Annotated in this window: 52 protein-coding genes and 1 tRNA gene (2 of these 53 cut by a window edge); 32 read left to right on the top strand and 21 right to left on the bottom strand. The window is 66.8% G+C overall.

The window, feature by feature from the left end; translation table 11 throughout:
• Positions 1-160, bottom strand: partial view of a MerR family transcriptional regulator gene (locus tag AN215_RS12840; protein ID WP_070009234.1) — the 5' portion only. Its footprint begins 665 nt before the window's first position; only the first 160 of its 825 coding nucleotides appear in the window; the start codon lies at positions 158-160; the stop codon falls past the left edge of the window.
• 421 nt (positions 161-581) lie between these two features.
• Here AN215_RS12840 and AN215_RS12835 point away from each other — a divergent pair, with 421 nt between their 5' ends.
• The 4 genes from AN215_RS12835 to AN215_RS12820 all read left to right on the top strand — a co-directional run bounded on the left by AN215_RS12835 (position 582) and on the right by AN215_RS12820 (position 3,254).
• Positions 582-1,181: a sulfite oxidase-like oxidoreductase gene (locus tag AN215_RS12835; RefSeq protein WP_070009233.1), complete on the top strand. Its 600-nt coding sequence runs from the start codon at positions 582-584 to the stop codon at positions 1,179-1,181.
• Complete coding sequence (locus AN215_RS12830) at positions 1,151-1,921, top strand: ferredoxin reductase (protein ID WP_070009232.1); 771 nt, start codon at positions 1,151-1,153, stop codon at positions 1,919-1,921. Before AN215_RS12835 ends, AN215_RS12830 begins: the two co-directional genes overlap by 31 nt.
• 1 nt (position 1,922) lies before the next feature.
• Positions 1,923-2,258: a DUF6510 family protein gene (locus AN215_RS12825; RefSeq protein ID WP_338057921.1), complete on the top strand. Its 336-nt coding sequence runs from the start codon at positions 1,923-1,925 to the stop codon at positions 2,256-2,258.
• A gap of 78 nt (positions 2,259-2,336) precedes the next feature.
• The gene (locus AN215_RS12820; protein ID WP_070009231.1) at positions 2,337-3,254 is read left to right on the top strand and encodes an NADP-dependent oxidoreductase; all 918 of its coding nucleotides are present in this window, start codon (positions 2,337-2,339) and stop codon (positions 3,252-3,254) included.
• A gap of 135 nt (positions 3,255-3,389) precedes the next feature.
• On the opposite strand, the gene AN215_RS12815 is transcribed toward AN215_RS12820, so the two are convergent.
• Complete coding sequence (locus AN215_RS12815; protein WP_070009230.1) at positions 3,390-3,977, bottom strand: DM13 domain-containing protein; 588 nt, start codon at positions 3,975-3,977, stop codon at positions 3,390-3,392.
• A 368-nt stretch (positions 3,978-4,345) separates the two neighbouring features.
• Here AN215_RS12815 and AN215_RS12810 point away from each other — a divergent pair, with 368 nt between their 5' ends.
• Positions 4,346-5,797 carry an amidase gene (locus tag AN215_RS12810; protein WP_070009229.1) on the top strand — a complete coding sequence of 484 codons (1,452 nt, stop codon included), beginning with the start codon at positions 4,346-4,348 and terminating at the stop codon, positions 5,795-5,797.
• Positions 5,798-7,300: 1,503 nt separating this feature from the next.
• Here AN215_RS12810 and AN215_RS12800 read toward each other — a convergent pair.
• On the bottom strand, positions 7,301-8,701 hold the full coding sequence (locus AN215_RS12800; protein WP_070031157.1) for a hypothetical protein: 1,401 nt from the start codon (positions 8,699-8,701) through the stop codon (positions 7,301-7,303).
• A 528-nt stretch (positions 8,702-9,229) separates the two neighbouring features.
• On the opposite strand from AN215_RS12800, the gene AN215_RS12795 reads away from it, so the two are divergent.
• Entirely contained in the window at positions 9,230-9,772 is a 543-nt protein-coding gene (locus AN215_RS12795; RefSeq protein ID WP_070009226.1) for an NUDIX hydrolase, read from the top strand.
• Here AN215_RS12795 and AN215_RS28600 read toward each other — a convergent pair.
• Both AN215_RS28600 and AN215_RS12785 read right to left on the bottom strand, forming a co-directional pair.
• Positions 9,769-10,239: an NsdA family TPR-like regulatory protein gene (locus AN215_RS28600; RefSeq protein ID WP_488803506.1), complete on the bottom strand. Its 471-nt coding sequence runs from the start codon at positions 10,237-10,239 to the stop codon at positions 9,769-9,771. The genes AN215_RS12795 and AN215_RS28600 overlap by 4 nt on opposite strands.
• Positions 10,240-10,843: 604 nt before the next feature.
• Positions 10,844-11,440: a TetR/AcrR family transcriptional regulator gene (locus tag AN215_RS12785; protein ID WP_070009224.1), complete on the bottom strand. Its 597-nt coding sequence runs from the start codon at positions 11,438-11,440 to the stop codon at positions 10,844-10,846.
• A gap of 95 nt (positions 11,441-11,535) precedes the next feature.
• Here AN215_RS12785 and AN215_RS12780 point away from each other — a divergent pair, with 95 nt between their 5' ends.
• The 3 genes from AN215_RS12780 (at position 11,536) to AN215_RS12770 (ending at position 13,971) form a co-directional block, all read left to right on the top strand.
• The gene (locus AN215_RS12780; RefSeq protein WP_070009223.1) at positions 11,536-12,579 is read left to right on the top strand and encodes an NAD(P)-dependent alcohol dehydrogenase; all 1,044 of its coding nucleotides are present in this window, start codon (positions 11,536-11,538) and stop codon (positions 12,577-12,579) included.
• Positions 12,580-13,045: 466 nt separating this feature from the next.
• A complete protein-coding gene (locus tag AN215_RS12775) occupies positions 13,046-13,690 on the top strand; it encodes a hypothetical protein (RefSeq protein ID WP_070009222.1) in 645 nt (214 codons plus the stop codon).
• Positions 13,687-13,971 (top strand): hypothetical protein, encoded by a 285-nt coding sequence (locus tag AN215_RS12770; RefSeq protein WP_070009221.1) that lies wholly within the window; start codon positions 13,687-13,689, stop codon positions 13,969-13,971. Before AN215_RS12775 ends, AN215_RS12770 begins: the two co-directional genes overlap by 4 nt.
• Positions 13,972-14,099: 128 nt before the next feature.
• Here the strand turns inward: AN215_RS12770 and AN215_RS12765 are convergent, their stop codons facing one another.
• Complete coding sequence (locus AN215_RS12765; protein ID WP_245694421.1) at positions 14,100-14,324, bottom strand: DUF1266 domain-containing protein; 225 nt, start codon at positions 14,322-14,324, stop codon at positions 14,100-14,102.
• Positions 14,325-15,101: 777 nt separating this feature from the next.
• Here AN215_RS12765 and AN215_RS12760 point away from each other — a divergent pair.
• Both AN215_RS12760 and AN215_RS12755 read left to right on the top strand, forming a co-directional pair.
• Positions 15,102-15,305 carry a hypothetical protein gene (locus AN215_RS12760; protein ID WP_070009219.1) on the top strand — a complete coding sequence of 68 codons (204 nt, stop codon included), beginning with the start codon at positions 15,102-15,104 and terminating at the stop codon, positions 15,303-15,305.
• A 14-nt stretch (positions 15,306-15,319) separates the two neighbouring features.
• The gene (locus AN215_RS12755; protein ID WP_070009218.1) at positions 15,320-15,637 is read left to right on the top strand and encodes a hypothetical protein; all 318 of its coding nucleotides are present in this window, start codon (positions 15,320-15,322) and stop codon (positions 15,635-15,637) included.
• An 803-nt stretch (positions 15,638-16,440) separates the two neighbouring features.
• Here AN215_RS12755 and AN215_RS29560 read toward each other — a convergent pair.
• The 3 genes from AN215_RS29560 to AN215_RS12750 form a co-directional block, all read right to left on the bottom strand.
• Positions 16,441-17,364, bottom strand: a complete 924-nt coding sequence (locus AN215_RS29560) for a hypothetical protein (protein ID WP_139140727.1) — start codon at positions 17,362-17,364, stop codon at positions 16,441-16,443.
• An 8-nt stretch (positions 17,365-17,372) separates the two neighbouring features.
• A complete protein-coding gene (locus AN215_RS28595) occupies positions 17,373-18,806 on the bottom strand; it encodes an AAA family ATPase (RefSeq protein ID WP_171904176.1) in 1,434 nt (477 codons plus the stop codon).
• A gap of 1,090 nt (positions 18,807-19,896) precedes the next feature.
• On the bottom strand, positions 19,897-20,433 hold the full coding sequence (locus tag AN215_RS12750; protein ID WP_070009537.1) for a hypothetical protein: 537 nt from the start codon (positions 20,431-20,433) through the stop codon (positions 19,897-19,899).
• Positions 20,434-20,595: 162 nt separating this feature from the next.
• Here AN215_RS12750 and AN215_RS12745 point away from each other — a divergent pair, with 162 nt between their 5' ends.
• On the top strand, positions 20,596-21,543 hold the full coding sequence (locus AN215_RS12745; protein WP_245694420.1) for an FkbM family methyltransferase: 948 nt from the start codon (positions 20,596-20,598) through the stop codon (positions 21,541-21,543).
• Positions 21,544-21,786: 243 nt separating this feature from the next.
• On the opposite strand, the gene AN215_RS12735 is transcribed toward AN215_RS12745, so the two are convergent.
• From AN215_RS12735 to AN215_RS12725, 3 genes are all read right to left on the bottom strand, one after another.
• On the bottom strand, positions 21,787-22,539 hold the full coding sequence (locus tag AN215_RS12735) for a GntR family transcriptional regulator (protein ID WP_171904175.1): 753 nt from the start codon (positions 22,537-22,539) through the stop codon (positions 21,787-21,789).
• A complete protein-coding gene (locus tag AN215_RS12730) occupies positions 22,536-22,742 on the bottom strand; it encodes a hypothetical protein (protein WP_070009216.1) in 207 nt (68 codons plus the stop codon). The genes AN215_RS12735 and AN215_RS12730 overlap by 4 nt, the downstream gene beginning before the upstream one ends.
• Positions 22,743-23,189: 447 nt before the next feature.
• Entirely contained in the window at positions 23,190-23,468 is a 279-nt protein-coding gene (locus tag AN215_RS12725) for a hypothetical protein (protein ID WP_070009215.1), read from the bottom strand.
• 80 nt (positions 23,469-23,548) lie between these two features.
• On the opposite strand from AN215_RS12725, the gene AN215_RS12720 reads away from it, so the two are divergent.
• Complete coding sequence (locus tag AN215_RS12720) at positions 23,549-24,310, top strand: GntR family transcriptional regulator (RefSeq protein WP_070009214.1); 762 nt, start codon at positions 23,549-23,551, stop codon at positions 24,308-24,310.
• Positions 24,311-24,417: 107 nt separating this feature from the next.
• On the top strand, positions 24,418-24,819 hold the full coding sequence (locus AN215_RS30060) for a hypothetical protein (RefSeq protein WP_216093794.1): 402 nt from the start codon (positions 24,418-24,420) through the stop codon (positions 24,817-24,819).
• A gap of 21 nt (positions 24,820-24,840) precedes the next feature.
• Here AN215_RS30060 and AN215_RS12710 read toward each other — a convergent pair whose 3' ends face one another.
• The 4 genes from AN215_RS12710 to AN215_RS12695 form a co-directional block, all read right to left on the bottom strand.
• Positions 24,841-25,419 carry a DM13 domain-containing protein gene (locus AN215_RS12710; protein ID WP_070009213.1) on the bottom strand — a complete coding sequence of 193 codons (579 nt, stop codon included), beginning with the start codon at positions 25,417-25,419 and terminating at the stop codon, positions 24,841-24,843.
• A gap of 856 nt (positions 25,420-26,275) precedes the next feature.
• Positions 26,276-27,223 (bottom strand): hypothetical protein, encoded by a 948-nt coding sequence (locus AN215_RS29555; protein ID WP_139140726.1) that lies wholly within the window; start codon positions 27,221-27,223, stop codon positions 26,276-26,278.
• 586 nt (positions 27,224-27,809) lie between these two features.
• Complete coding sequence (locus AN215_RS12700; RefSeq protein ID WP_070009211.1) at positions 27,810-28,571, bottom strand: glycosyltransferase family 2 protein; 762 nt, start codon at positions 28,569-28,571, stop codon at positions 27,810-27,812.
• A gap of 5 nt (positions 28,572-28,576) precedes the next feature.
• A complete protein-coding gene (locus AN215_RS12695; protein WP_070009210.1) occupies positions 28,577-29,365 on the bottom strand; it encodes a GntR family transcriptional regulator in 789 nt (262 codons plus the stop codon).
• Positions 29,366-29,825: 460 nt separating this feature from the next.
• On the opposite strand from AN215_RS12695, the gene AN215_RS12690 reads away from it, so the two are divergent.
• The 12 genes from AN215_RS12690 to AN215_RS12635 all read left to right on the top strand — a co-directional run bounded on the left by AN215_RS12690 (position 29,826) and on the right by AN215_RS12635 (position 41,150).
• Entirely contained in the window at positions 29,826-30,134 is a 309-nt protein-coding gene (locus AN215_RS12690) for a hypothetical protein (protein ID WP_070009209.1), read from the top strand.
• Positions 30,131-31,114, top strand: a complete 984-nt coding sequence (locus AN215_RS12685) for a DUF2637 domain-containing protein (RefSeq protein WP_070009208.1) — start codon at positions 30,131-30,133, stop codon at positions 31,112-31,114. Before AN215_RS12690 ends, AN215_RS12685 begins: the two co-directional genes overlap by 4 nt.
• Before the next feature lie 146 nt (positions 31,115-31,260).
• Entirely contained in the window at positions 31,261-33,441 is a 2,181-nt protein-coding gene (locus AN215_RS12680; protein WP_070009207.1) for a cell division protein FtsK, read from the top strand.
• 140 nt (positions 33,442-33,581) lie between these two features.
• Complete coding sequence (locus tag AN215_RS12675) at positions 33,582-33,839, top strand: hypothetical protein (RefSeq protein WP_070009206.1); 258 nt, start codon at positions 33,582-33,584, stop codon at positions 33,837-33,839.
• 33 nt (positions 33,840-33,872) lie between these two features.
• Positions 33,873-34,055 (top strand): hypothetical protein, encoded by a 183-nt coding sequence (locus AN215_RS12670; protein WP_070009205.1) that lies wholly within the window; start codon positions 33,873-33,875, stop codon positions 34,053-34,055.
• Between the two features lie 18 nt (positions 34,056-34,073).
• Complete coding sequence (locus AN215_RS12665; protein WP_070009204.1) at positions 34,074-34,334, top strand: hypothetical protein; 261 nt, start codon at positions 34,074-34,076, stop codon at positions 34,332-34,334.
• A gap of 71 nt (positions 34,335-34,405) precedes the next feature.
• Positions 34,406-35,065 (top strand): hypothetical protein, encoded by a 660-nt coding sequence (locus tag AN215_RS12660; RefSeq protein ID WP_070009203.1) that lies wholly within the window; start codon positions 34,406-34,408, stop codon positions 35,063-35,065.
• Positions 35,065-35,409: a hypothetical protein gene (locus tag AN215_RS12655; protein ID WP_070009202.1), complete on the top strand. Its 345-nt coding sequence runs from the start codon at positions 35,065-35,067 to the stop codon at positions 35,407-35,409. Before AN215_RS12660 ends, AN215_RS12655 begins: the two co-directional genes overlap by 1 nt.
• 155 nt (positions 35,410-35,564) lie before the next feature.
• Positions 35,565-37,547: a DUF3987 domain-containing protein gene (locus AN215_RS12650; RefSeq protein WP_079122931.1), complete on the top strand. Its 1,983-nt coding sequence runs from the start codon at positions 35,565-35,567 to the stop codon at positions 37,545-37,547.
• Positions 37,548-37,893: 346 nt separating this feature from the next.
• On the top strand, positions 37,894-38,082 hold the full coding sequence (locus tag AN215_RS12645) for a helix-turn-helix transcriptional regulator (protein ID WP_070009201.1): 189 nt from the start codon (positions 37,894-37,896) through the stop codon (positions 38,080-38,082).
• A 61-nt stretch (positions 38,083-38,143) separates the two neighbouring features.
• Positions 38,144-39,532, top strand: coding sequence for a tyrosine-type recombinase/integrase (locus AN215_RS12640; RefSeq protein WP_070009200.1), 1,389 nt, complete (start codon positions 38,144-38,146; stop codon positions 39,530-39,532).
• Between the two features lie 448 nt (positions 39,533-39,980).
• The gene (locus AN215_RS12635) at positions 39,981-41,150 is read left to right on the top strand and encodes a hypothetical protein (protein WP_216093793.1); all 1,170 of its coding nucleotides are present in this window, start codon (positions 39,981-39,983) and stop codon (positions 41,148-41,150) included.
• A gap of 473 nt (positions 41,151-41,623) precedes the next feature.
• Here the strand turns inward: AN215_RS12635 and AN215_RS29550 are convergent, their stop codons facing one another.
• The gene (locus AN215_RS29550; protein ID WP_171904174.1) at positions 41,624-43,690 is read right to left on the bottom strand and encodes a tetratricopeptide repeat protein; all 2,067 of its coding nucleotides are present in this window, start codon (positions 43,688-43,690) and stop codon (positions 41,624-41,626) included.
• A gap of 326 nt (positions 43,691-44,016) precedes the next feature.
• Here AN215_RS29550 and AN215_RS12615 point away from each other — a divergent pair, with 326 nt between their 5' ends.
• Positions 44,017-47,349 carry a tetratricopeptide repeat protein gene (locus AN215_RS12615; protein ID WP_079122930.1) on the top strand — a complete coding sequence of 1,111 codons (3,333 nt, stop codon included), beginning with the start codon at positions 44,017-44,019 and terminating at the stop codon, positions 47,347-47,349.
• Positions 47,350-48,070: 721 nt separating this feature from the next.
• Here the strand turns inward: AN215_RS12615 and AN215_RS12610 are convergent.
• Both AN215_RS12610 and AN215_RS12605 read right to left on the bottom strand, forming a co-directional pair.
• Positions 48,071-48,158: transfer RNA gene (locus tag AN215_RS12610), tRNA-Ser, on the bottom strand.
• Between the two features lie 55 nt (positions 48,159-48,213).
• On the bottom strand, positions 48,214-49,803 hold the full coding sequence (locus AN215_RS12605) for a S1C family serine protease (RefSeq protein ID WP_070009195.1): 1,590 nt from the start codon (positions 49,801-49,803) through the stop codon (positions 48,214-48,216).
• 211 nt (positions 49,804-50,014) lie between these two features.
• Between AN215_RS12605 and AN215_RS12600 the strand changes: the two genes are divergently transcribed.
• From AN215_RS12600 to AN215_RS12590, 3 genes are all read left to right on the top strand, one after another.
• The gene (locus tag AN215_RS12600; RefSeq protein ID WP_070009194.1) at positions 50,015-50,833 is read left to right on the top strand and encodes a glycerophosphodiester phosphodiesterase; all 819 of its coding nucleotides are present in this window, start codon (positions 50,015-50,017) and stop codon (positions 50,831-50,833) included.
• 241 nt (positions 50,834-51,074) lie between these two features.
• Positions 51,075-51,593, top strand: a complete 519-nt coding sequence (locus tag AN215_RS12595) for an ATP-binding protein (RefSeq protein ID WP_171904172.1) — start codon at positions 51,075-51,077, stop codon at positions 51,591-51,593.
• Positions 51,594-52,014: 421 nt separating this feature from the next.
• Entirely contained in the window at positions 52,015-52,986 is a 972-nt protein-coding gene (locus AN215_RS12590) for a DUF5926 family protein (RefSeq protein ID WP_070009192.1), read from the top strand.
• Positions 52,987-53,240: 254 nt separating this feature from the next.
• On the opposite strand, the gene AN215_RS29835 is transcribed toward AN215_RS12590, so the two are convergent.
• Positions 53,241-53,870, bottom strand: coding sequence for a hypothetical protein (locus AN215_RS29835; protein WP_070009533.1), 630 nt, complete (start codon positions 53,868-53,870; stop codon positions 53,241-53,243).
• Between the two features lie 237 nt (positions 53,871-54,107).
• Entirely contained in the window at positions 54,108-54,902 is a 795-nt protein-coding gene (locus tag AN215_RS12580; RefSeq protein ID WP_070009191.1) for a bifunctional DNA primase/polymerase, read from the bottom strand.
• A 560-nt stretch (positions 54,903-55,462) separates the two neighbouring features.
• Between AN215_RS12580 and AN215_RS12575 the strand changes: the two genes are divergently transcribed.
• Both AN215_RS12575 and AN215_RS12570 read left to right on the top strand, forming a co-directional pair.
• Positions 55,463-57,034 (top strand): PP2C family protein-serine/threonine phosphatase, encoded by a 1,572-nt coding sequence (locus AN215_RS12575; protein WP_079122929.1) that lies wholly within the window; start codon positions 55,463-55,465, stop codon positions 57,032-57,034.
• Between the two features lie 227 nt (positions 57,035-57,261).
• Positions 57,262-57,671, top strand: the start of a protein-coding gene (locus AN215_RS12570) for an aminopeptidase P family protein (protein WP_070009189.1). Its footprint extends 1,033 nt past the window's final position; the window shows 410 of its 1,443 coding nt (coding positions 1-410); the start codon lies at positions 57,262-57,264; its stop codon lies beyond the right edge, outside the window.

Raw genomic sequence — 57,671 nt, 5'->3', positions numbered from 1 at the left:
CGGTGATCAACATGGCCTGTTCGACCTGCGCGAACGTATACGAGCGGTAGCCGGTCTGCTCGTTGACATCGGCCGGGACCAGCAAGCCCTCGGAGTGGTAGAAGCGCAGCGTCTGCGGCGACAGGCAGCACATCTCGCTGAAATCGCTGATGGAAAGCATGACACCAGGTTCGTCCTTGCAGTAACCACAAGGTCAAGCGCCGGGCGGCAACGGAGACTCTCGGGCCGGCCAGGCCACTTGCGGTACATCAGGCGAACCACAGATCCGACAGGGAACGCCGCAATCTCGCATTCACCGGCGCCGATGGCTGAGGGGCTCATCGCGTGATCGCGCGGAACGGGGTGAGACAGAGCGCCCGCGGAGGGCGCGTCTCCCGACCGGAGACGCGCCCTCTGACCTGCTGCTTCTCCGACCTCGGCGGAGGCGGTGGGATTCGGCCCCACGGTGATTGCGCCGAACGGCTCCTCCGGTCGCGTTCTTGATCGCCGGGTCGTACGTTCCTGGGAGGTCGACGGTTCGTTCGGTGCCGAGGGCGCGCTGCGTCCCGTTCCCTTCGGGGACAGAGGAGAAGGAGTCGCGGATGGGTGTGGTCTCCCCCGGTTTCCATGGCCGTCCGCGGGAGTCCTCCCGGCGGCTGCCGCCGGGGCAGTACGAGACACATGACTTCCCCGTGCTCTCGGCCGGGCCGACGCCTCGGATCGACCGCGAGGACTGGGAGTTCACGGTGACGACCGAGACGGGGGACCGGCACTCCTGGAACTGGGCCGAGCTGACGTCTTTGCCGAGTGAGAGCCCAACCCTTGACCTGCACTGCGTGACGAAGTGGTCGAAGTTCGACACCTCCTGGCAGGGCGTCTCCCTCGACGTGCTCCTGACCGGCGTGGAGACCGCCGCGGACTTCGTCATGGTCAGCTCCTACGGCGGCTACACCACGAACCTGCCGCTGGAGGACCTGCTGGACGGCCAGGCCTGGATCGCCTACGGCTACGAAGGCGACGACATCCCGCCGGAACACGGTGGACCCGCCCGGCTCCTCGTCCCCCACCTCTACTTCTGGAAGTCGGCGAAATGGGTGCACGGCATGCGCCTGCTGACCGGGGACGAGCCCGGCTTCTGGGAGAGCCTCGGCTACCACGACTACGGAGACCCATGGCGCGAACAGCGGTACCAGGGCGACTAGGGCAAGAGGGCGCAGGCACAGGCCTGCGCTGGCGGGTCGCCACGCTCGTGGAACGCCGGGCGGAGAACGCGACGGCCAGCACTCTCGTACTCGACGTGGCCGGCTGGCCCGGTCACCTCGCCGGACAGCACGTCGACGTCCGGCTGACCGCCGAGGACGGCTACAGCGCCCAGCGCAGCTACTCACTCGCCTCCGCACCGGGCGGGCAGTACGTCGAGATCACCGTGCAGCGGGTCGCCGACGGCGAGGTCTCCCCCTACCTGGTCGATCAACTCGCAGTCGGGGACCCGGTGGAGCTGCGCGGCCCGGTCGGCGGCTGGTTCGTGTGGCAACCCGGCGGAACTCGGCCCGTGCTGCTGATCGGCGGCGGCTCCGGCGTCGTCCCCCTCATGGCGATGATCCGCGCCCGGCGGGAGACCGCCGACTCCACACCCTTCCGGCTGCTGCACTCCGTACGCAGCCCGGCCGAGGGCTACTACGCCGCCGAGCTGACGAGCGGCGACCCCGGCCTGGCCACGGACTTCCTCTACACGCGGACCTCACCCGACGGCTGGCCGCGCCGGCCCGGACGGATCCGCCAGGAGGACATCACCGCCTTCGCGTGGCCCCCGCAGACCGAGCCGATGTGCTACGTCTGCGGCCCCACCGGATTCGTCGAGACGACGGCGAACCTCCTCGTCGACCTGGGCCACGACCCCGACCGCATCCGCACCGAACGATTCGGCCCCAGTGGAGGCTGACATGGCTGACATGAACCACCACCCCGACGGCCACCCCGCCAGCCACGGCCACGGCCACGGCCACGAGGACAGCGACGAGTACGAAGACGGCAACGCAATGGCAGGCCCGCTCTCCGAGATCTTCGCCGTCGACCTCACCAGCGCCCACGGCCGCTGCGCCAACTGCGGAATCACCGAACCCGTGGCCCGGCTCCGCGTCTACACCCGAGCCCCCGGCCTCGTCGGCCGCTGCCCCCACTGCGCCCACGTCACGCTCCGCATGACGCGCTCACCGGACAACGCATGGCTCGACATGAGCGGCACCACCACCCTGCGCATCCCCCTGACAACCACCTGACCCACCGCCGAACAGAACCGCCTCGCGCAGGGCGCGCACAGAGTGTGGCGGCGAGAACTGGATGCAGGAAGGTGCCTGATGAGAGCGATTGTGGTGACGGACCAGGCTGCGGGAACGGCCGGGATGACGCTGACGGAGCGGCCCGAGCCTGAACCGGCGACGAACGACGTCGTCGTCGAGGTTCATGCGTCGGGATTCGTCCCGACGGAGCTGACGTGGCCCTCGACCTGGACCGACCGTGCCGGACGTGACCGGACACCGTCGATCCCCGGGCACGAGCTGGCCGGAGTGGTCACCGCCCTCGGCTACGGCGCGACGGGGCTGTCAGTGGGACAGCGGGTGTTCGGCCTCACGGACTGGCATCGCGACGGCACCCTGGCGGAGTACGTGGCCGTCGAGGCACGCAACCTCGCCCCGCTCCCGGGCGACGTCGACTTCACGGTGGGCGCGAGCCTGCCGGTTTCAGGGCTGACCGCGTGGCAGGGACTGTTCGAGCACGGCCGCCTTCAGGCGGGGCAGAGCGTGCTCGTGCACGGCGCGGCCGGCTCAGTCGGGTCGATGGTGACGCAGCTCGCAGCTGAGTTCGGCGCGTACGTCATCGGCACGGGACGTGCCGGTGACCGCCAGAAGACGCTCGACTTCGGCGCGCAGGAGTTCGCCGACCTCGAGAACGACGCGCTGGAAGACGTCGGCGCCGTCGACCTGGTCCTCGACGTCATCGGCGGCGACATCCAGAAACGGTCCGCAGGCCTGGTCCGAGCCGGAGGAACGCTGGTGTCCATCGTCGGGCCGCCCGAGGCGCGGCCCGCGGACGGCCTGGCGGTGGACTTCGTCGTCGAGGCCGACTGTGCCCAACTGACTGAAATCGTCCGCCGGGTGCGTGACGGACGGCTGCGGACCAACATCGGCAACGTCTCGCCCCTCGACGATGCCGTCGCCGCCTTCAACCCGACCGAGCGGATCAAGGGAAAGACGATCGTCAGCGTCCATCCGTGAGGACTTGGGGACAACGACCGGCCCTGTACCAGCGTCAACCGTGTGGGCATTGGCGGTGAGGGCAGACATCTGTGCCCACACGGGCGGAGCGGGACCGCAGCGAAGAAGAACCGACCTGGCGCCGTACCGGTGCGATCAGGCGCGGGACAGTTCGGCTGCTCCGAAGGAGACGTCGAAGCGGTCGCACCAGATCGTCACGCTGCTGTATTCGTCCAGGTCCGCCCCGGCGGGCAGCGTGTAGTTCTGGCTGCCCTTGTTGCCCTTGAGTTCGCCCAGGCTGAGGTGGGCGCCGTCGTCGAAGACGTGCCAGCCGGCCGTGCCCGGCTTCACCTTCGCGTCGGTGATCCAGACCTTGAGGTCGGGACCGTTGCTGGTGTTCAGGTCCTGCAGCCGCAGGACCCGGGACCCGTCCTGAAGCTCGACGACCTTCGCACTCCCGGTGGTCTCGTGCTCATGGGTGATGAACTCGCCCGAGGCCAGCGTCGTCGGCCCGGCCGGCTTCCCGCCTTTGCCCGGTGCGGCGGACTCACCGGGCTTCTCCGGCTCCGCCGGTCCGTCCGGCTTCCCGGACACGGCAGCGCCGGGAAGCGCCTCGTCGACCTTCTCGTCGGTCCACAGCTTCCACGGCTGGAACAGATACAGCCCCACGGCGAGGGCCACGAGGCCGACCACCAACACCCCTGCGTACAGCGGCTTCCGTACCCATCTCGACGCTCTGCGCACCGTTGCCTCCCCGCATGCTCTCCCTTGTAGCCGGGATTCCACACCACGCAAGTGCCTCCTGTCCCGGTCGAAAGGGACGCGGGGTCCTTACGATCCGCGAACCTCCAGCTGTTCGCTGCTCACCAAGCCGCGCTCGCCAAGGCCGCGCGATGACTGCCGCCGTACGCGCCTGCCGCTCGGCGCACCCCGGCGCTTGTACCTGTCGCCGATCAGGCATGTGCAGGGACTTCCAGGCTCTACCCCAAGTCCCGGAAGAGCGACGGCGCGAGCTGTTCTACAGCGACCCCGCCAGGCGGGTGTTCGCGGACTTTCCCGTTGCGGGAAGCGGAATTTTATGGCCTTTGTGACGGCCCGTTAGCGTCGAATTCATGGATTGGAATTTTCAGTCGGCCGGAGAGTCGGCGGCCGCGTTGCGCGCTGGTGAGGCGTCCTCGGTGGAATTGACTGAGGCGGCGATCGCTGGGATTGAGCGGGATGATGGAGTGATCAACGCGATCTGTGTGTCTGACTTCGATCGTGCCCGGGCGGCTGCGCGTCACGCCGACCAGGAACTCGGCCGGGGCGAGAATCGGCCGCTTCTGGGTATTCCGGTGACAGTCAAGGAGTCTTACAACGTGGCCGGGATGCCCACGACCTGGGGCATGCCGCAGTACCGGGACTTTGTACCGGCCGAGGACGCGGTACAGGTGTCGCGGCTCAAAGCCGCCGGCGCGGTGATGCTCGGTAAGACCAATGTGCCGTTGGGACTACAAGACATCCAGAGCTTCAACGACATCTACGGCACCACCAACAACCCGTGGGATCACGTTCGCACCTCGGGCGGATCCTCCGGTGGATCGGCGGCGGCCCTGGCGTCCGGGTTCGGCGCGCTGTCCATCGGCTCCGACCTCGCCGGTTCGCTGCGCACCCCCGCGCATTTCTGCGGTGTCTACGCGCACAAGCCGACACTCGGGCTGGCCGCGAACCGCGGTATGGTCCCGCCGTCCGAGCCGGCATTGCCGGTCGACCTGGACCTCGCCGTCGTCGGTCCGATGGCGCGCTCCGCCCGCGACCTCACGCTCCTGCTCGACGTCATGGCCGGACCGGACCCACTGACACTCGGCGTGGCGTACCACGTGACGTTGCCGCCCCCGCGCCACGAGCGGCTCCGCGACTTCCGGGTCTTGGTCCTCGACGAGCATCCGCTCATTCCCACCGGGTCCGCTGTGCGCGCGGGCGTGAACCGGGTGGCCGACGCGCTGGTCGACGGCGGCGCCCGCGTCGAACGGCACAGTCCGCTGCTGCCCGATCTGACCGAAGCCGCGACCCTATACATGCAGTTGCTGTTTTCGAGCTCCGTTGCGCGTTTTCCCGTCGAGGCGTACGAGCAGCTGCGGACCCGCGCCGCCGGACTGAGCACACACGACCGGAGTCTCGACGCGGCGCGACTGCGCGGCATGGTGTGCAGCCACCGCGACTGGATCGAGGTGAACAACCGTCGCGAGCTCCACCGCCATGGCTGGCGGCAGCTATTCGGCGAATTCGATGCCGTGGTGTGTCCGATCACGCCGACTCCCGCGTTCCCGCACGACCACAACCCGGATCTGTTGGAACGTCGGCTCAACATCGACGGCGTCGAGCACCCGTACTTCGACCAGCTCGTCTGGGCCGGCCTGGCCACCATGTCCGGTCTGCCCGCCACCGCAATACCCGCAGGTAGGTTCTCCGAGGGTCTGCCGGTGGGAGTGCAGCTCATAGGTCCGATGTTCGAGGACCGCACCACACTGCAGCTCGCCGACCTGCTCGAACAGCAGATCGGCGGCTTCCAGGCGCCGACGTAACGCGTCGTACCGCGTACCCGTCGAGGACGAGTAGGGCGGCCGTCGCGGCCAGTATCTCCGGCGCAGCGGATTCGAATGCGGCGGGAACACAAACGGTCCGCAGCACATATCACGTTCGAACTCGACGAAGCCGCGACCAACTGCTCCGGCAGCTCCCTGCAGTCCACGCCTGCGCGGAGACACACAGACTCATGAGAAGGGGTGCCCGAATCTCCGGGCGCCCCTTCTGACGTGTGCGTTTGCCACCCGGCGGAGGCGGTGGGATTCGAACCCACGGTGAGGGACCACCTCACGACGGTTCTCAAGGCGCCTTCAGGCTTGAAGAACCAGCCCATCCCGATCTGCAACCACGGCGCTTCGCATCGTCGCCGGCCAGATCTGGGCCCGCACATGGCCCAACGGAGCCTCTGCTGGGTCGGCTTGTGAAGCGGTGCTACTTCCAGGGCATGGTGAGCCAGGGGCTCTCCGGGTCCGAGCGTCGACACCCGCCATGCGCGTTTCGCGCTCGTCCTTGTGCCCGCGTGCTGCCTGGTTCGTCGCCTGGCCGGGCCACTTGCGGTACATCAGTCCCACCTCGCGCGTGAAGTAGCCACGGCTCACCGCGTTCAAGGCGAGCGGCAACCCGACCAAGACGGCGAGGAGTGGGCGCAGGTCGAAGCCAAAGTGTGCGCGAAGTCCGGAGACGTGCAGGTTTCTCAGTTCCCGTGGTCGCTGGCGTTCGCGGATGGGACACGGGTCGAGGTGACGGGTCAGACGGGCGGGGACTTCCCGCGCCCTGAATATCCGATGGACGCGGCCGTGAAGCCGGGCGACTGCGTGAAAGGGAAGATCATGTTTCCCGTCCCGGAAGGGAAGCATCCGGACCGAGTGATCTACGCCCCAGACGACGGCGACCTGAGCGCCGAGTGGAGTGTGCCCAAGGGGTGAGGAGCTCCTGCTCGGCAAGAGCACTCTGTACGTCCACCGTCGCACATCAGAAGCAGAGGCTGTCCGTGGATGGAAGAGCTAAGTCCCTCTGACCTGGCGCTCGTTCGTTGACCTCTGTCCGTGGCCTGTCCGTGGAGACTGATCCACAGTGGGAAACAGTGAGACGGAGTGAGACACAAAGGGGCGCCCGTTCCTCCGGGCGCCCCTTCTGACGTGCGCGTTTGCCACCTGGCGGAGGCGGTGGGATTCGAACCCACGGTGAGGGATCACCTCACGACGGTTTTCAAGAAGGTGTTCAGCCGTCAGCCCTCCACCCTCTGACCTGCAATCCGCATTCTTGCAGTCGAGACTGAGGCTGGGCTGGTCCACACAGGGTCCACTCGGCAGAACACCGCAAGTCGTCGTCCAAGTCGACGAGACGCTGTCATGAGGCGACCCCCTCGACACTGCCACGTGGAGTTGTTGCCGTCACCCTCCGCACTGGCAAGGACTGAGCCGGGGCGTGATCCGCGCTCTTTCGTGGATCACGCCCCGGGACCGATAGTCGTCGCTTGGGACTGGCGAACGGCTGTCTGCTCAGCCGAGCAGGCCGCTGAGGAGTCCCTTCTGGTTGTCCTGATTGGTCGAGGCCTCGGTGCTGCTGGAGCCGGCGCCGTGCTTCCCCGCCGAGTTCTGGCTGTGCTTGTACGAGGAACCGCCCTCGTCACCACCCTCGGTCGAGGCCTCGGTGCTGCTGGAGCCGGCGCCGTGCTTCCCCGCCGAGTTCTGGCTGTGCTTGTACGAGGAACCGCCCTCGTCACCACCCTCGGTCGAGGCCTCGGTGCTGTTGGAGCCGGCGCCGTGCTTCCCCGCCGAGTTCTGGCTGTGCTTGTACGAGGAACCGCCCTCGTCACCACCCTCGGTCGAGGCCTCGGTGCTGCTGGAGCCGGCGCCGTGCTTCCCCGCCGAGTTCTGGCTGTGCTTGTACGAGGAACCGCCCTCGTCACCACCCTCGGTCGAGGCCTCGGTGCTGCTGGAGCCGGCGCCGTGCTTCCCCGCCGAGTTCTGGCTGTGCTTGTACGAGGAACCGCCCTCGTCACCACCCTCGGTCGAGGCCTCGGTGCTGCTGGAGCCGGCGCCGTGCTTCCCCGCCGAGTTCTGGCTGTGCTTGTACGAGGAACCGCCCTCGTCACCACCCTCGGTCGAGGCCTCGGTGCTGCTGGAGCCGGCGCCGTGCTTCCCCGCCGAGTTCTGGCTGTGCTTGTACGAGGAACCGCCCTCGTCACCACCCTCGGTCGAGGCCTCGGTGCTGCTGGAGCCGGCGCCGTGCTTCCCCGCCGAGTTCTGGCTGTGCTTGTACGAGGAACCGCCCTCGTCACCACCCTCGGTCGAGGCCTCGGTGCTGCTGGAGCCGGCGCCGTGCTTCCCCGCCGAGTTCTGGCTGTGCTTGTACGAGGAACCGCCCTCGTCACCACCCTCGGTCGAGGCCTCGGTGCTGCTGGAGCCGGCGCCGTGCTTCCCCGCCGAGTTCTGGCTGTGCTTGTACGAGGAACCGCCCTCGTCACCACCCTCGGTCGAGGCCTCGGTGCTGCTGGAGCCGGCGCCGTGCTTCCCCGCCGAGTTCTGGCTGTGCTTGTACGAGGAACCGCCCTCGTCACCACCCTCGGTCGAGGCCTCGGTGCTGCTGGAGCCGGCGCCGTGCTTCCCCGCCGAGTTCTGGCTGTGCTTGTACGAGGAACCGCCCTCGTCACCACCCTCGGTCGAAGCCTCGGTGCTGTTGGAGCCCGCACCGTACTTCCCCGCCCAGTTGTGGCCCATCTCGAAGGAAGAGACGCCGTCCGTGCTGCCCTGGGATGAGACGCCGGTGTACCAGGAGCCGGCACCGTGCGGGCCGGCAGCGGAACCGCTCTGCTGATAGGTGGAATCACCGCTGGTCTGCGCCGAGGCAACGCCGGTTGCTCCAACGATCAGCGGAAGCGCCAGAGCGCCGGCTGCCATTCCACGAGTGATCTTGCGCATAGCTGTTCAGCCCTTCTGTTGGCTGGTCGAGTTCCTCGCGACGGCGCTCGGCGCCGAGGCGGGGGAAGGTGCAATTTCCCTCGCGCTGAGGCCCGTAGCTGACGTGATCTCTCGTCACATCAACCGCAACAGCCTCTCGCACCTATGATTCGGGGGCCTTCGGTCGGCGGATTGGGCCTGACTTGAGCTCGGTTGCTCGACTGCTCCATAGACGGGCGCCGGTTGGTCCGGGGTTCGGTCCGCCGTGGGGCAGTGGGAACTGGGGAAGGGCAAGGCTGAACGACGGGGGCGAGCGCGCTCCGTACGCGTCAACTGGGCTTCCGTGTATGTAGCGTGCCTCATCTACCGGTATGCGACGGGGATCACGCTCGTCGGCGGACAGAGTTGCTGTCCGCGCTGCCTGAGGCAACGGCGGTGCCTCGGCCTCGGTGAAGTCGTGAACCAGGGAGACGACTTCTCGTCCGAGGGACATCCTGGAAGCGCACAGGCGCGAAAGGGAGTTGGCTCATGCAGTGGACCGTTCATGGCGAGCGTCAGATCTACAGCAACCCGTGGGTCAATCTCTGGCTGGTGGACGTTCAGCAGCCCGACGGGCGGCGGTGGGAGCACCACGTGGTGCGGCTGCGCCACCTTGCCGTAGCGGCGGTGGTGGACGAGCAGAAACGGGTGCTGATGATGTGGCGCCACCGGTTCATCACGGACACCTGGAGCTGGGAGCTTTCCATGGGTCTGATCGAGGCCCACGAGACCCCCGAGCAGGCCGCCGCTCGGGAAGTGGAAGAGGAAACCGGCTGGCGCGTAGACGGTCTCAAGCCCCTGATCTACGCGCAGCCCGCCAACGGGATCACGGATTCCGAGCACCATGTCGTCCGCGCGGACGCTGCCGAATACGCAGGGCCTCCTACCGAGTTGAACGAGTCCGACCGGATCGAGTGGGTGCCGATCTCGGAGATCCGCGGCATGATCGACCACCGGGAGGTGGTCAGCAGCGGCAGTCTCGTGGGGCTGCTGTACCTGCTCCTCGACGAAGCCACGCGGAGCATCAACTAGCCGAGAATTTCCCGCGTCCGGTGCTGAAAGGCGATCACCGGGGCTGCACGGGCGTGTGGTGCGAGGCGTTGGTGGAACTCGTGGACATGGCCGGTGACGCGCGGCGACTCGAGCGAGGCGTTCAGGTCCAGGGCAAGGCCGGCACTGTGGCAGGCGGCGTCGAGTCTCCCTTGGTGGAGTTGGGCTGTCGCCAGCCAGAAGGCGTGGAAGGCGCGGCGTCGTTGTTGAGCGGCTGTCTCGCGTCGGAGACCTTCAGCAATGAGCGGTTCGGCGCGTTGCGCTTCACCCAGTTTGGCGAGGGCGATGCCGGTGTCCACGATGAGTTTCGTCTCGTCAAAGTAGCGGACCCACGCAGGGGCTTCGGTCTCATGCCCCCGTGCCTGTTCGTAGGCGTCCCGTGAGCGGCGGCCATCAACTGGCCCGTCTCTGGGAGCTCTTGGATCGGCTGGTAAGTGAAAGGCAGGCATCGGGCGCCTTCCAACCCATCGGCAAGTGACTTCAGCACTGCTCAACAAGGCCAGCCCAACGGTGTTGCCGCTTATCTGGTCCACGCCTGGTCCACACAGCATGATCCAAAGTGGGATTCAAGCGGTACACCGTGAGACAGGCTCAACGTCGAAGGGCCGCCCGTCCAGGACGAGCGGCCCTCTGACCTGCCACTTCTCTCACCTCGGCGGAGGCGGTGGGATTCGAACCCACGGTGAGGGGTCACCTCACGACGGTTTTCAAGACCGCGTGGACTCTCGAGTCGTCAGGGCCCTGACCTGCGTCAAGGGCGTTGGACGTGCGTCCGTCCCGCTTGGCTGGCCACAGGTTGGCCACAGCGGTTGTCGCACGCCGACATCGCAAGTTCAAGACGAACGCTCCTGCCTGGTACTAGGAGCGGCACGAACGGGGAGCGGCCACAACCGCCCCTGATGAGGATCTCTGGAATCGGCCAGGGCTACTTGTCGCCTCACTCGCTTCGCCCCTCAACCGAGTGGGGAGCGAAGACGAGCGCCTCGCAGGTGAAGGCCGGGCCCGCCACGCTCGCGTGGTGTGCGGGCTGCACTGACACCCGTCGTGGTGTGCTCAGGCTCCCCGGTCCGGGGCGACGGCGCGGCTTACACAGTCCCGGAGCAGGGTGCGCCGCTGGTCGTGCAGGCTCGCGGGCTCCTGGGCGGAGGCGGCGTAGACGTTGCTCACCGGAGACCAGGCCATGGACATGGCGATGACCATGGCCATTACGTCGAAGGGGTCTCCCTGCCTGATGCGTCCAGCGGCCTGGGCCTCTGCGATGGCGCGGAGTTTGTGGTCGTCGTAGCGATCGTGGTCCGCCACGAGATACCCGGTCGGGCGCCGCTCCAGGCGCGCCCAGGTCGCGAGCCGGATCAGATCGGGTCGGCTGAGGTACTCGTCGTAGAGCCGCACCGCCCAGTCGGCGAGGTCTTCGGCGTCGATGGGGACGACATTGGTGATCCGCTCCAGTGAGGCGAAGAACATCGCGTCGAAGAGCTGCTCCTTGTTGCCGAAGTAGCCATAAAGCTGCGCCTTGTTGGTGCGCGCGGCGGCGATGATCCGCTCGATGCGTGCACCGGCGATGCCGTACTGGGCGAACTCCTCGGTGGCGGCGTCGACGATGCGCTGGTACGTCGCGGCTCCGCGGCTGCTGGATGGCTGGTCGGGCATACTCCGCAGCCTAACAGACAGACTAGTCTGTTTGCTTGTTAGCTCGCATGCACCTACTCTCAAATAGACCGAACAGTCTGTCTTAGGAGTCAGAGATGCGTCCCACGACCGGATGGCAGGCGGACAGCGCGACGCGGACTCTGCTCCGCGAGGCGCTGGAGCGCCGGGACCTGCGCCCGGACGACATCGCGGTACGTATCGAGTACTGCGGTGTCTGCCACACAGACCTCCACGCGCTGCAGGCGCACGAGAGTGACGCCAACGGCGTGCTCGTACCCGGGCATGAGTTCACAGGCGTGGTAACCGAGGTCGGCAGCGCGGTTCTCGATTTCTCCCCTGGCGACCCGGTGGCCGTCGGCAACCTCGTCGACTCCTGCGGCATGTGCCGCATGTGCCAGGCCGGCCAGGAGAACTTTTGCCGCGAGTTCCCGACATTGACCTACGGCGGAGCCGACCGGCGGGACGGGTCGACCACGCTGGGCGGGTACTCCCGCGAGTACATCGTGACCAATCGGTTCGCCTACCATCTCCCTGCGGGCCTCGACGCAGCCGCCGCAGCCCCCCTGCTCTGCGCCGGCGTCACCGTCTGGGAACCGCTGCAGGCGCTCGGAGTGGGGCCAGACAGTACCGTCGCCGTGGCCGGGCTGGGCGGTCTGGGACACCTCGCGGTCAAGATGGCGACCGGGCTCGGCGCCACGACCTCCGTCATCAGCCGGACCCTGGACAAGGCTGACGAAGCGCGCGACCTGGGGGCGCAGGGGTTCGTCGTGTCCACCGACCCGAAGCAGATGGAAGCGGTCCGCGACCAGTTCGACGTGGTCATCGACACCATCTCCGCTCCCCACGACCTGGCTCCGTACCTGCGTATGGTCGCCATGGACGGCACCCTCAGCCACCTCGGCCACCTCGGACCGGTCACTGTGGAAACCTTGGACCTGCTCATCGGCCGCAAGAAGCTCAGCTCCGCCGGCAGCGGCGGCCGCCCGTCCACCGCTGCCATGCTGCACTTCTGCGCTGAACACGGCATCACGGCCGATATCGAGCTGCTGCCGTCGTCCGAGGTGAACAGGGCTCTGGAACGCCTGGCTCGCAACGACGTCCGCTACCGCTTCGTACTCGATATGTCCGACCTGGACTGACCGACGGCGCGGCTTGTCCAACAGCAAGCCCAGCGATAACCGCGAGAGCCGCCCGGACGCACACACTGAGGCGAGCCTCGAAGATCGGGGGCTCACTTCGGGCTATTGCGGGCAGGTCAGGAGACTGCCCGAGTCGCGGGAAGCTTACGAGCCCCTGATCTCTCGCCCCATGGCAGCTCCGTAAGTTGTTCGGCGGTCCGGGAGAATCGGGTGTGGCTTTAAGGCAGCTTGCCGACCGTGGCTTGGCTGGAGTGGCCACCCGCTCTCCGGGACACCCTGCTGCTGATTGAGATGTGCGAACTGGTCGCTGCTTACGGAGCTGACAGCGGGTGTTCCTCGGACCGACACCACGTCGCCGATCCGAGGAGACCTGCATGGCACGCCAGTTGACCCAGATCTGGGTCGGCATCGACACCGGCAAGACACATCACTGGATGACCGCGGTCGACGAGGTCGGGGCAGCGGTGTGGAACCGGACGATGACTGGCTGGCGAAGAGCCTCAAGGAGATCTTCGGCACGGTCGGCAACTTCGAGTCGGAGAACCGCAAGTTCGACATCGTCGACCCAACTGCCAAGGACCGGCAGGTCCACAACCAGCTCAACAACGTCGCCGCATATTTCGCCACGGCGAAGGACTGGCCCACGGCCGCTGGGCTGGTCAAGCACTACCTCGACGCAAGCGGCAAGCCCGTCGAGGTCGAACCACAGCAGATGATGGACCAGATACCGGCCTTCCAGAAGGACGTCGACAGCACGCTGGAGGACGATGTCCGCAAGCGCGGAGACGGGCCGTTCACCACTGAATGGTCGTCCACGGCCCCCAACCCGGCGCACGGTGACAGCAGCATGGAGTGGTACTACGCGCTCAACCACTTCCAGTACCGTCTCGTCGGGGAGAAGGAGGGCGGCGAGATCAACTACCACGTCGAGGTCCAGAAGCGATACGACTGGGGCATCCCGAGCGAGCACCGCGCGACCGTCTCCGGCGGAGGTCCGGGGCCCTTCGGCATGGACCTGGAGCAGGCGGACATCGCGCATCTCCACAGCTCCGGAATGGCCCGGGACTTCGATGTATCCGGCTCGTCCGACCAGATGACGGCTCGGTCATGAAGGGCCGGCACACGGCCTCCGGACGGCCAGAACAGCCGGAGCCTGCGGCCGGGCACGGTGCGCAAGACGGGGATGGCACAGAGCAGCGCCTTGCCGAGGACGAGGCGCCACGCGGCGGCCTGCCGAAGAAGCTCGCCCTCTATGTGGTGCTGGCCCTCTGCATCGCCTTCATCGTCTGGGTGGCCTGGGGCTTCCTCCAGTTCGACCACGCCATCGAGAACCCCCGCGAAGGGGGCTTCTCCGGCTGGCAGTGCGACGCGGGCCGCGACTGCGGTTCCTGACCGCTTCCCGCGCAGGGGCTGGCTCGCTGACCGCGATCCCCGACGGCGCTTCGCATCGTCGCCGGCCATGGCCTGAGCCCGCACATGGCCCCGATGGAGCCTCTGCCGGGCCGGGCCGTGAAGCGGTCCTACTTCCAGGGGATGGTGAGCCAGGGGCTCTCACCGTGCATCTTCAGGAGACGGTGCGCGTCGCGCATCTCTGTGTACCAGTCGCCGAAGTGCTCCTCGTCGCAGTGGAGGCAGCGGCCCAGGATGTATCCGGCGGCGAAGTCACCGCAGGAGTTGTACGTGACCTGGCTGAGGCGGGAGGTGCGGAGGACGCTGCCCAGCCGGGGGACAGTTCGCTTCCGCACTGCTGCCATCGGACCTCAACAGGAGGAGCGCAACAGGGACAGATTCGAACGTGTGTCCGAGTTGCCCAGGGATCTACCGCGCCTTTGGACGCTCCGCAGGTACTCTTGCTGCAACTCTCCGCCGTCGACCGAGCCATCAAGCAGACCAAACACGGTGTAGCACCGCAGGTCCCCTCCACTCCGCGTTGGGTCATCATGTGGCGCTTCACCCCACGCGACAGACCCCGCCTCGGCATCCTCCACAGCGCCGATTACTGGATGGCCAAGGGCGAGCGACTCACGATCAGAGAAGTCCAAGCTGCACGACGACAGCAGGACCGACGGATCGAACCCTGCCACGTGTGCCACCCACGGGCAGGGGCGTCAGATACCTAAGGCCCGGCCGTGCCACTCCCATGCCGCGGTCACCACCGGGCAGCACCCACGACAAACGGCCCCCGACCAACTTCCCTGGTCGGGGGCCGAGTTGCCTGCTCACAACGCGGAGGCGGTGGGATTCGAACCCACGGTGAGGGATCACCTCACGACGGTTTTCAAGAGCGTCGGGCTTCTAGGGCCGGAGTGTGACCTCACCTGCGATGGAGCACTCCCAAAGGCCCACAACGCATGGCCTTGGCCCACACATGGCCCACCGAGGTCTGCACAGCGCGCATCAGCAGGAAACTTTCGTCGACCCCATGACTTGGCACAGCAGGCCAAGGACGCGGCGAGCTGCACCCGGCGGATTCATCACGGAGTCAGGATGCGGACGCGCCAGCACGTCCGCACGCTGGTCCCATGTCTGCGCCGATCGTCGTGCATCCGCCGTCACCGTCCGGCGGGCGCCGCGTCACCGCAAACGGACGCATCCTCGGCCTCGCTCACGGCCTCTCCGACCTCGCCGAGTTTCTGCGACGGCTGGGCCTGAACGCCGAAGACGTGCGGTTCGACGACCCGGAACTCATCGAGTGGCGCCGGGGTGGGCCGGAGGTGTGGCAGTAGCTACCCTCGAACATGTGCCCGAATTGCCGCTGCCTGACGATCTTCCACGCCTCTACACGATCAGGACCCTGTTGCTGACTCTGCTCACGACAGTGACCACCGCCATCGAAGAGGCCGAAGACCCGCGCCCGCGGGTCGCGAAGGTACCGCGCCGCTGGTGCATCACCTGGCGCCGCGCGCCCGTCGGGCACACCCGCGTCGGCGTCCTCCACGTCGCGGACTGCATGCTCGCCACCGGCCAGCCGGTCGACGCCCGCACCGTCCAAGCCGAGCGACGCCGCGAAGGCCGGCGGATCGAACGGTGCGAGACCTGTGCCCCCCAACTCCCCTAGTCACGCGCCCTCAACAGGACTCCTGAGACAGGACGTTCATCAGCCTCCGCGGTGAGTAACAACCTTCCTCATTGTCTTCAAGGGCTCGCTCCGCTCTCCGCGCGGCCCAGCTTGCCGCTGGGCCGACGCTCCTGCCTTCGTCCCGCTCCGGCCCCGCCGCCGTGCCGCACGCGGGCGCGACCCAGAAGAGAACAGGGCGCCTGCGGGGCGGTCGGCTCCACGGCTTCAGGCAGCCACCTTGGGGCAAGCCTCGAAGATCAGGGGCTCACTTCGGGCTATTACGGGTATGTCAGGACACTGCCCGAGTCGCGGGAAGCTTACGAGCCCTCTGATCTCTCGCCCCAAGGCAGCTCCAGCCCAAAGCCCCTACGCCTCGTGTCGTCGGCGGCGCGCCGTATACTGAAGGTTTGCTTTCCAAGGCAGAAGCAACCACTACATGTTGCGCCCTTGAAGATCAGAAATCCAAGATATTGCGTTACGTTTTTGTGTCAGCTCACCAGATGTGCTGTACTACCTTCAAGAAACGACAAGCTGTTCGTCGTGAAACTGAGTGGTACATGGGCTTCGGCCGGCCTAAGCGACAAGGACAACGCTTGGCTTAAGCAGACCCTCTAAGTCTGCCGCGTCGGGCCTTCCTGCGGCCACCAAGGGACGGCCCGACGCTGACAATATTGAAGCTGGAAGATGCTTCAGCTGGTTCGAAGTCCATGCGCAGGAGCGGCGCGAGTGACGCGGCCAGCACAGGCACAGGAGCCCTTTCCATCTTGGAGCGCGGGAGTCCTAGATTCCTGCGGCTACACCAATCATTCGTCTCCCCCATGAACAAATGTCGCCAGATTCTCGAATAGGTCAGTACCTTCCAAGTCAGCGACTTCTGCACTGGTCAGCATTGCTATCTCAAACAAGGGTGCATTCAGTAAGGGCCGACGCTCTTCGCGGAATACTTGCGGACAGACGCTCTGCAGATAGCGAATCAAAATAGCACTGAAATCATGCCCATTGATGAAGTGCCGTACATCGACGCCTTCGGGAATAGTGATTTCGCCGTATTTTTCCAGAAGCCCCGTAATATCTCCCTTACAAGATTTCCTGATGGCTTCCTCAGGGTTCAGGCTCGAACTTCCGTCGCCATGGAACTTCATTTGATCAATGACCTTGCCGGCAAGCTTCGGCGTCGGTTCCTCCACCCCCCTAATAACAGCGCGGACCTTGAAGAGATTGACCAGTGTTGACAATATGGATTCAATGACATCTGCTGCAACGATCGTCGCAGGAGCTCTGAGCGTTACGGTCAACAATTTCTTGATCGACTTCTCATTGAAAAAGTAGAGCTCCATGGACGTAAAATCTGTAAAGTATAGACAACGGCAATTGGGGCACGAGTCCAGTCCTAGAATTGAGAAATCGCGATCGGCGACAAATGCACCGTTTATCTGATTGGGCCTCTTCATCGTGACGATCTCGGCTGCGGCGACAACTCGTCCGCGATTGCCTGGCAGATGCCCTAATTCCCTGACGCGGTCGCTTTCGATCAGGACCCTATCCTGGACAGCGAAGATCGCTAGATCAACTTCCGGTGCCGTTAGCGAAAAGAACCATCGGAGTAACGCCGCGTCGCTCCGGCCCTCCACAATTAATTCCTTGATCTCAGGTTCCAAGTCAAAAAGGACGGCAAGCTCCTCGGGCGTCCGCCGATTCTCGTCAACATCGTGGCGCATGTGACCCACTCACTCTCTCATTTGGATGACAAGCGCGCCAACGCGTCCTCGTTATTGGTGATGACCTCAACTGAATGCGTGGCAACCAGGAACTGCATTCCGCTCCCCTCTGTACAAGCCAGAAGAGCTGGCATCAACTTTCGCTGCCATTTTACATTGAGACTCAACTCAGGCTCATCGATCAAGAAGAGGCGAGTATTCTGTCTCGCCAATGTAGTATTCGTAAGAAGAAGCAGGATTTGCCGCTCACCCGATGAAAGCTGAAAGGGCGAAAGGGCTTGGTTGTCAGAACCCAGGGACAAGACCCGAATTCCATGAACCATGTCAAAGAATAGCCTCTTTGTCTTCAGGAAGCCATTTGCCTGATCGACAAAAGTGCGAATTAGCTTTTCCGTCTCATCGAGGGCATCGAGCCGGGCTTCCTGAGCCTCCAGATAAGGAAAGATAACCTCTTCTGCTACTGCAGCCCTATCTGCAGGAATATCCTTTAGAATAGACTCAAAGGGCTGCGATCGAAGAGTTGGCATCAGGTCGAACTCACTATACCGTTGAGTTCTGCCTGCTACTCGATTCAGACGCTGCAACAATTCGGTGATTGGCGCTTCGTCCTCATGCGCAGAGTCACGGTGGGCAACTCGACGCAGAATGTCAAGGTAGATCTTATTTGTGTCACGAGAACCAGTCTGGCTACCTTTAAACATCAGCTGCTGCATGTAGAGATGGAAGCGCTTCATTGCCAGGCCTAGCTCTTTGCCCAGTGCAGACTTGGTGTCATTTGGGCCGTCATCATCCTGTTGCTCGTAACGGCGTTTTCGAGCATTTCCAGGAAGATGGCCAATATCGTCACCATAAATCTGGCGATCGTCAGCCAGGAAGTAGGGATTCGCGTGGAGATTACTCAGATAATCTACGTAAGCGTCCGGGCCTTCCTCCGAAAAAAGAAACATCTGATCCGAGCTACTACCCGGCTTGCCGTGCATATAGCGCGCTCTAAGCTCTCGCTTTAATTGATACTCGACACTCTTGAATCTTTTTTCCTCGTAGCCCTGATGTTCCGCGATTACCGTCCCGTCTGGAAGCTGCGCATAGGATTGGCGAACATCTACGTCTACCCCTTCCACCGTTACATCAAAGTCCCCAGTGAGCCCTTCCTTCTTTTGTATGGTGATCACGTCACCGTTCTTCAGGCGAATCGAAAGGGTATTGAAGGGGCTGTTGGCAAGGTACGCCCTGTGATGCCTTTCTCGTGACTCACTCAGAGCATTCCAGAGAATATTCAGAATTGTAGTCTTGCCAGTTCCGTTATCTCCGTAGAGCAATGTGAGTCGACGACTTGGCGAATTATCACTCCTAGATGCGGACATATCGATGGAATGATCGAATTGACCGAAGAGTTTGGTGATGAGAACGGATTCGATCAACAGAGTGTCGTTGAGAGTGGTCGGGTTCATTGTCCATCCGTAGTTTGATAGAGGAGCAAGCATAGCTGGCAAACGGGTAGGGGAGGTGAATGTCCCACGATTGCTCCTCAATCGAGACGTCCCACCGGGGCAGGGGCCCAAGCGTCTCGGACTCGCCCTACATCCATCAAGACCGTTGGCGACCGCAACTCGCTCTGAGAGTTGACCGACTGGCTCGTCTAGCAGGCATCGGCGCAGGAGACCGGGCACCATGAACCCCATGAGACTTGGACGTTCGGGCAGATGGAATGAACCCCGCTACTGCCACTTACATCAGTCGGCTGCCAGTCACGTCCGCCAAGAAGGAGGTGCCCTGAAGCGGAACGAGCGTGGCCGCTGCGGCGTCGAAGGATGCCACGTCCGTGTAGATCGACGTGGCCGAGTGCGCGAGGTAAGCGGTGCCAATGCCGACGAGGTTCTGCGAGCCCATGGTGAGGTGTCAGGCTGGGGAGAGGGACGCCGTAGAGGCCCCTGGCTAAGCGGTTCGTTCTACCTGTTCGCCCTCGCCGTCGTGATGGGCGTTGCAGTCGGTGCCAGCCGCCTGGCGCCCCCGTGGACGGTGCCTCTCGTTGTCGTCATTGCGCTGTTCGGAGTCGGGACCGTCGGTGCACTTCAGTTGCGTCACGATGACAGGCTCAGTGAGCGGCGGTTCGTAGACCTCATGAAGATGACCTTCCTGAAGCTGCCGGCGTTACTTCGGCGGTCGTCGTCTCCTGCCGAGCTTCCGCCGAATCGACAGAACAGCACTGGTGCGTAAGGCGCGTCTCCGTGTTAGGTCGCGAGCCGCTCCGTGACATCACTGCCTGACATCGGTGGTTCCACGTGGAACGGCGCAGCGGAGCCCTCTCGTTCACCGCACGGCTCTACCGCACCAGATGCGCACCAGTAGGGGCGGCAAACCACGATCAACGCGGGCCACCGGCGGAGTCGGTGCCCAGTGGGTGTATAGACCGTCTGCGCAGGTCAGAACGTCAGCGGGCCCAAGGCGTACGGTGATTCCCAAGCTCATAGCGTCGACAGGTCAATGCGCCGAGTCACGCCTCATAGGCACTCCCGCGCACGGCCTACGTCATGTGGATCGTTAGCTCTCGCTCTCTCGTGCGTCCTGGGGCGACTTCTCGTTGCTGCGTTGTGCGGGTGGGAGCAGTAGGTCTCGCTCAGGGTGGCTCTCGCCACTCACGTTGCCCTTGACGCCCAGGTCTACTCTCGCGGCGTCGTGGAAGTTGTTGATCGCCTGGAAGGCGGCTCGGTTGCGGGCTCGCCACTCGTCGAGGGTGCCGGATGTCCTACCGGTGGCCTGCCAGTCGACCTCGGCGACGGCCGCGTTGAGGCGATGGCCGGCCTCGACCACCTCGTCACCGCCTAGCAACATGACCCGCTCGAAGGCACGGCCCCGGAGCCGGCTCGCGTCGGCCAACTCAGCCAGCATCTCCGGCTCTGACTTCTGACCCTCGCGTATGCCTTCCCTGTGTTCGTAGAGCTGCACTGCGAGGAAGATCATTGCGCGGATGCGGTCGACGTAGCCCTCGTACGCGTCGAGCTTCTTGTCGTCCCACCGCGTGAGCAGTTCGTGGCGGTTGCGGCTGCGCTCCAGCATGTAGTTGGTCACGTGGGTCATCAGGGCACCCAATAAGACGGCGCTGATGGTGACGAGTTGCTCGCCAGTGTTCAAGTCATCCCCCTGGCACGGAACTTGTTGTCCAGATGTCCAGAGGACTTTATGAGGTACGCGAATCGTTGTCCCAGTGGGCCGGTCAGGCCAGCCCAGGTGACCGGGGAGATGGCCTCCGACGAGGTAGGTAACGGGATGAGTGTTCACGGGCTTCGGGTCTTGCGGGGACTTGGGCGGAACTATGTTCGCTACTTCCCCGGAGCGCTGGGCAAGAGGGAGCTTGCGCGGAAGTACCTCGCTCCTCAGCTCCGGGAGCACTCCGTACGTGGCGGTGTCCGGACACGCTTTGGTGCGAGGTTTCTCGTCGACAGCGAGGATCTGATCCAGCGCCATCTGTACCTATTCGGCGTCTGGGAGCCTCACCTGACTCACTGGCTCCGGCAGAGGCTGAAGTCAGGGGACGTCTTCGTCGACGTGGGTGCCAACGTCGGGTACTTCAGCGTGCTCGGATCGTCCCTGGTCGGCGGGGACGGGAGCGTCGTGGCCGTGGAGGCCTCGCCGGCGTTCCATCGCCGGCTGCTGCGGCACGCGCACATGAACCGCTGCTCGAACCTCCGCGCGGTCAATGCTGCGGTCTCCGACAAGGACGAGACCCTGAAGTTCATCCAAGCCAGCTCACGCAACACCGGAGCGACCAGCACCGTGCCATACTCCGGGCCGGCGGAGTCCGAATTCGAGGTGGACGCACACCCGTTGACTGAGCTGCTCAGCCAAGCGGAGATCGAACGAGCGCGTGTGATCAAGATCGATGTCGAAGGCGCAGAAGGGGCAGCGGTACGGGGCTTGAGCTCCGCGTTGCACCGATTGCGGCAGGACGCAGAGGTAGTTGTCGAGGTCACTCCCGAGCGCATGCGCGCACTGGGGGATTCGCCCGACGAGTTGCTCAGGACGTTCGTCGACAGGGGTTTCCACGCGTACCGGCTGATCAACGACTACGACCCCGGGAGCTACCCCTCAGCCATGCGTCGCCCGCAGCCGCCCCGACGCCGGAGTAAGCCCATCACGGAAGAGATGGACCTCGTGTTCTCCCGCATCGACGCCGAATGGCTCACCTGACGCAGACGGGGCCCTCACGCACTCTGCGTGAGGGCCCCGTAGTGGTCCGGTCAGTTGGTGGGAGGCCACAGCCCCAGTTGACGCAGGTCCTCCTGCAGCCAGGAGGGCGCGTACGAGCGGCCTGCATACTCCTGCGCACACGGGCTCGGGCACGCGTACAGCCCCCAACCGGGGCCCGAACCACTCTCGATGGCCTGAACGAGGATCGTCTCCCCCTGCCTCTTCTCGCAGATGATGCAGGGCTTACCGAACGGCACCCCGATCACCGCCCTTCGTCTCGGCGAGCGCCGTGGAGAAGACGACTTCGATACGGTCCCCCGGCGACACGAAGCAGGCGCCTTCCGCGACGCGGCCGCGGTCGTCGATCGAAGTGCGCTCGATCTCCAACACTGTCGCTCCAGGTGGGAGATTGAGACGGTCCGCCTCGTCCTGTGTCGGCGGCCGTGTGGTGACCCGCTCGGTGATGTGTGCCAGGCGGATGCCGGCAGCCTGCAGGCCCAACGGGATCTCGGCGCCCCACGGCAGCTTGCCGATAGGCGTGTCGAGAAGCTCCGCCAGATCGAGCGGGACGTAGACGCGCGCCAGGCTGTACGGGTCCTTGTCCCGCCGGCTGAAGTACAGGTACTCCGCCAGTGCGGTGCCGGGCTTCACTTGCATCAGGGCCGTCAGTGGTGCCTCGGCGAGGACGGAGCCGGGCCTCACGTACGTCTCGATTTCGTCGTGGTCTGTCTCCGGCTGGCGGAACGCACGGCTGCATACGCTGACGTACGAGGCCCGCTGAGGCGGCCGTCGGACGAATGTGCCGCGCCCGTGGAACCTCTCGATCAGCCCCTCTGCCTGAAGGACGTCGAGGGCGTGCCGTACGGTCAGTCGGCTCACTCCGTACTCGGCGACGAGCAACGGCTCCGTCGGCAGACGGTCGCCCGCGCTCAGAGTCCCGTCGACGATCTGCCGGCGGATCGAGTCCGCGACTCGCTGGTATCGCGCCACGGTCACCACCGGGCCTTCCGCCGGAAGGCGGCGAGCCGCGACCGGACATGCAGCGTGAGCGTCTCCCCCGTCTCGAACCGGAGGCGTTTCGCCTTGTGCGGCAGCGCCACGATGTCGGAGACGATGAGCGGCTGACCGCCGACCTGGATCACGTCTCCGCGGAGCACCGTGGCCGAAGTGACCGATACAGAGGCGCTGTTCGGGTACATCGAAGCTCCCTCATGCCGGGGGTGACACCACGAGCAGCTACAGGTCTCGTAGATGACGGGCCAGGAGTGCTGTGCCGCACGGGGCTCGGCTTCCGTGCACTGGCCGTGCGCTCCCATGCGGCAGGCCACCGAGACGTAGGGAGTGCGCCAGTCTGGCGGACGTTGTTGCTGCACAGAGCCCATCAGCGCACCTCAACGAGGTGCGGCTGAACGTGAGTTGTACGTCGCAAGGCTCGGCGCACAGTCGCAGGCACGGGGTCACGTACGCGGGCAGAGGCTTCGAGACGGCGGAGCCGTGCACGAGTTGGTTCTCCCGCCCGTGACGGAGAAGGACGTGCGTCCGTCGCGGGATGCCGCGGTCTCGGGAGCGGCTGGCTGTGAGTGTGGAGCACGCGCCATGGCTGCTCGTCGGTGTAGTGGCTACGGTTAATCACGTCGCTCAGCTCCCTAAAGCTGACGGCCATGCCCCCGGGCAGCCGGCGCTGCCGCGGGGGTCCCCTTTCGGATGGCGGCCCATACGGTCATGCCGCCGGCGCTGACTTCCTGACCGAAGTGATCGGCCGTTTCCAGCGCCCCTAACAGGCCCTTCCAGGACTCCGGCGAGGCCTGGGCAGGCACTTTGGCTTCCACAAGGAAGTGGTTCTTCTGGTCCTTCACCTCTGGTGTGAGCCCCGTGGCGGTCAGCCGCTCCGCTACCTCCTCTGCGCGGGACGCAGGTGTGGGCATGCGGAAGTCCTCCGTCGCGCCATGGTCACGTGAAGTAAAGGTGCTTAATCAGCTTAGCCCTGATGAGCTAGATTTTCCATATGCCTGAGCAGCCGCCGTACCTCCGGATTGCCGACCTGCTCCGGGAGCGCATCGCCAGTGGTGAGTGGGCAGTTGGGGAGAAGCTGCCGTCGCGCGCTCGCTTGGGCGAGGAGTACGGGGTGGGCCACAACGTGGTCCGGCGAGCTAACGACCTGTTGGTCAGTCAGGGCATCCTCGAAGGCCGTACCGGGTCGGGCACGTATGTTGCGGAACCGCGGTCACGACTGCGGATGGTTCGCTCACTGAGCCGCGAGCGTCGGGGAGGTTCGCCGTTCCGCGCGGACATGGCAGCGCTCGGCAGGGAGGGCACCTGGGAGAGCCACACCGAGGCGAAAGTTCCCGTTCCCGCGGACATCGCCGTGCGGCTCGGCCTCGACGAGGGAGACCTCGGCGTCCGCACTCGGTATGAGTTCATGGGAAACGGCAAACCAGCGCAGCTCTCCACGAGTTGGGAACCGTACGACCTCACGGGCGGGACGCTCGTCGTGCTCCCCGAGGGCGGCCCCTACGCCGGCCGCGGCGTCGTCGAGCGCATGGCGGAGATCGGCGTCACCATTAGCCACGCTGTTGAACAGCCCGAACCGCGGCATGCGACAGCCGAGGAGATCGCTCTCCTCGGCCTGACGCGCAGCGCCCTGGTCACGCAGATTCAGCGCACGTACTACAGCGACGAGGGGCGCCCGGTCGAGACGGCGGACATCGTGGTCCCGACTTCGCTGTGCGAGATCGTGTACGAGGTGCCGATCAACACTGCTGAGTAGCGCGGTGAGCGAGAGCATTACGCTACGGATGAGAAACGCACGCTCGGTGTCCGAGACTGGAACAATTGTACATTTTGCTACAATTAAATCACTCGGGAATCCTACGGATGCCGGAGCACGAAATGGCCGGTCACCACGGACGTCATGCGGCACACCCCAAGGGAGCGTCCTCAGCTCCTCAGCCCCAGTGGGGCCATGGGGTACGGGCAGACAGCGCTGCAACAGAACCTTCCGCGGAATCGCCGACCGAGCCGCCGAAGCGCAAGAAGCACCGCGTCTTCTTCTGGACGTTCCTGGTCGTCCAGCTCATCTTCCTGATCTGGCTGATCCTCGGGATCGTCTCCGCCGCCGGAGCACCTGACTGTGTCGGACTCTCGCAGGAGGATTGCGAAGCGGCTACCGGGTTGGGCGCCACCATCGGGGCCGGTGCCATCGTGGCGTTCTGGGTGGCGGTGGACTTCATCTTGGCCGTCTCTTACTTGATCTACCGAGCGGCGAAGAGGAACTGAACTGACGCCCTACGGGTGCGATCAGGCGCGGGACAGTTCGGCTGCTCCGAAGGAGACGTCGAAGCGGTCGCACCAGATCGTCACGCTGCTGTATTCGTCCAAGTCCGCCCCGGCGGGCAACGTGTAGTTCTGGCTGCCCTTGTTGCCCTTGAGTCCGCCCAAGCTGAGGTGGGCGCCGTCGTCGAAAACGTGCCAGCCGGCCGTACCCGGCTTCACCTTCGCGTCGGTGATCCAGACCTTCAGGTCGGGACCGTTGCTGGTGTTCAGGTCCTGCAGACGAAGGACCAGGGACCCGTCTTGTAGCTCGACGACCTTCGCACGCCCGGTGGTCTCGTGTTCGTGAGTGATGAACTCACCCGAGGCCAGCGTCACCGGCCCGGCCGGCTTCTCGGCCTTGCCCGATCCCGCGGAGTCACCAGGCGTCCCGGCCTCCGTCGGTCCGTCCGACTTCTCCGGCGCAGCAGCGCCGGGAAGTGCCTCATCGACCTTCTCGTCCGTCCACAGCTTCCACGGCTGGAACAGATACAGCCCCACGCCGGCGGCTATCAGGCCGACCACCAACACCCCTGTGACCAGCGATTTCCGTACCCACCCCGACATCCTCCGCACCGTAGCCTCCCCGCATGCACTGCCTTGTAGCCGGAATTCCACACCACGCAGGCTCCTTCCGTCCCGGTCGAGGGGGCCGCGGGCTCCTTACGATTCACGAACCTCCTGCTGGTCGCTGCCCGCCTGGCCGAGGCATGTCTGATGCGCGAGCGGTAGCGGTAGGGCGCAGGAACGTACCCGCTTCGTGATGGACACGGGCAGATGCACCAACTCGTCCACGTCCACAGAGCCGTGGGGTGAGCAGATCCCGTCGGACGTGCTGTCCACGGAAACCTTCCATCCAGCCGGCAGCTCGGCCCCATTGGGACCTCTCACACTTGAAGTGACCGCGACTGGCGAGCGTTTAGGGGCAAGGACAGGCCGACATCGATCGGTCGAGACTGCGGACCTCGTCGCACCGTCCACGCTGGACGAGACCTCGTACGGGGTCCGGATCAGTCCAGTTGACTAGCTAGGACGGTTGCTCTCGTTCGGAGACCTCTCCCTTGCGAGCCATCGCCGGTAGCCGATGAATGCAGACGCGAGGATGGCAAGGAAGAAAGTCCCCGCCAGCCCTGCCCAGACACGCTCCCACCCCGACGCAACTGACCAAGGGCCAACTGCCCCACCGAAAAGGCCGACACCAAGCGAAGCCACAAGCAGAAACCTTCGTGCGTCCCAGCTCCAAATGGGGTGCTTGCTGGGACTGCGGCCATGGCCGACGGGTAGCAAGAAGGCCGCTACACGCTCGGATATAGTCAATCGGGCGCCTGCATCATGTTTGCCATCGGCAGGATTCTGCACGGGACACACTTCCTAATCACTGCTTGAAGTCTAGGCGGTCCGAGCCCACTGGCGTGGCCTGGAACTACCAACCGAAGAACTTCTCCTTTCCTGTCATGTTGGTGCTGTAGTCAACAGCGGTAGCTGCTATCCCCACTGGGAGCCCCAATACCCGTGCGCCAGCTTTCCCGACCTTGTTGACGAAAGAGGGTTTCCTGTGTCGTCCAGGACTGAACTTCTCAGCTTTTCCCGCCCCGTACCCTACTGCTGTTGGAGGGACTCCTTCCCATGCGTAGGAGAGACCATCGGAGAACTTCCCTTTCAGCATGAGTTTCGAGCCCTCAATGTACGGGCGATAGCTCAATATCCCCATAACCTCACGGACGTGATGCGGCGCAGTCCCATCCTTAATGGTTGGCATCGGCCCCGGAGCGAGATTCATCGGGCCCTTGCCGTTCACAGCAGAGGCGAGCTGCACACCAGTCGGGCCGATCCCTGCGGGAAGGTCAAATCCGGACGATGCACTTCCAATTATGCGCACCAGCTCGTTGGCGCACTGTCCGTCGGTGGCGGCAGCCTCATCCAGCACCCTGGAGATTCGCTTGGCGAAGGCGTCGACTCGGGCCTGTTGTGCCTGAGCGTCCTCGCCAGCTACGTGGTCATCTGAAACGCTCACCGTTCCTGTCGGGCTCACGCGTAGGTTTTGTCTCGGCGCCTCATTCTCCGCAAGATCGCGCAGAGCCTTCTGATGTTTCTTCAGTTCCTCGCGAGCGTCAGCGATAGACCGATGGAGTGCCTGAGCCACTCGTTGCCCATCGTTCAATTCCACGCCGATGTCTTTGCACGACCTGCCGGCTGTCTGGCTGGTGCTGTCTGAACTCTTCCAGCCAGCTGCACTGAAAGGTTTCTGCACATCGTTGCTGTAGTCACGTTCGATGCTCTTCATCTTGGAGGAAGTGCCACTCCAAGCCTCAGCCGCCGAATTGAGAGTACTTAGATTGAGATGATACAGATCCTCATAGGTGATGCTCACAGTCCCCGAATCCCCCTGTTGGATGCCGTCTACGGACCGAAGTTAGCCAAAGTCACTTCGAATTTGTTTTCCGGCAGCCGTTTGCTGCTGAACGTTTGCTGTCTCGGCTTCAGAATAGGAGTCGTGAGTCTTGTTGCAGCGATCCGCGAACGAAGTGCAGCTTCCGGCAAGTCTCTGTGACTTACCGCTCCATCGCTCTTTCACTGTACGAAGTGCGCTACCCAGGTCGCCTCCCCATTCGCTCCCGGAGAATGCGCGAGCCGCCCGGTCAGTTTCGTCTGCGGGATGATTCGATGCCGATCGAATGCGACCGGCGATCTGCTGAGCTCCGCTTGCAGCTTTCTTGAGCGAGGCTGGATTTTCCAGGCGGGACTCTCCCCCCGAGGCACCCTGGATGTCGCCACCGCCTTGCCCTCCCCTGGCCAACGTGTTCCCCTCCCCGTGGATCTTGTTTGAGTCCATTGTGAACGTAGCACTCGGCGAATGCGGCTGGAAACGCCCCCCATGGCCTGACTACCCGGAATCCAAAGGTCCGGCGGAGCCGGGTGTCCGAAATGATTCGGGCTGGCCAGGAGTTGGAATCTGCTCACATCGCAGGAGGCGTGTAGTTCCAGCCGAGTTCGACGAGTTCGCGGGCCCGAGCATCAACCACCGCCATGCGCGCTTCACGCTCGTCCTTGTGCCCGTGGGCCGCCTGGTTCGTTGCTTGACCAGGCCACTTGCGGTACATCAGGCCGACCTCGCGGGTGAAGTAGCCGCGGCTGACGGCGTTTAGGGCGAGCAGCAGCCCTGTGTCCTCGGATGCCGGCAGGGCCATCCAGCCGCCCAGCGCGAGCAGGAGGTCGCGGCGGATGCAGAGCGTCGCCGGGTGGACCTGGGCGCGGTAGTCGTGGGCTTTCCAGTGTTCGTGGACGGAGCCGCGTTCGATGGGGCCCTCGTCGGGGTCGCCGTCGAAGCCGGCCGTGGAGCCGTCCGGCAGGGCATCGAGTACGCGGGAGGTCGTCCAGGCGATGTCAGGCTCGCGCGCGAAGACGGCGATGTCGCGGGCCAGGGCGCCCGGGGTGAGCATGTCGTCGGCGTCGAGGACCTTGACCAACTCACCCTGCGCGCGGGCGAGTCCCATGGTGCGGGCGACACCCGGGCCGCCCCGCCGGCCCTGGGCGAAGCTCACCCGCGGATCGTCGGGGACGAGTTCGGCGACCTGGTCCGTCTCGCCGTCCTCCTGGATGACCCACTGCCACTCCCACCCGTCCGGCAGCTCCTGCTCCTGGAGCGACCTGTACGCGTCCGGCAGGTGGTGAGCGCCGGGTGCGTGGACTGCCGTGAGTACAACGATGCGCTGCGGCAAGGTGGTTACCACCGATCCAGTGGGGTTACGAAGGTCATTTGCGTCCGGTCGCCGGGGAGGATGACGTCCGACATCTCCACTAGGCGGTCTTCGGTGCCGTACGAGAACTTGCGGAGGACGAGCACGGCCGTGCCGGGCGGCAGCTCCAACTCCTCGGCCTCTTCGGCGGAGGGCGGGCGCGCGGTGATGCGCTCCTCTATGTGGTCGAGTTCGATGCCGACTGTGAAGAGCTGGTTCTGGGTGCCGCCAGGCCACGGCTCGTTTGTCTCGTCCAGAAGGTCGGGGTTCTTCGCGACCATGTCGCGGACGAGATATGAGGTCACCAGCGTGAAGGGCGCCGGCTCAGCGCTGTAGCGAGTGCGATACGTACGCCGGAGCATGTCCGTGCCCTCGGGTACGCCGAAGGCGGTCGCGAGGTCTCCATCCGCCGGCACCTGCTCGTACTTCGCGTGGAAGACGAGGTCGTCGACGGTCAGCCCGGTGTCGTGCTCCGTCGAGCCCGTCTGCAGCCGCTGCGTTTCCGGCTCGCGGGCACGGTCTTTCTCCCACTGGTGGCGCTCGTTGCTGCGCGACACGAGCTTCCGTGGCATACGTACGAAGGTGCCGCGGCCGTGCTTCTTCTCGACGAGCCCTTCGGCCTCTAGCTGCCCGAGCGCCTGGCGGATCGTCGGCAGCCCCTTCCGGTAGCGCTCCACGAGCTTGGCCTCGGTGGGCAGCTTGTCGCCCGGCTTCAGCTCACCTGCGCGGATGGGGCGCCGGAAGTCATCCGCGATCAGTTCGTACGCCTTCGCCATGCCACTCACCGTTCCGTTCTCTCGACGACTCCAGCATACGAGTCATCAAGAGGACTTGACGAGTGGAGAGAGGGATGTCATAGTCGAGGAAGTCATCAAGATGACTTGAGGACAAGACCTCTTGATGGCGACTGGCTGCCACATGCCGTCCTTGCGGCGGCGTGCGGCAGCCGGTCATAGCCCGGAGGGCCTGGTGACAGAGGCCCGAAGGAAGCGTCTGCGGCTTGAGAACTCAACAGAGTGCACCTGGACGAATGAGTGCTTTTGATCTCCGGCATCGCCTCTCCGAAGGCATGTCGGAGGTCATGACCACTCGTTCGCCGACGAGGTGAGTGGTCCCTGCGCAAGTCATCGCGCGAGCAGCCCAGTTGGGCTGTTCGCGCTCACGCGGGACAGCGGCCAACGGATCAGGAAGCCCGCTGCCCCGAGTCCCATCCCACCGACGAGACGAGGAGAGAGCATGCATGCCTACGCAGGCGATCAGGGGGCCTGGCGGGCCTCCGAGTTCGAGGAACTGGCCCAGAGCTTCGAGGAACCTGCCGAGTGCTTCCGGGACTTGTTCCTCGGCTTCCCCGGTGAGCCCTACGAGGTGAGGAAAGCCCGAATGGCTGCCGCTCGCGACGTGCTCGCGGAGCTCGACGAGCTTGGACGACACGACGAGATCGCCCGGGTGGACGCTGCCTACGCCGCGGCGCTCCGCGACGTCGCTCCGCTGTGGGACCGCCGCTCGAAGCGGTCCCCGATGCCGTGGACCAAGGGAGCCGCATGACTGCTCCCGGCGCCCCGCCCTTCGGCAAGGCGGAGAAGACTCTGCTCGCGGTCGTGGTCCCGGCCGGCGTCGGGGTCGGCAGTCTCGGGCTGGCGACGTCGTTCGGTTCCGTCGCTCGCGCCGCCGAACGCTGGGGCTTCGCCCAGCCGTGGATGCTGCCGGTCGGAATCGACGCGGCGATTCCCGTATTCACCGCAGCCAACCTGCTGCTCATCAGGCTGGACATGCGCCTGTCGTGGGTGCGTTGGGTGCCGTGGGCGCTCACGTTCGTCACGTGCTGGCTCAACGTCGCGGCCGGAGACAGCTTTTCGGCGAAGGTCGCTCACGGCACGATGCCGCTGCTGTGGGTCGGCCTCTCCGAGGTCGTCGCCCATGTCTACGCCGTACGCATCGGGGCCGTGACCGGCGCCCGGATGGAACGCATCCGGCGTTCCCGCTGGCTGCTCGCTCCGCTCTCGACGTTCGCCCTGTGGCGTCGCATGACGTTGTGGGAGATCACCAGCTACCGCGAGGCGCTGGAGCGGGAGAAGGAACGGCAGCTCGCTAGGGCCGAGCTTCGTGAACAGTACGGCCGGCGCTGGCGTCGTCAGACGCCGTTGCGGGAGCGCGTACTGCTCAAGCTCGGGGACGTGGTTCCGGACGGGGCGCTTTCCGAGCAGAACGACGCGAAGGACGAGGCGGGCGGCGAGCAGGAGTACGGCGAGGCTCCGAAGACGGCCCGTCCGCCGCGTCGTCGAGCTACTCGCCGCAAACGCTCGGGCAGCCAGACGTGGCCTTCCTTCGAGCAGCACTTGGTCAAGGCCCGTGAGACGACAGCCGCTTGGCCCGACACAGCGCTCACCGCGGAGCGCATCCGTGACGCCGTCGGCTGCGGACAGGCCCGTTCCCGCGAGCTCCGCGAGGAGCTGAAGGCGGAGCGCCGTCGGCAGGCCGACGAAGAAGAGCAGCGCTCAGAGCTCGAACCGACAGCGGCGAGCTGACCCGTACAGCCCGTCGGCCGACCGAATCGGCCGACGGATCTCCAGCTCGACTCACGAAGTCGAGAACCCCCATGCGCCGGGCCCGGCTGACGTACCTACCACAGCAGCAGCCGGGCCCGGCCCTCCCAACAAGGAAGGACGTGCCAGTGAACCATGACGACGAAAACGAACTCTTCGAGCGACTCGAATCAGAAATGGCGCTCGAAGAAGACAACGGGGTGGTCGACCTGACGGAGGCGCGGTCGGCCCGCTCCGAGCCGACCGAGTCGGCAGCATCCGGCCCTGACGAGCCCGGTGACCCGACGGCCCGACCAGCGGTCGACAAGCCCGGCGGTCCGTCGGGCCCCGGCTTCATGGATCGGGTGCGCGGCGCCAAGCGCCGGCCCGTGCTCCCGGCATGGGTTACTTCCAAACCAGAGTTCGTCACCGCTGCCGGTTGGCTCGCGGCCCACACCTGGCACACGGCCGCGTACCACGGGGTGCGCCTCCCCTGGTACGGGCTGCGGCTGACGGCTCAATCTCCGCGCGGCGTCGCCCAGTTCGCCGCGGGCTCGATGCGATGGGTGGCGGACCGCGAAGGCGACCCGCTGCGCGCGGCAGCCGCAAGGCGCGAGGACGTCGCGGATTACCTGAAGCTCAGCCGCCAACGCGACCGCCGGGTCCGCTGGCGCACACTCGTCGCCGTCGCGGCCTCCGTCATCGGGATGTCGACGGCGATGTCTCTGTACGTACTGGCGCCCGCCTGGCTGCTCGCCCTCTCCGGGGCGATGGTCACGCTCGCGCTCGGCTGGCTCGGACAGCCCGCCGACGAGTCGGTGGTTCACCGCGCGGTCGAGATCCCGAAGGTCCAGAAGCTGACCAGCGACATCGTGCTTCGGGCGCTCGGTTCGCTCGGCATCGCGCAGATCAACCAGGCCATCGCCAAGGGGCGGGACCCGCTGACATTCACGGCACCCATCACCAGGGATGGGCCCGGCTGGCGCGCGGAGGGCGACCTTCCGTTCGGCGTGACGGTGGCGGACGTCGTCGACAAGCGGGACAAGCTCGCTTCCGGACTGCGCCGCCCGCTCGGCTGCGTATGGCCGGACGCCGTACCGGACGAGCACACGGGCCGTCTGGTGCTGTGGGTCGGGGATCAGGACATGTCGAACGCCAAGCAGCCGGCATGGCCGCTCGCGAAGTCCGGCTCCGTCGACCTGTTCAAGCCCGTCGCGTTCGGCACCGACCAGCGGGGCCGCTGGGTGGAGATCACGCTCATGTACATCGCGGGAGTGATCGGGGCGATTCCCCGCATGGGGAAGACGTTCCTCCTTCGCCTCCTGCTCCTGATCGCAGCGCTCGACCCCCGGGCCGAGCTGCACCTGTTCGATCTTAAGGGCACCGGCGACCTCGGGCCGCTGGAGCAGGTGGCGTACCGCTACCGCGCCGGAGACGACGACGAGGACATCCTCTACATCCTCGCCGACCTGCGGGAACTGCGCGGTGAGCTGCGCCGCCGGGCGAAGGTCATCCGCTCTCTGCCGCGCGACCTCTGTCCGGAGTCGAAGGTGACCAGCGATCTGGCCTCGAAGAAGTCCCTGGGGCTGCACCCGGTCGTGGTCGGCGTCGACGAGTGCCAGGTTCTCTTCGAGCACCCCAAGTACGGCGAGGAGATCAAGGAGATCTGCACCGACATCACCAAGCGCGGCCCGGCGCTGGGCTTCGTGCAGCTCCTCTCCACACAGCGCCCGGACAAGGACGCACTTCCGCCCGGCATCGGCGCCAACGCCTCCGCGCGGTTCTGCCTCAAGGTCCTCGGCCAGATCGAGAACGACATGGTGCTCGGCACCGGCGCGTACAAGCGCGGCGTACGGGCCACCATGTTCGCCTGGGCGGACAAGGGCATCCACTACTTCGTAGGGGAGGGCGCCGACGCCCGCATCGTCCGTTCCGTCTACGCGGACGCGGTCATCGCCGAGCGCATCGCGCTGCGGGGCCGGAAGCTGCGGGAGGACGCCGGAACTCTCGCCGGCCACGCGCTCGGCGAGGAGCCGCAAGCCGATCCCGCCGCCTCGTACGACCTGCTCGCCGACATCCTCGCCGTCCTCAGCCGCAAGGAACCCAAGCTGTGGTCCGAGGAAGTCGCCTCGCGGCTCGCCGAGTTGCGGCCGGAGGTCTACGGCGAGTGGAGCGCCGAACAGCTCACTTCCGCGCTCAAGCCGTACGGGATCAACACGATCCAGATCGGCCGCCGTGTGGACGGCAAGGTCGTCAACCGGCGCGGCATCGCCCGTAACGACGTCGCCAATGCAGTCGCGGAACGTGACGGAAAGTCCGACGCCGCATGAAATCCGGGGCCGCTTCCGCTAGCAGCACGCATCGCTAACGTTAGCGACCCCGCTAGCGCGCCATTCCCCATGTGACCAGGCTGCTAGCGGATAGCGGCCTAGTCCGGGGACACCCTTCGACTGCCGCTCAGGGGGACTTCATGACCTCGACACTCGACGCTATCGCCGGACTTCTCTTCATCACTCTCAGCTACACGGCGCTCTGCGCAGTCTCGCCGTTCGGCAACTGCCGCAAGTGCCGCGGCTTCGGCTTCCACGTCCGCCGCAACCGCCGCGGCCGCATCAAACGCGGCCCCGACTGTCGCCGCTGCCGCGGCCACGGCAAGCGCATCCGGATCGGCCGCCACATCTACAACCTCGTCGCCCGACTGCACCGGGACCACTCCCAGACCCTCTGACCGCCGGCACCGCCCGGCAGAAAGGACCCGACCGTGGTCACGCTCTCGCTCGTGCTGCTCTTCGGCTTCGTCGTCGTGCTGCTGCTCAGGTACCGCGCCGTCAGCGCCGGTGCGGCCGTCGCCTCGCTGCTCTTCGGCTTCTACCTCGCCAACACGCCCGCCGCCGGGCCCATCAACCAGGTCATGACCGCCCTCGTAACCGCCATCGGCAACTGAACCCGAAGGAGCTCGAACATGTGCAACTCGATCACCGCCACGTCCACTTCGTCCGCGGCGGCCTCGGCCCAGGTCTCCCTCACCGCCGCCGGCGAACTGCGCGACGCGCTCACCGCGTTGCGGCGCGGGAACGCCGCCGTCGCGGTCTCCGCGCTCATGGCCATAGACCCCGAGTCGTGGGCCGCGATGGAGGCACGGCTGTCCGCGGTCGGCGGAGACCTCCGCGAACTGCTCGAAGCCGCGAGCGAGAACGCCGCCGTACGGCTCCCGCTGCACTGACCGCTCCCGGCCCGCGTCATGGGCCGTACGGGAGCTCCTCGTTCCCTGTTCCTGCCACCCGGAGAACTTCAATGGCTGACACCAAGACGACCTGGTTCCGATCTCTTCCGGAGAGCGTGTACGCGCTGGGTGCCGCCGCTCGGGAGTACCGTCTCGCGCTGCACACGGCCAAGCTCGGCATCTGCAACACCGACCCGTCCCGCACCCACCACCATCTCGGCGAACTCGCCGTCCCCGGTACGCCGTTCCACCGCCCGCACGACGTCGCCCTGGTGTCGGTCAGCGATCTCTACACGGACCTGGAGAAGCGGGTCCGGCACCTGTACGAGAACGCGGCACGGGCGTACGCGCACGGGGCAGCCTGGGCCATCCGGTCCGTACTCAGCGGAAAGCAGCCGGCGCATGTGCTGTTGCACCGCGAGCACGATCAGTACCTGCTCATGGGCGACATGCCCGACCTCAACGAGGGGCTGGCCCGCTGGTCCGGCGGCAAGCGGCTGCACGCCCTTCGCGAGGACCTGATCTACCGGGAGAGCGCACGCCATGCCGCGGACTCCCTCAGCGCTGAACAACGCCTGGAAGCACACGAGTCCGCCGCCCTGGCCGCTGCTCTCGACTCAGCCGAGGGCCTGGCACAGGCCGCATACGACTACGGCGAACTCGCCGAGAGCGCCCTGCACTTCGCCGTCGACAGGGCACGCACCAACCGGCTCCCCAAGGACATGCACTGATGCCGCAGACGACTAACACGAACACGACTCACCAGACGGAACCGCCCGACGACCTGTACGCCCAAGCGCCGAGCATCGAGCAAGAGATCGCTTCACTCGCCGGTTTGAGCGAGCGGCACTCGCACGATAAAGCGCTGCCCCGAGAGTTCTGGCTGCGCAAGGCGGCCTTAGTGGATCGCCTCGCGCTTGCAGAGGCATCGGAGTACGGACCCGAACTCGCGAAGCCGTCGATACGGGCCGCGGAAGCGGCAGCCGTACAGCTGATCGCGTACGACGCGAAGCACGGCAACCGCGAGTACGTACGCCAGGAGTACCGACTCTGGAGCCTCGCCGAGGACTCCTGACTAGCCCGGGGCAGCGGCCAACGGATCAAGGAAGCCCGCTGCCCCGGCCTCCCATCCCACAAAGAAACAGGAGGTACGAACAGCATGCCTCAAACCAGGTACCGCCCGCTGCCCCGCCCTGCGCAGGGAAAGCCGTACACGGGGGAGGCCCGGCGATGACCGAGCAGCCGCACGTCCTCGCCGGAAGCCCGCACGACAACGTCCGCCCCCTGCACGCTGCCGCAGACCGGGGCGGAGCCCCGTGCGACCTCGAAGCCGAACAGGCCGTCCTCGGCTCGATGATGCTCGCGGCCGAGGTGATCGCCGAGGTACAGGCGGCGCTCAGCGCCGAGGACTACTACCGGCCCGCGCACGAGACCATCCACCGCTCCATCACGGTGCTTCACGGCCAGGGCAAGCCCGTCGACCCGATCACCCTGACCCACTACCTCGGGCAGGCTGGCGACCTCGGGCGGGTTGGCGGACCCGCCTACGTGCACGGCCTCGTCCAGGCCGTACCGACGACGGCGAACGCGGGGTACTACGCGGGGATCGTCCACGAACTCGCCGAACGGCGGCGCCTGATCCAGGCCGGCACCCGGCTCGTACAGGCGGCGTCCACGCCGGACGCCACGGCCGACGAGGTGCGCGAGGCCCTGGCACTCGGGGAGGAGAAGCTGCCCGAGGCGTGGTCGGAACCGATCCCGCTCAACGCCCGCCCGCAGCTCCCGCGCTTCCCGCTGCACGCCTTCCCGTCCTGGCTCGGGGACTTCTGCGCGGCGCTGGCGGAGGAGACGCAGACGCCTCCGGACATGGCCGCCGCCCTGGCGCTGAGCGTGCTCGCCACGGCGGCCGGCGGACGCGTCGTGGTCCGCGTACGGGGCCGCTGGCACGAGCCGACGAACCTGTACGTAGTCGTCGCCCTGCCGCCGGCGAACCGCAAGTCCGCGGTCTTCTCCGCCATGACCGGCCCGCTCTACGAGGCGGAGCAGCACCTCGCGAACCAGGCAGCCGGGCGCATCGTCGAGGCCGAACTAACCCGAAAGATGGCCCAGGAGGCCGCCGACAAGGCAGCCACTCGCGCGTCGTCGGCCGAGTGCCCGCAGCGGGACGGCTTCGTCGCCGAGGCCATCGACCTGGCGCAGCACGCCGAAGAGCTCACGGTGCCACCGAAGCCGCGGTTGCTGGCGGATGACTCCACGCCCGAGACGGTCACCTCGCTCATGGCCGAGCAGGGCGGACGGCTCGCGGTGATGTCCGCAGAAGGCGGGATCTTCGACATCATCGCGGGCCGCTACTCAGGCGCTCCGAACATGGAGGTCTTCCTCAAGGGCCACGCCGGCGACCGGCTGAAGGTCGACCGCCGCAACCGCGAGGAGTTCATCGAAGCCCCGGCGCTGACCATGGGCCTGGCCGTCCAGCCTTCGGTGCTGGAGGACATCGGGAAGAACCGCGGCTTCGACGGCCGCGGCCTCCTCGCCCGATTCCTGTACGCGCTGCCGGAATCCCTGGTCGGCTACCGAAAGATCGGCCCCGCACCCGTCCCCGAGACGGTCGCGGCCCACTACGAGCGCAACGTCACCGCCCTTACGCTCTCGTTCGCCGAGGAGACGGAACCGTACGTCCTCCGCCTCACCCCGGACGCGGGCGCCGAGCTGCTCGCCTTCGAGGAGCGGATCGAGCCCCAACTCCGGGCCCGGGGCGGCAAGCTCGGCCACGTCGGCAAGTGGGCGGGCAAGCTCGTGGGCACCGCAGCCCGCATCGCCGGACTGCTCCACGTCGCAGCCCACCTGGAGGACGGCTACGGCAAGCCCATAGAGCCGTCGACGATGACGGCCGCCATCGAGATCGCGGACTACTTCGCCGACCACGCCCTGACGGTCTTCGACCTCATGGGCGCCGACGCCGCCCAGGCACGCGCCCAGTCGCTCCTGGAGGTCCTCCGGGCTAACGGCTGGGACACGGTCTCCCGCCGCGACCTGTTCGCCAAGCTCTCCCGCTCGGAGTTCCCCACGGTCGCGGACATGGAACCAGCCGTCGCACTCCTCGAAGAGCACGGCTACCTCCGCAGCCACACCCCACCCCGCACCGGGAAGAGGGGCCGCCCGCCGGCACCCCGCTATCTCATCCACCCGCAGGTCAGGGAGGGCCAGGCGTGATCGCGAACCGCTGCATCTCCCGGGAGTCCGCCGCGCAAACCGCAGTATCCGCGGAAACAGCGGCCGCTCGTCACTGACCAGCGCTGACGCACTCCCCCGGACGGCCAGCACCGTCCTCCGCAGAACCGCGCGCAATCGCCGCACAAATAGCGCCCGCCATGCGCTCGACGACGGACGACCGTCCGCCTCGGCCTTTGTGCGGCTCTTCCGATGGTTTCTGCGACTGCTGCCCGGCTGCTGCAGCTTCGCAGCTCAGGCAGCAAGTTCATGTCTTTCCGCGGATTGTGCGGTTTCCGCGACCGCCGGTACCGCACGAACCCGCGGCTCGGAACAACAGGAGGCTCGAATGCCCCGCCAGCGACACCTCAAGTTGACCGAAGTCCTCGAAGAGATCGACATGTCCCGCGCCGCCTTCTACCGCATGCGAGCCCGCGGCAAGGCACCCAAGCTCATCAAGCTCCCCAACGGCCAACTGCGCGTACGCCGAAGCGACCTGGACGCCTGGTGGGCGCACTGCGAACAGCAAGCCGCCTGATCACGCCGATTCCGTGCGAGGGGCCCGCCAGATGACGGGCCCCTCGCCGGCTTGGAGAGACATGCTTACCTTCGACGTAGACGTCTGGTCGATCCGCAACCGCAAGGGCCGTCCGAAGCCCTTCGAACTGCGCTGGCGTGTGGGATCACGTCCGCACTCGCGGAGTTTCAAACTCAAGGCACAGGCAGACGGGCGCCGTTCGGAACTCATGGCGGCGCTCAGGAACCGTGAACAGTTCGACGAGGAGACCGGACTCCCCGCCAGCGAGTTGGCGGATCTCAACACCCCCACGTGGTACGAACACGCCACCGCATACGTGCTGATGAAGTGGCCGAAAGCTGCAGCCAAGCACCGCGCCAGCATCGCCGAGGCGCTGGCCGTGGTCACCCCGGTTTTCGTCTCCTCCTCGCGCGGTGCGCCCGACCCGAAGCTGATGCGCACCGCCCTGTACGGATGGGCCTTCCGTGCCGCACCGGGAGAGAACGGAAAACCCATCACACGCACGGAAACCGAGACGCCGCCCACTGCGGTAGCAGACGCCCTGGCCTGGATCAGCAATCACTCACTGAAGGTCACGGAAGCGGCCAGTACCGAGAAGATGCGGGCAGCCCTGGAGGCCCTGTCACTGAGGCTCGACGGGAAGCCGGCGGCAGAGAACACGGCAAACCGAAAGCGCATGGTCCTCAGCAATGCGCTTCGGTACGCCGTCGAGCGTGATCTGCTCCAGTCCAATCCCATGGCCCGCATTGACTGGGCGACGCCGCCTAAGGAAGACGAGGTGGACTTTCGGTACGTTCCCAACCCCACTCAGGTCACAGCTTTGCTCAAGGCAGTTCGCGAACAAGGTGAGCGAGGCAAGCACCTCGCGACGTTCTTCGGCTGTCTCTACTACGCGGCCATGCGTCCCTCAGAGATCGCTTCGCTACGCAAATCCGATTGCCACCTTCCTCAGACCGGTTGGGGAGAACTCATCCTCGCCGGCAGCCGACCGGAAGTCGGCTCAGGGTGGACGGACGACGGAGCGTCCTTCGAACAACGCGGCCTCAAGCGCCGGGCACGACGCGCTACTCGCCCGGTTCCGATCCCGCCGGTACTGGTCGTCATGCTCCGCGAACAGGTGAATGCGTACGGCGTCGCCGACGACGGACGTCTATTCCGAGCCGCACGGGGCGGACGGATCAGGTCCACCGAATACTGCGCGGTCTGGGACACAGCACGCGAGAAAGCCCTAACCCCGGAGGAAGCTGCATCGCCACTCGCCGACGTGCCGTACTCCCTCCGCCATGCGGGCGTCTCGCTCTGGATCAAGTCCGGCGTCGATCCGGTGGAGGTCGCGCGGCGGGCCGGCCACAGCCTCACCGTGCTCTTCCGCTTCTACGCGAAGATCCTCCGCGGCGAGCAGTCACGCGCCAACCAGCTCATCGAGAAGCGGCTTGATGGTGGGGTGTAAGGCGCTACTCGTAACCGCTCACGTGAAGAACCTCAGCTTCGTCGTGCTCCCCTGCTGTGGTCAACAAGTCGCGCTCCTGCAGAAGAACGTCCGTGCCGACCACCCCAGGGCTGCCCGGCAAGACCTCCGTACCGCGATATCACGTGGAGCGTTCAGCCTCTGTGATGGGAGGCAAGGTTTTCGCAAGGTCGGTGCAAGGAATCCACCGGAGCCGCCGGGGAGCCCTCCTCCCAGACAGGTGTAGCCGACGTTCGGGGGAAGTCATGGTTTCGGTTGGTGGACGTCTTGTGCCTACGCGGGTTATGCGGGGGCCTGTGGCGGGGCGGCTTCACGCACGGCCTTGCGCGAGTGGGGGCCGTTGATGGCCGGGAGTGCGTGGCTGAACGGGCCGGTTGGTCTGGGTGCGGACAGTCGGGTGCTGCGTAGGGGATGTCGCAGCGTGCTAGTGGTGGTTCCGTTCTTGGTGGCCGGTATCCGGTTGTTGGACGTGCTTGCACTGCTGAAGTCCGATCACCGAGTGGTGGTGATGTTCACCGTGGCGCCGGCCGGAAACGGTTCGATGTGTCACGGCGCCGCCGAGTTCGTACGGTCCCGGGGGGGTCTGCTTCTGCCGTGGGAGCAGGCCGTGCAATGCGAGTTCGACCTGGTGCTGGCTGCCAGCGAGACAGCGGTGGAGCAGCTTCACGGGAAGGTGATGCTGCTGCCGCATGGGGCAGGGATGCTGGCGTCCCGGTCACGCGCCAGAAGCGCGGGTCCTGATGCGCAACCTGCGCATGGGTTGGATCGAGGGGCATTGGTTCACCGTGGGCGACTGGTGCCGGCGGCGTTGGGGCTTACGCATGAGGGCGAGCTCGGTGTGTTGCAGGAGTCATGTCCGGAGGCGTTGCCGGTAGCGATCGTGGCGGGTGATGTCTGTTTTGACCGGCTGGTAGCGAGCATGCCGCTGCGGGAGCGTTACCGGCAGGCGTTAGGTGTGGCTGACGGCCAGCAGTTGGTGATGGTTACCTCCACGTGGCAGCCGGAGTCCGCTCTGGGAAGTCATCCGGACCTGGTTGAGCAGATGCTGGATGAGTTGCCGCCGAAGGAGTACCGCGTGGCTGCGGTCTTGCACCCGAACATCTGGGGTGTTCATGGTGCTTGGCAGGTGCAGGCGTGGCTGGAGGACTGTCTGCGTGCGGGTTTGCTGCTGCTGCCGCCCGAGGAGGGGTGGCGGGCAGCGCTGGTGGCTGCTGATGCGGTAGTGGGGGATCACGGGTCGGTCACCAGCTACGCGGCCGCGACCGGGGCACCGGTGCTGTTGACGCCTTCTCCGCCGGAGTGCTTTCTGCGTCCGGGAAGTCTGGCAGAGGTGGTCTCCCAGGGGGCCGGTCGTCTTCGGTTGGACCGGTCGCTGCCTGAGCAATTGCAGGGGGTCCTGGGGCGGCGCAGTCCGCACTGGCAAGCTCGGGTGGCTGGGTTGATTACTTCCCGGCCGGGGCAGGCTGCCGAAATTTTGCGGCGTGCGATGTACGGCCTGCTGGATCTGCGAGAGCCCTGCCGGGCTGTGACGAATGCTCCGGTACCGCTGCCGACTGCCGTGGGCGCCGATCAGAGCCCGGTGTGCGGGGAGCCGGAATGAGTTCCTCTTCGTGTCAGCATTCGACGCTGGGCGGTTCCGTGATGCGCCAGGGGGAGTTGAAGGTCAGTCGCTGTCCTCGCCACAGCCGGGATGTGGAGGGCGTGTGGCTGTGGGTCTGGGGTGTCGCGGGGCCGCATGCTGGGTGTCCGTGTGAAGTTGCTGACCGGTTTCTCGTGGTGGGTGAATCGGCTCCCATGCGGTGGAGGCAGAGCGCCGATGTGATTGTGGGCCGGCCTCAGCCGACGGTCGGTGACGCGCTGGGGGTTGCCGATGCCTGGTGGGCGAGCGCTCCGGGATGCGGTCTGGTCACGGTACCGGCGGGCGAGGTGGGGACGGTGTTTCGGACTCGCGTTGAACAGGTGCTCCTTAGCCGCGGGCCGCAGGAGCTGTGCGCGGTGTGTGCCTATCCGTGGCTTGTTGCCGGGTACCGGCTCACCGACCTTGTGGAGCAGTCGCCGCTGTTGACGTGAGCGTCACAAGGGGGAGGGGGTGTCCAGCTGTGCTTGCACTCTGTCGAGTGCGCGATTGACCCGTTCCAGGTTGGGGGCGCCGGCGTCCAAGTAGCAGGCTCGTGATCGGGTGAGGAGGTTGTGGGCGGTCGCCGGTTCCTTAAGTGCTTCGGCGGCTTCACCCCACACCATCAGTGATTGAGCCTGGTATTGGCTGGAGCCCGATTCGGCGAGGAGCGACCAAGCATCCCGGGCCACGGCGGCTGCATCGCTGGCACGTCCGCTGTGCGTGAGTGCGTCGGCGAGCCAGACCATGGTCATCGCTTTGACCTTGTGGTCGGACAGTGACGCGGCCAGGTCGCGGCCCTGGGTGAGCTGGTCGATCGCTTCGTCGAGTCGGCCTGCGGTACTGAGAGCTTGGCCGAGCCGCCGTCGGGCGAGTGCTTCTCCTCGTACTCGTCCGGCTCGGCATTCGAGTGCCACTGCTTGTTGCTGCATGTCGATGGCATCGTCGAGGTCGCCAAGGGAGCGGTGTGCCATGCCAAGGAGTCCCACTGCTTCTGCTTCAGTCTCCTCATGGCCGGCTTCGCGCGCGGCGGCCAGAGAGCGGTTTCCTTGCTGGAGAGCATCTTCGGCGCGGCTGAGGTTGTGGAAGGCGAAGCCGAGATGGTGGTGCATGCGTGCGCGAGCGGCGGGGTTATTGCAGCGAGTCGTGGCATCGATGCCGAGGTGGTAGGTGGCCATCCAGTCGGGGAAGTGCTTGCGGTGAAGGAATAGCGGCCACAGAGCCTCGGCCAGTTGCCACACGAGGCTGTCGAAACCGCACTTGTAGCCGGTTCGCATAGTTGCCATGAGGTTCGGCAGTTCGATTTCCAGTGCTTCTAGTGCTTCCTGGCCCGTGGTGAAGGCCCACGAGGTCTGGGCAGGGTCGTGGCCAGGTCCGAGATACCACTCTTGTGGCGTCACGGTATGGGCGGCGGCCGCGGCGAAGGTGCGGTAGTGCTCCAGGAGGCGCCGGAGGACAGCGTTGTGCGTCTGAGGGCTGTCATCGGTCTGGGCACGGTGGCGCGCGTGAAGGCGGACCAGGTCGTGGAAGTGGTATCGATCGGAACCGGTGGCTTCCAGGATGCTGGCGTCTACCAGGTCCTCGAGTAGGCCCGTGGTGTCGTCGAGAGTGTGCTGCAGTGCTGCTGCGGCGGCCTGGAGGGAGAGGTCCGGTCCTGGGTGGAGTCCTAGCCATCGGTAGGCGCGAGCCGTTTGGGGTGGCAACCCGTCGTAAGAGAGGTCGAAGACACTCAGGACGGAGACCTCCTCCATCGCCAGGGCTTTGAGCCGCCGCTGTTCGTCAGTCAGTTCCTGCACGATCCGGGCGATGGGCCACTGAGGGCGTGTCACCAGTCGTGCTGCTGCGATGGACAAGGCAATGGGGAGCCCTGCACATAAGCCCACAAGTCCCGCTACAGCATCGGCCTCTGCAGCTGCCCGGCGTTCGCCCACGGTCCGGGCCAGCAGTTCCGTGCCGGCTCGCTTCTGCAACGGGGTAACTGGGATGAAGTCTGCGCCGTCCATGCTCAGACCACCCAGGCGCCACCGTGTCGTCACCACCACGGTGCTTGTTGAGGAGGAAGGCAGCAGCGCACGCACCTGGCCGGCGGTGGAAGCGTTGTCCAGCAAGATGGCGATGCGGCTGTGCGCGGTGAGGGAGCGGAAAAGTGCTGCGGTCTCTTCGACCCCGACCGGGATCTGTTCTTCCACTACTCCCAGGGCCCGGAGGAACCCTCCCAGAACCGAGTTCGCTGCCGCCGGTTCTCCCGCGGGGTCTGGGGCGAGGTCGGCGTAGAGCTGACCGTCCTGGTAGTGGTCGGACATCTCGTGCAGCCATCGCAGTGCCAGTGCACTCTTGCCCACTCCACCGGGGCCGAAGACGACTGCCAGTCCGGGTCCTTCTGAGTGTTTCCGGGAGTCAGCGATGCGGTGCAGGGCGTGCAGTTCTGTCGTGCGGTTGGTGAAGTGGGCGGGCGAAGGTCTGAGTTGGCGGGGCACCAGCTGCTGGGTAGGGGCGGGGGTCGGGTCAGCGTGGTTGAAGTACACGCTGCCGTGGATAGACCCGGCTTGGATGGTGAGGCCGTGGAGGTGGGCTGACCCGCCGATGCGATTGTCCGTTGTCTGGGGCCCTAATGGGTGGTGTCGCAACCAGTTCTCAAGCTCAGTTCTCCATGCGGCATCCGTGGCGGCGTGGTGTGCCAGGGAGTTCGACAACTGTAGGAGGGCGGAGTGAGGTGCCTCGGTCCGGCAGGCTTCCTCCCACTGCCGGAGGAGTTCCCCGCGGGGCCCGGGGTGCATGTGCACCAGCCGCTGCAGGGCCTCTCCGGCCGGTGAGCTCCCCAGCGGGCTGCTAGAAATTATGGCCGATAACAGTGCCGTTGCCATCTCTGCTTCGCGCACGGTGCTTCCCCCGGGGCCAGCCCTATCCATCGCGACGTGTGCGGGCACATGCAGCAGCGTTTTGCCGACCGCCCGCCTTCTTGGTGCCCTCTACCCGAGGTCCCTGTGGATCGAACGGGGACCTCGGCGATGGAGAGGGTTTCGGACCTCCTGTCGGCTGGACGTGGCCACAGTTTGTGACCCGTGTCATCCTCAACCGACGGACGTGCCGTACCGGCGGGAGGTCGCTGGTGGAACTCCGCATACTGCTACTTGGTGCGGTTGAGTTACGAGCCGGAGAAGAATGCGTCCTGCTCAAAGCACCCAAGGAACGTCTCACCTTGGCCGCCTTGGCGTGGGATGCTGGCCGGACGGTCAGTGTGGACACTCTCATCCACCGGGTCTGGGATGATCACCCACCCGCGAAACCACGCGAGGCGCTGTATGTGCACCTCCACCACATTCGCAAGGCGCTGTCGGCCCTGGCCGGCTCCGACGGGCCCACCATCAGCAACAGCTCTCACACCTACACGCTGCAGGCCGATCCGGATGCGGTGGATCTGCGCAGGTATCTGATTCTTCTCGATCAGGCCCGTTGGCTGGCTGACGGCGGCAGCGACAGGGAGGCCCTCGCCGCGGTGCACGAGGCATTCCGATTATGGGGTGGTGAGCCCCTGGCGGGACTTCCCGGGGCCTGGGCCGCTCAACTGCGCAGTTTCGTCGAGGAAAGAAACCTGACTACCGCCCGGCTGCAGGCGGAGGTCGCCCTGCGCTTAGGGCACTACGCGGAGGCCATCACCGGCCTGCAGCCTCTCGCGGACCATGAGCCAGCGGATGAGTCGCTTGCCGGTCAGCTTGCCCTCGCGCTCCACGGATGCGGCCGGACCGAAGCGGCCAGCCGCTTACTCCAGCGCACGCGGCAATACATCCTGCGGGAATCGGGCTCCGAACCCGGCGCCGAACTCCAGCACATTCACCGTGGCGTCCTGGCCCGCACGCCGGTCACTGTGCTGCTTCCCTCGCACTCCTCTCCCGCCAGTCCCGCACCCATTCCGGACACTCTTCCTCCCGACGTGCCGTGGGTTGGCCGCCAGGCAGAACTGGAACAGCTGACCGGGATGATGGCCAGCGCGGTGGAGGAGACCGACGGCACAGCTTTCACTGCGGCCGCCGTGACCGGCATGCCCGGCTCGGGAAAGACCGCGCTGGCCGTTCACGCCGCCCATCAGCTACGCGAGCACTTCCCCGACGGGCGGCTCTTCCTCGAGCTGCGCGGTCATGCTCCTCACCTGCCCCCCATGAGCCCCGCAGAGGCCATCGGTGAACTGCTGCGTCTTCTCGGTACCCCTCCAGCAGCCGTCCCCCAGGACCTCAACGGCTTGATCGCACTGTGGCGAAACTTGGCGCGCGGGCGCCGGTTCGTCGCCATCCTCGACGATGCCGCCAGCGTGGAGCAGATCTACCCACTGCTGGCCGGAGACTTCTCCTCCTTCATACTCGTCACCAGCCGTCACCGGTTGACGGGTCTCCCCAACGTTCATCACCTAGCGTTGGACGTACTTTCCCGCACAGATGCCGTCGCTCTACTTCAACGCCTGCTCGGTGATGAAGAGCAGACCCCTGACGCGGGGGGAGCGGCGACCTTGGCCCGTCTGTGCGGTGACCTCCCCCTCGCATTGACTCTCATCGCCAGACGTCTGCTCTCCAGGCCGACTTGGCGAGTCTCCGACCTTGTGGAGCGCTTCAGCCGGGCACGTCGGCGGCTACCCGAAATCCGTGACCGGCACGGTGCGATGGCCTCTGCGCTCGATATCTCCTACAAGGCGCTCACCTCGACCCAGCAGAGAGTCTTCCGCAGGCTCGGCATGCACATAGGTTCCGAACTCGGTCCCGAAGCCGCAGCCTCGCTGGCCGGTCTCCCCTTGGAAGAGGTCGAGCATGCGCTGGAAGAACTGCTGGCCTGCTGCCTGATCTCCGAGCCCGCTCCCCACCGTTACCGTCTGCACGACCTACTGCGGGAGTACGCTTCCACCCTCGCCGAAGAGGACACAGCGGCCGAGAACCAGCACGCGCTTGATCGGCTGCTGCTCCACTACCTGCACACTGCCGACCGGGTCGACCGGCGCGCATACCCTCACCGCCTGCGCATCGCCTTGCCCGCCGATGCCACAGCACCGCCAGTCCGGCACGACACTGATCCTCAGCAGTGGTTCACCATCGAAGCGCCCAGCCTGCTGGCCGCACTCGAATACGCCCGCACCCATGGATCACCACAGCAGGCGGCTCTGCTCACCCACACACTGGCCGGCTTCTTGAGCAGCGAGGGCTACCTCAGCACCGCAACCCCCCTTCTCCGAGCGGCCGTAACCCATTGGCAGACCACAGGGGACCGTGCAGCTCAGGGCCGCGCTCTGATCGACCTCGCGGGTGTCTGCGCCGGTGCCGGCTACTACGACGAAGCGCTCCACAGCGCCCAAGAGGCCCTGAAACTTGCCCAGCAGACCGATGACGAGGAGCTGGAAGCCGAAGCCCTTCACCAGCAGTCCATCACGTGCTGGCACACCACCCAGAACACCGATGCCTTTAGCCTCCAACAACGCGCGCTCCGGCTCCGTCTGGCCGGAACAGACCGCCTCCAACAAGGAAGGAGCTACAACGTCCTGGGCATGATCTGCCTGGGTCTCGAGCGTCACAAGGACGCATTGAAGTATTTCCTTGACGGCCGAGCGCGTTTCCACGATGTCGGCGACCGACGCGGGCAGTTCGTCGCAGTCCACAACCTTGCGGAACTGCACAAGGAAGCAGGCAATCTGGATAGCGCCATCGGTGCTTATCGGCAGGCAATCAGCCTGTCCCAGGCCCCGGTCGGTACCGGGCAGTGCGCCATCCTCCAGATGAACCTCGCCGACACACTGTGCAGGCATGGAAGACCCAAGGAGGCGCTGGGCCTGTACGACAAGGCGCTTCCGGCTTTACGCAGCTCCGGCGACCGCCGCAGCGAAGCCATCGCGCACATCGGGATCGGCCAAGCACTCCACGCTGCGGGCCGGAGCGAGCAGGCACTTCCCCACTACACCGCCGCGCTGACCATCGCCCGCACTATCCGCGCCACGCTGGAGGAGTGCCAGGCTCTTCGGGCCTTGGGCGAGGTTGAAGCGACCACCGGGCGTCTCGCCCAGGCGCGAAGGCACCTCAACGCCAGCCTCGCCCTTAGCCGCAAGATCAACTCCGGGATGGAAGAGATCGAGACATTGAGGGCGCTCAGTGACCTACAGCGAAACGGAACCCTCTCTTCCGGAACACAAGGCGACGACATGAGCACCTAGGGTGGGTGCTACTGTGTGATCACCTGCGAAACCCGCAGGTCAGCCCGCACTTTACGGGGCACCGATCACTGCTGTCCCGCGTTCGGACCGAACCGGGGAGCCACCCCACGAGCCTGCCGGACCGGCACCACGGGGTTCAAAAGTAGGACAATACCGAAAGAAGGCGCACGTGCGTCGCCGAATAGGCCTGCAAGTAATTCCCCTCGTATTCGTACTGGTGTGCATTCCGTACGTCACTGCCTCCACAGTCGCGGCCCCGCCCTCGGTCTCCGCCTAGCCCAGCGTGCCGGAGGTCCCACCTCCGGCACGCACCATCGCCTCGGTCGCGTTCGCGAGGCGCAGCGCCAGGCCGGCGTCGTCCAGCCGCGCCGAATCCTCCAGGGCCGTACGGAGGTTGGCGGCGTCGGTGTGTTCAGCAGCCGCAGCGACTCGCGCTGTCCGTGGCCGCGGAGATGGGGGTCGGCGAGTTCGGTGAAGTGCTCGCACACTCCGCAATGGTGCCTCCCAGTGCCACGCCTACTGGTTCACGCAACTGCGGCTACTGCCCCAAGCAGCTGAGCAGCGCTCAGTTCGATTAGGAGGGCCTTTTTGGCCCACAGATGGCCCACACAGGCTGGTCAACACCGAGAAATACGCGGAACGCGGTGAGACAGAGTGCACGCAAAGGGCGCGTCTCCGAACCGGAGACGCGCCCTCTGACCTGCTACTTCTCTGACCTCGGCGGAGGCGGTGGGATTCGAACCCACGGTGAGGGGTTACCTCACGACGGTTTTCAAGACCGTTCCCTTCGGCCGCTCGGGCACACCTCCCCGCGTCGCCCGCTCGGGGCGACGCGGGGGTCAGCCTAGCGAACCGCCGACGGCGTCACTGATCGCCCTTGCGGGAGCCGAGGGTCACGTCGGTCGTGGCCTCCTTGCCGTCCCGCTTGTAGGTGATCTTGACCTTCTCGCCCGGCTGGTGGGTCCAGATCGTGCCGATCAGGGTGGGCCCGCTGTCGATCGTCGTGTCGTCGAGCTTGGTGATGACGTCGCCGGACTTGAGCCCTGCCTTGTCGGCGGGGCCGTCCTTCGTGACCGCCGCCTGGCCGCCCTGGCCCCGGTCGGCGATGACCGCACCACCGCCCTTCTGGTCCATGGTGACGGTGGCGCCGATCACCGGGTAGACGGGTGTGCCGGTCTTGATGAGCTGAGTGGCAACCCGCTTCGCCTGGTTGACCGGGATGGCGAAGCCCAGGCCGATGCTGCCGGACTGGCCCTGGCCCAGACCGCCTTCGCCGCCGGCCGACTGGATCGCCGAGTTGACGCCGATGACCGCGCCCTGTGCGTTCAGCAGAGGGCCGCCCGAGTTGCCGGGGTTGATGGACGCGTCGGTCTGCAGCGCGTTCATGTACGAGGCGTTGCTGCCCTGCCCGTCACTGGAGGCGACCGGACGGTTCTTGGCGCTGACGATGCCGGTGGTCACGGTGCCGGAGAGCCCGAACGGGGCGCCGATCGCGATGGTGGCGTCGCCGACCTTCACCTCGTTGGACTTGCCGAGGGGGAGCGGCTCGAGCTTGCGGTCGTCGGCGTTCTCGAGCTTGAGGACCGCGACGTCGTAGCCCTGGGCCTTGCCGACGACCTCCGCCTCGTACTTCTTGCCGTCGGAGAAGGTCGCGGAGAGCCCGCCGCCGTCGGAGCCGGAGGCCACCACGTGGTTGTTCGTGAGGATGTGGCCCTGCTTGTCGAAGACGAAGCCGGTGCCCGTGCCCTCCTCGCCGCCTGCCTTGGTCTCGATCGTGACGACGCTGGGCAGCGTCTTCCCCGCTATGCCCGCGACGGACTTGGGGGAGCGGTTCAGCGCCCCCGAGTCCGAGCCCGAGCTGATGGTGGTGGAGGACCCCTCGTCCTGCTCCGCGGCCCAGAAGCCGATGCCCCCGCCGATGCCGCCGGCGACCAGCGCACCGACGAGGACCGCCGCCAGCAGCCCGCCTGGTACGCGCTTGCCGCCCGGCGGCGGTCCGGGCGGCGCCGGCGGGGCACCCCACGGGTACTGCGGTCCGCCGGGGCCTTCCGGGCCGCCCGAGCCTGGTCCGCCGGGGCCCGTGTCACCGGCGCCCGTACCGCCGTACGGAGAATGACCGCCCGGTGCGCCGCCTCCCCAGGGCGAGCCCTGGGACGGTCCGCTGCCCTGGCCGTGCCCGCCGCCCGGAGCGCCCGGGTCGCCGAAGCCGGCCACCGGCTGCGACGGCTGACCCGGATGGGCGTGCGGCGCAGGCGGCGTGGACGGTGCGGGCGGAGCGGACGGTGCAGGCGGAGTGGATTCTGACTTGCTCATGCTCTGCCCCTGACGGTCGGCGGCTTCGGAATCGGGGGCGCCGGCGGCAGCTTCGCGTGCATCTCTGCCGTGCACCGCGGGGGGCGTGGGTTCAGGCCCCGCCGCCGACGTGGCGGCAGCGCCCTCGTTCTCGGTGCTCACAGGTATCTCCTCATCAGCTACACGCCGTCGCAAGCCGGGACGTTCGCGCATTCCGGCATCCGTGCAAAGCCTTTCCCATGGTGCGTCAGACGGGCGTAAGACGCCGCCCGGGACGGGAAACCAGTCCTTTACGGCGGACATACGGACGCCCGGACGTCCTCCGTGGCAGACCCCCCGGCAGCCGCCCTTGCGCCGGTGGCACGATAACCCGGTGAGCAATCACATCAGGCCCGGGTCGCGCCTCACCCCGTCCCGCCCGGTATCCGTCATCGCGCACCGCGGTGCCTCCGAGGCCGCTCCCGAGCACACCCTCGCCGCCTACCGCAAGGCCATAGAGGCGGGAGCCGACGCCCTGGAGTGCGATGTACGGCTCACCGCGGACGGGCACCTCGTGTGCGTGCACGACCGCAGGGTCAACCGCACGTCCAACGGCCGGGGCGCGGTATCCGCCCTCGAACTCGCCGATCTGGCCGCCCTCGACTTCGGCTCGTGGAAGAAGGAGGGCCCCGACGAGGACCCGTACGAGTCGCCCGACCAGGAGGCCGGCGACCGCACCTCGGTGCTGACCCTGGAACGCCTCCTGCAGCTGGTGGCCGACGCGCCGCGCCCCGTCGGGCTGGCCATCGAGACCAAGCACCCCTCGCGCTGGGCCGGTCAGGTCGAGGCGCGGCTGCTGGAGCTGCTGGAGAGGTACCGGCCCGTGGTGCCCTCCGTACGGGTGATGAGCTTCTCCGCGCGCTCCCTGCACCGCATCCGGGCCGCCGCCCCGCACATCCCGACCGTGTACCTCATGCAGCTGCTGCTGCCGCGCCACCGCGACGGACGTCTGCCGGCGGGCGTGCGGATCGCCGGGCCGAGCCTGCGCATCCTGCGCGCGCACCCCGAGTACGTGGAGCGGGCGCACCGCCTCGGCAGCGAGGTTCACGTGTGGACGGTCAACGAGCCGGAGGACGTCGAGCTGTGCGTGATGCTCGGCGTGGACGCGGTGATCACAAACCGGCCACAGGAAGTGCTGTCACAACTCCGCTGAGACGGCGAATTGTCGTCTTCGTGTTAGGTGCGACACACCCGCCGCCCTCCCGCTCCCGTCGCCGGGGGCCCAATTCGCCCTCATTCCATGCCCCTTACCTGGGGTGTCCCGTCGCATTCGTGCTGTATTCGATCCCGCGGAATGCGTCAAGCAGCCGTGCGTGGCCGGTTTCCGCCAGACGTTCGCGGGGCATTCATCGAATTGGCGTGGGGCAAAGGAGGTCTCGGGGGTGGCGTTGGTTATGGCACAGAACGTGCCTGCTTCGTCGACGATGGCCGTGCCTCACGGCCCCGCCGGAGTGGGGGCCGCAAGGCGCAGGATGCGCTCCGACCTGCTGGCGGGCGGAGCTTCGGAATCCGTCGTCGACGACGCGGTGCTGGTCCTCTCCGAACTGCTCAGCAACGCTTGCCGGCACGCGCGGCCGCTCAGCCAGGACGAGTCCGTGCGCGCGAGCTGGAACCACGCCGGCGACGGCGAGTTGACCATTTCCGTGACGGACGGCGGCGGCCCCACGCGGCCCCTTCCGGCGACTCCTTCGATCAGTGCCCGCGGAGGCCGCGGCCTGGCCATCATCGGGGCGCTCGCACGTGATTGGGGCGTACGCGAGGAGCTTCACGAATTCACGGGCGGAATACGGCCGGATCACGAGGCGACCAGGGGCGTCACCGTCTGGGTCGTGCTGGCCGCCCGCCCGGGCGCCGCGGACGGTCTGACGGACGGCCTGGCCTTCGATCTGGCCACGGCCGACGAGGGGCGCTGAGGCGGCGAACCGGATGCCCGGGCCCGACGGCTCATCCGTCGGGCCCGCACCGGGAGTTCAGGCCGTCCGGGCGGCGGCGACACGCGGAACGCCTTACGTGCCGGGGCTCACCGGCTAGGCTCGCGGCGACAGTTGGCCTGCGCGCCCACCGTGCCGGCAGCCGGTCCGCAGCCACGGCACGCGGTCCGGGCACGGAGCGGAACGGTGCCCGCGGACGCAGCGCGCGTCCGGCGCCCGCATCCGGGTGCCCGGCGCCGGGCGAGCAGACCCGACAGATCCGGCAGGCCCGACGGCCCAACAGCCCTGACAGGTCTGCCGACCGAGCAGACGAACAGACCGAGCGGACGGACTGCCGAACGGTCCGGTGCCCCACCGGATCCCTGAGCAGGCGTTCCCACCGAGACCTGGAGAACCGCACCCCATGGCCAAGAAGCGCCGCCCCCAGCCCAAGGCGACAGCACCGCAACTCGTCGACGGGGAGGTTCCCGTCGTCGGTGCACGCGAGCCCTGCCCCTGCGGTTCAGGGCGCCGCTACAAGGCGTGCCACGGACGTGCCGCCTCGCACGCCGTCACGGAGCTGGTGCGGCGCCCCTTCGAAGGACTGCCCGGCGAGCCCGACTGGGTCGCGCTGCGCGAACTCGTGCCCGCCGCCACGGCGCAGCTGACGCTCAAGGAAGGACTGCCCGAGGGCGTCCCCTCCGTGACGCTTGCCACCGTGCTGCCGATGGCATGGCCTGCGCTGCGCCGCGACAACGGGGAAGTGCTGCTCGGGCTGCAGAACGACACCTCTTCGGGTGACATCAGCCGCGATCTCGCGGACACCCTTGGCCGCGCGTTCGAGACCGAACCCGGCTCGGCCGTCGACGCGGGACGCCCCAGGCCCGAAGGGCCGCGGCTGCAGGATCTGCTGGATCTGAAGGCGCCGTTCACGCCGGAGGTCCACAGCGGGTTCGAGTTCTGGCTGGGGGACGGGAGCGACAGTGCGACGGGTGAGGTCGCTGCGTCCCTGGAGCGTGCCAATTCGGCCGCGATTCCGACGGCCCGTCTTTCCGTCGCGCAGGGCGCGTACTGGTGCGAGACGCCGGAGAAGAACCACCTGCGGTGGGTCATGACACATCCGGAGGAGAAGCTGCTGGACGCGCTCGCGCGGCTGCACGCCGCGGGCACGTCCTCGCTCGGAGACGACACGCGGCTCGTCGGCTCCTTCCGCGCGCACGGTCTCGTGGTGCCCGTGTGGGACCTGCCGAGCGGCATGACCTCGGAGGACTGCGAGAAGCCGGCCGCGGAGTTCAACGAACGGCTGGGCGAGGCGCTTACCACCGGTACGGTACTGACCGCGGACGAGCGGCGTGCACGCAGCGGTCTCATGAACCGACAGATCACTCTGAGTTGACCGGAAGGGACCGTTCCGCAAGGAGCCCAGGGAGAAAGTGTGACCGTGACTCGCGTCACACACGGCTGTTGAATGCGCATACTGGCAGGTAAATCAACGTCCGGATCTGCGCGATCGAATTTGCCAACAGCCGATCTCTTGTTACCTTTCTAGGAGCCCGGTCGCTGGTGCATCCCCCGTCGCCAGCGACCGGGTTCTTCCATGTCCGGGTCCGGTGCACCCGTTCGCGCGACGACCCCGCCTCCCCAACTCGCTCAGCGTGCAGGGAAGTTGCTCCCGGAGCGCAGCAGCAGCCGCTCCCCGTCCGCGGAGCCGGCCTCCCCCGTCGCCGCATACGCGCGGCCGCCCGTGCGGGTCTTCTCGCGGGGCGTCTCGCACACACTCGTTCCACGATCCGCCGTCATCGCGCAGTCGGCACGTAGCGAACTCCCGTCCGGACGCATGAGCGTGAGAGCGGCACTCAGCGGTGAGCCGGCGCCGTTCCGGTAGTACGTGCGCGCCCATGTGCTGCCACCCTCCGACAGGACGCAGGTCTGCCCCGACAGCCCTTCCGGAGAGGTGAGTTCGGGACCGCACGACGCGGACGCACCGCCGCCGGCCGCCGCGCCCCGTCGCCCCGGCGACGACGACCCCGGGGCCGACGACCCCGGGGCCGACGACGAGGACGCCGCCGAGGACCGGGCCGACGAGTGACCCGAGGGCGCGTCCGACGGCTGCGACGAGGGCGTGACACGCTCCGGCACCCCACCGCCGTCCGCCGGGGGAGCAGCGCCCGCGGTGGCGGCCGCGACGGGCAGCGCGACGGCGAGCACGACGGTGCAGGCGAGCGTGATCAGGGAGAAGTCCGACGCGGACGTACGGCACCGCGGCTGCTGCTGAGGCATGAAGGGAGGCTCACTGGCGGGAGAGGGGCGGACCGGCTCTGCCCGGCTCGACTCGACGGTGCCGAGGTGGCCGGGGTGGACCGGGGACAGTGAGGCGAACATATCGGGCGGAAGGGGCCGGCTCTCCCGCCCGGCCGCCCGTTTCCCGTACAGCGCCTGCGAGTTCGTACCCGTACGAGTGACGCGGACGGGCCGCCCCGCACGCGCCTGTGCGCAGCGGGGCAGCCGGCACCGGCCTCAATACGTAAGGCTCGTACCGGAGTCGGGCGCCGTGGCGCTCGCCTGGACGAGGACGTCGAGCACGCTCTCCATACGGGGAAGGAACGGAACGCCCTGCGTGAGACCGCCGCGCCGCGCGCGGCGCGAGCCGCCACGGAAAGGGCCCCGCCTACGGGCAGGCTCGCCGTCCTGGCCGTCGGCGGCCGCCGGCTCCCGTTCCCACCGCACGCGGCCCGCGCCCGTGTGGGACGGCGGCAGCGCGACATAGCCGCCGTCGCCGTGGAAGCGCAGCGAACTCGGCACCCAGTCATGGGCGTAGAGCCGCTCGCCGAGCTCCGCCAGACCGTACGGCGCGACGAGCAGCGTGAAGCGGGTGGGCGTCGCGACGACCGGCCCGAGGCGCTCACCGCGCCGGTCGAACTCTGCGAGCGCACGGGCACCCGCGATCGCGGGCAGGCTCAGCGCGGAGGGCCCGGAGCCGCCGGTGGCGAGAATCAGCGGTGCCGCCGGCCTGTTGGCCCACCACCAGCCGATCATGCGCGGGTCCGTGGTGGCCGCCAGAAGCACCGGGTCGAAGGGGTGCGCGCCGGGCACGACGCACTCCGCGTCGGGGCAGGAGCAGACCGCGGAGAGCGGCTGTCCGGCAGGGTGCGCACTGCTGCCGGAGGAGCCGGAAGAGGGAGACGAGGCGGAAGAAGGAGGGGTGAGAGTCGCGCCGGGAAGTACGGGCCACTCCCAGCGGGTGGCACAGTGCAGCGCCGCGTTGCGCAGCGATGACCGGTTCATGCGTCGCCTTCCGAGGATCTCGCGCATGTGCGCTCGTTCCTTTCCGTGAACGCCAACAGATCGTCCCGACAGAGATCGTTCAGCCCATCACAACACGTCACTCACTACTCACTGCGCGTAAAAATCCGCGGTCATTCCGTAAGCCGAGCGTGGAACACGGCGGTCTGCGACGCCCGCTTGACTCCGGCGTGCCGTGTCGCCACCTGTGCTGGTGCCCTCGATAACGCTTCGTATTGCGCCTGTGCTGGCCGTGCTGGCTGTGCGTGTCCGCCGAACCGGAAAGGGGGAGGCCCACTGCCGCATAAGACGCGTCGCTCCCTCACCGGGTTCCGTACCCGCGACAGCTGTGCCGATGCTCCGGCCTGCGCTTCCTCAGCGTCGAGGAAGCGAGCAGATGTGCGGGGCTGCTCCAGTCGACAGCAAATGCCGTCTCTCAGAGGCGATTTTACGCCAACCTTGTGCAACCACGGCCCGCCCCCCTGCAGTCAACAACAGCACACGGACACCATTCGTAGTGCAAGGACGATGCTGGACATCCCGTTACTGCTACGTGTACATCTTGTGCATAGCCAGCGGAGCAGCGTGACATGGGGGTTTGCGATGCAATGCAGAGAGAGGAACCAAGGCGGGAGAACGCTCCCATGAGCGCCCCGCAACGGTCGAAAGTGGCCGGATTCAAACCCGTGATCTCTCCGCCAGCGCAGACTGCGCCCCCTGCCTCCGACGCTTCGACGGAGCAGCTCGCGGCGGTCCACGACCGCCTGGCCAGCTGGGTAACGGATCTGACGACCCTTCAGGAACTCGCGGAGCGCCTCTCCGGCACCGCCACTCTCGATGAAGCACTGCGCGAGACGCTGCGCGCGGGCGCCACTCTCGTCGGGGCGCAGCGCGGCCTCGTCGCACTCGAACCCGTCGACAGCGAAAGCCCCGAGCGCACCATCGGCCTAGGGCTCGGCCGTGCCGACATCGGCGAGCTGGAGACCGTGCCGCGCAACTCCTCCTCGTACGCGAGGATCCTCGACGGCCTCCCGTCCGTCCCGGAGCCCGCCGACTCCGTGCGCGCGCGCGACCCCGGCGGCACCCCGGACGAGGACGCCGACCTCGGCTCCGGCCGCGGCGAGGACAGGGGGTACCCGGAGATCACCCACCCCGACATCGCCACCGACGACACGCTCGACCCCCGCCACCGCGAGGTCGCCGCGCGCCTCGGCTACGCCGCCAGCTACGCCACCCGCATCGCCACGGCCGAGGCCCCGCGCATCGGAGCCGCCGTCTGGCTCTACGACGAACCCGCCGAACCGACCGCACGCCAGCGCCATCTGCTCGGCCTCTACCTCCGCTGCGCCAGCGAGCAGATCGCCCGCCACCTCGAACTCGCCCGCACGCGTGCGGATCTGAGCGCTCTGCGCGAAGGGCTGCTGCCGAGCAGACTCCCCCGCGTGCCCGGCGTCGCGATGGCCGTACGGCATCTGACGGGCCCCGGGGGCGGCGGCGACTGGTACGACGCGCTGCCGCTTCCCGAGGGCGCACTCGGCCTCTCCGTGGGCGGCGTCACCGGCAGCGGCCCCGGCACGGTCGCGGCGATGGGGCGGCTGCGCGCCTCGCTACGCGCGTACGCGGTGATGGAGGGCGAGGATCCGGTCGCCGTGCTCTCCGACCTGGAGCTGCTGCTGCGCCTGACGGAGCCCGCCCGTTCCGCCACGGCGCTCTTCGCGTACGCCGAACCGTCCGTGCGCCGCATCCTGCTCGCCGGCGCCGGTCACTGCCCCCCGCTCATCGTCGGGGAGCACCGCACCGAGTACGTGGAGACGACGCTGTCCGCGCCGCTGGGCATGCTGGCCTGCTGGGAGGCGCCGAGCGTCGAGCTGTCGCTGTACGAGGGGGAGACGCTGCTGCTCTACAGCGACGGGCTGCTGCACCGCACGGGCGAGGAGATGGACCGGGCGTTCGCGCGCCTTCACGCCGCCGCCGAGTGCGCGCCGCCCGCCGTACGGGCAGATCCCGAGGCGCTCGTCGACCATGTGCTGCACACGGCGCTGCCGGCCGGTGACACCGCCGGCTCCGGTCCCGGCCGGGCCGGGCAGCCGGGAGCTCACGGACAGCCGGGCCAGCCCGGCGGAGCCTCCGAGGACGTCGTCCTGCTGGCCGCCCGCTTCTGAGGCGCCGCCCGCCGGCCTGCCCGGAGCCGCCGAGGCTCCCGGCCTTCCCGCCCCTGCCTGTCCGCCCCTGCCTCGCAGCCGGCTGACCGCTGCTGCCGTCCCGCCCGTCCGTACGGAGCGCGGGCCCCGCCCGCGGGCGCCGCCGCAGGCCCTCATGACCGGCTTCCGCGGGCCACCCGGCCCCCATACGATGGAAGGCGGTCGAACACCGGAACCAGGAGGCAGACGTGGCGGAATCCGCTGACGAGCAGCCGATCAAGCAGCGGAAGAACGGCCTCTACCCGGCCGTCTCCGACGAGCTCGCCGAGAACATGAAGACCGGCTGGGCAGACACCGAGCTGCGCGGACTCGAGCCCGTCCCGCAGGCAGGGCACACGGCCGACCGGCGTGCCCGCCTCTCCGCCCGCTTCCCCGGCGAGCGGCTGGTGGTCCCCGCGGGCAACCTCAAGACCCGCTCCAACGACACCGAGTACAGCTTCCGCGCCTCCGTCGAGTACGCGTACCTCACCGGGGACCAGACGGAGGACGGCGTACTCGTCATGGAGCCGGACCCGGCGGGAAGCGGCCACCAGTCCACGCTCTACCTGCTGCCGCGCTCGAACCGGGAGAACGGCGAGTTCTGGCTGGACGGTCAGGG

The organism is Streptomyces abyssalis (genome assembly GCF_001751365.1).
Classification (GTDB): Bacteria; Actinomycetota; Actinomycetes; order Streptomycetales; family Streptomycetaceae; genus Streptomyces; species Streptomyces abyssalis.
The sequence above is the reverse complement of the archived record's forward strand: the minus strand, read 5'-3'. Positions and strand labels throughout refer to the sequence as shown.

Bases quoted from the DNA above. Each gene is read 5' to 3' on its own strand.
- AN215_RS12835 (WP_070009233.1), top strand. From the start codon at position 582: ATGGGTGTGGTCTCCCCCGGTTTCCATGGCCGTCCGCGGGAGTCCTCC.
- AN215_RS12830 (WP_070009232.1), top strand. From the start codon at position 1,151: ATGGCGCGAACAGCGGTACCAGGGCGACTAGGGCAAGAGGGCGCAGGC.
- AN215_RS12825 (WP_338057921.1), top strand. From the start codon at position 1,923: ATGGCTGACATGAACCACCACCCCGACGGCCACCCCGCCAGCCACGGC.
- AN215_RS12820 (WP_070009231.1), top strand. From the start codon at position 2,337: ATGAGAGCGATTGTGGTGACGGACCAGGCTGCGGGAACGGCCGGGATG.
- AN215_RS12810 (WP_070009229.1), top strand. From the start codon at position 4,346: ATGGATTGGAATTTTCAGTCGGCCGGAGAGTCGGCGGCCGCGTTGCGC.
- AN215_RS12800 (WP_070031157.1), bottom strand. From the start codon at position 8,701: ATGGCAGCCGGCGCTCTGGCGCTTCCGCTGATCGTTGGAGCAACCGGC.
- AN215_RS12795 (WP_070009226.1), top strand. From the start codon at position 9,230: ATGCAGTGGACCGTTCATGGCGAGCGTCAGATCTACAGCAACCCGTGG.
- AN215_RS28600 (WP_488803506.1), bottom strand. From the start codon at position 10,239: ATGCCTGCCTTTCACTTACCAGCCGATCCAAGAGCTCCCAGAGACGGG.
- AN215_RS12785 (WP_070009224.1), bottom strand. From the start codon at position 11,440: ATGCCCGACCAGCCATCCAGCAGCCGCGGAGCCGCGACGTACCAGCGC.
- AN215_RS12780 (WP_070009223.1), top strand. From the start codon at position 11,536: ATGCGTCCCACGACCGGATGGCAGGCGGACAGCGCGACGCGGACTCTG.
- AN215_RS12770 (WP_070009221.1), top strand. From the start codon at position 13,687: ATGAAGGGCCGGCACACGGCCTCCGGACGGCCAGAACAGCCGGAGCCT.
- AN215_RS12760 (WP_070009219.1), top strand. From the start codon at position 15,102: ATGTCTGCGCCGATCGTCGTGCATCCGCCGTCACCGTCCGGCGGGCGC.
- AN215_RS28595 (WP_171904176.1), bottom strand. From the start codon at position 18,806: ATGAACCCGACCACTCTCAACGACACTCTGTTGATCGAATCCGTTCTC.
- AN215_RS12750 (WP_070009537.1), bottom strand. From the start codon at position 20,433: ATGACCCACGTGACCAACTACATGCTGGAGCGCAGCCGCAACCGCCAC.
- AN215_RS12745 (WP_245694420.1), top strand. From the start codon at position 20,596: ATGGCCTCCGACGAGGTAGGTAACGGGATGAGTGTTCACGGGCTTCGG.
- AN215_RS12730 (WP_070009216.1), bottom strand. From the start codon at position 22,742: ATGTACCCGAACAGCGCCTCTGTATCGGTCACTTCGGCCACGGTGCTC.
- AN215_RS12725 (WP_070009215.1), bottom strand. From the start codon at position 23,468: ATGCCCACACCTGCGTCCCGCGCAGAGGAGGTAGCGGAGCGGCTGACC.
- AN215_RS12720 (WP_070009214.1), top strand. From the start codon at position 23,549: ATGCCTGAGCAGCCGCCGTACCTCCGGATTGCCGACCTGCTCCGGGAG.
- AN215_RS30060 (WP_216093794.1), top strand. From the start codon at position 24,418: ATGCCGGAGCACGAAATGGCCGGTCACCACGGACGTCATGCGGCACAC.
- AN215_RS12710 (WP_070009213.1), bottom strand. From the start codon at position 25,419: ATGTCGGGGTGGGTACGGAAATCGCTGGTCACAGGGGTGTTGGTGGTC.
- AN215_RS12695 (WP_070009210.1), bottom strand. From the start codon at position 29,365: ATGGCGAAGGCGTACGAACTGATCGCGGATGACTTCCGGCGCCCCATC.
- AN215_RS12690 (WP_070009209.1), top strand. From the start codon at position 29,826: ATGCATGCCTACGCAGGCGATCAGGGGGCCTGGCGGGCCTCCGAGTTC.
- AN215_RS12685 (WP_070009208.1), top strand. From the start codon at position 30,131: ATGACTGCTCCCGGCGCCCCGCCCTTCGGCAAGGCGGAGAAGACTCTG.
- AN215_RS12675 (WP_070009206.1), top strand. From the start codon at position 33,582: ATGACCTCGACACTCGACGCTATCGCCGGACTTCTCTTCATCACTCTC.
- AN215_RS12665 (WP_070009204.1), top strand. From the start codon at position 34,074: ATGTGCAACTCGATCACCGCCACGTCCACTTCGTCCGCGGCGGCCTCG.
- AN215_RS12660 (WP_070009203.1), top strand. From the start codon at position 34,406: ATGGCTGACACCAAGACGACCTGGTTCCGATCTCTTCCGGAGAGCGTG.
- AN215_RS12655 (WP_070009202.1), top strand. From the start codon at position 35,065: ATGCCGCAGACGACTAACACGAACACGACTCACCAGACGGAACCGCCC.
- AN215_RS12650 (WP_079122931.1), top strand. From the start codon at position 35,565: ATGACCGAGCAGCCGCACGTCCTCGCCGGAAGCCCGCACGACAACGTC.
- AN215_RS12645 (WP_070009201.1), top strand. From the start codon at position 37,894: ATGCCCCGCCAGCGACACCTCAAGTTGACCGAAGTCCTCGAAGAGATC.
- AN215_RS12640 (WP_070009200.1), top strand. From the start codon at position 38,144: ATGCTTACCTTCGACGTAGACGTCTGGTCGATCCGCAACCGCAAGGGC.
- AN215_RS12595 (WP_171904172.1), top strand. From the start codon at position 51,075: ATGGCACAGAACGTGCCTGCTTCGTCGACGATGGCCGTGCCTCACGGC.
- AN215_RS12590 (WP_070009192.1), top strand. From the start codon at position 52,015: ATGGCCAAGAAGCGCCGCCCCCAGCCCAAGGCGACAGCACCGCAACTC.
- AN215_RS29835 (WP_070009533.1), bottom strand. From the start codon at position 53,870: ATGCCTCAGCAGCAGCCGCGGTGCCGTACGTCCGCGTCGGACTTCTCC.
- AN215_RS12580 (WP_070009191.1), bottom strand. From the start codon at position 54,902: ATGCGCGAGATCCTCGGAAGGCGACGCATGAACCGGTCATCGCTGCGC.
- AN215_RS12575 (WP_079122929.1), top strand. From the start codon at position 55,463: ATGGGGGTTTGCGATGCAATGCAGAGAGAGGAACCAAGGCGGGAGAAC.